Below are 55,138 nucleotides of genomic sequence, written 5' to 3' on the forward strand. Positions count from 1 at the left end.
GCCCTAAGCAAACCCCTTCGGGCTTGCGCTGCAATAAAGTCCTAAGCAGGCTTTCGCTTCAAAGGGTTGGGCCGCACGACGTGTGGCCCAACCCGCGAAAGTCTGCTTGGGACGGGCGACGCCCGGCCGGGGGCATGGCGCCGAGGGGCCTAATGCGCCGCCGTCCATTCCTCCCACAGCAGCACCAGCGCGGCCATGATGGCAGGGCCGAGGAAGAGGCCGAGCAGGCCCCAGGTCTCGACGCCGCCGAGGATGCCGAGCAGCACCAGCAGGAAGGGCAGGCGGGTCGCGCCGCCGATCAGCGCCGGCCGGACGGCGTGGTCGGCGACGAAGACCACCACCATGCCGAAGCCGAAGATCGCGGCCGCCGCCGTCGCCGCGCCCTGCGCCAGCAGCACCAGCGCCGCGGCGCCGAAGACCAGCGGCGCGCCGAAGGGGATCATCGCCGCCAGCGCCGTCAGCGCCCCCAGCAGGGTCGGGTGCGGCACGCCGGCCACCGCATAGGCGATGCCGAGCAGCGCGCCCTCGCCGAGGCCGACCAGCACCAGCCCGTCCACCGTGCCGTGGACCGAGGCGACCATCTGCCGCGCCACCCGCTCCCCGGACGGGCCGAAGCTCCGCCGCGCCAGGTGCAGGAGCTGCGCCGCCAGCCGGTCCCCGTCACGGAACAGGAAGAACAGGGTGAGGATGGCGAAGCCGAACAGCACGGCGCGGTGCAGCAGGTCGGCGCCGAGTTGGCGGCCGAGGCTGAGGACCTCCGGCCCGTTCAGCCGCGCCAGCAGCTCGCCCGCGCCGCCCGGATCGGCCAGGGTCTCCTGCCACCAGGCGCTCGCCTGGGCGGCGCCGAAGGGCAGGGTGGCGATCCAGGCCGGCACCGGCAGGCCGCTGCGCTCGGCCTGCTGCAACCAGGCGAGGAGCGAGCCGGCCTCCCGCCCCGCCTGGATGGCCATCAGGCCGAGCGGCAGCAGGACGAGCAGCGCGATGGCGGCGGTGAAGAGCGCCGGCCAGAGGATGTCGTGGCCATGGCGGGGCCAGCGCTGCCGCGTCCGCCGGTAGAGCGGCCAGGTGGCGATGGCGAGGATGCCGCCCCAGGCGAGGGCCGGCAGGAAGCCGTGCAGGGTCCAGAGGCCGAGCAGCGCGAGGCCGAGGCCCATGAGCAGGCGCGCGCGGCGTGGCCCGCCCTCCTGCTCCGGGCGGACATGCGGCGGTGCTGCTGGCATCATGCCTTTTCCTTCCCTGCAGGCGGGGCCTCAACGCCGCGGAAGCGCTTCCGGCCGCTGCCCGATTCGCCTGTGCCGGACTGCGATTCGGGCGAGGCCGGCGGCGGGCGCGGGCCCGTGGCGCCATCCGGCCCGCATCCGGCCCGCCCCGGGTGGCGCGGCGCAAACCCAGGAATTCCGCCGGTTTGCCGCCATTCCGACCCCTGCCGGGCCGGCCGCCGCACGCCAGACGCAACGAGACGCCTGACGTTTCCGCATCTCTCCGCTATGACGCAGTGACTCGCAGGGAGTCCCGCGCATGTCGAAGAAGTTCCTCACAGACGTCATCGTGCAGTCCACCGAGATGCCGGCGGTCACCGCCAACCGGCTGGCCGGCGACATCATCGAAGCCATCAAGGGCGAAATCATCGGCAATGGCCGCTTCACGCTGCCCGAATTCGGCTCCTTCATCGTGCGGGAGACGCCGAAGCGCACCGCCCTGAACCCGCGCACCGGCGAGAAGGTGCCGGTGAAGGCCGGCGCGACCGTCCGCTTCAAGGCGAGCCCCTCCCTGAAGGAAGCCGCCCTGGCCGGCCTGAAGAAGGCGAAGCGGAAGGCGAAGGCCTGATCCACCCGCCGGCGCCAGGCGGCGCCGGCGCGCTGCCCGGGCGCCGTGCCGCCGTCGCGCGGCACGGCCGCCCTGGTCAGAGGCGGTAGGCCTGCCGCGCCAGCAGGCGCCAGGCGCCGCCATCCTTCGTCCAGACCTGCAGCACGCCGATCCGCACCGGCGTGACCTGGCCCTTGGGATCCACGGTCTCGGCCGTGAAGAGGTGCCGCACGATCGCCTCGTCCGAGGTGACGGCGATGGTCTGGTCGCTCAGGTCGATGTGGCGGAAGGCGCTCGCCCGGCTCTCCAGATAGGCGATGAACTGCGCCTTGTTCTCGACGCGCCCGGCGGAGTGGCCATAGCTCAGCGCGTCATGCGTCAGCGCCTGGAGCTGCCCGCGATCGACCTCGATCATGGCCTTGGTCAGGGCGGTCACGGCCTGGGCGACCTGCGCCTGGTCGCCGCCCTGGGCCAGGGCGAGGCGGGGGGCGAGCATGGCGAGGCAGGTGGCCGTGGCCGCGAGCGACAGGCGGCGGCGTGACAGGGTCATGGCGTTCTCTCCCGTGCCGATGTGTCTCGGCAATGCGCAGAAGCCTAGCCGTGCCCTGCCGCTGCCGTCCATGGCGCGGGCACCGCATCACACCCTTGCCAGCCGACCCCGCGCGCGCTGATAGGGCGGTGCGGCGTCGCCAGCGGCGCCGGCGCCGACAGGGCGAGCCGCGCCCGCCGGCGGACCAAGGGGGGACAGCGCGCATGCCGGCCGGCCATATCCTCGCCCTCGACCAGGGCACCACCTCCACCCGCGCGATCCTGTTCCGCACGCCGGACCTCGTCCCGGTCGCCGTGGCGCAGCAGGAATTCGCGCAGCACTACCCGGCTTCCGGCTGGGTGGAGCATGACGCGGAGGATCTCTGGGACAGCTCCCTCGCGGTGATGCGGGAGGCGATGGCCAAGGCCGGGCTCGGCCCGCAGGACGTCGCCGGCATCGGCATCGCCAACCAGCGGGAGACGACGCTGGTCTGGGACCGCCGGACGGGGAAGGCGATCCACCGCGCCATCGTCTGGCAGGACCGCCGCACCGCCGCGGCCTGCGCCGCGCTGCGGGAGGCCGGGCATGCCGCGGCGGTGGCGCGGACGACGGGGCTGCTGATCGACCCCTATTTCTCCGCCACCAAGGTCACTTGGCTGCTGGACCATGTCCCCGGCGCGCGGGAGGCGGCGGAGCGCGGCGAACTCGCCTTCGGGACGGTGGACAGCTTCCTGCTCTGGCGGCTGACGGATGGGCGGGTGCATGCGACGGATGCGACCAATGCCGCGCGCACCATGCTCTTCGACATCCGCGCCGGGCGCTGGGACGCGGCGATGTGCGCGCTGCACCGCGTGCCGGCCTCCATGCTGCCGGAGGTGCGGGACTGCGCCACCGAGTTCGGCACGACCGGGGTGCTGGGCGGGGAGATTCCCGTGCTCGGCATCGCCGGCGACCAGCAGGCGGCGACGGTGGGCCAGGCCTGCTTCCGCCCGGGGATGCTGAAATCCACCTACGGCACCGGCTGCTTCGCGCTGCTGAACACGGGGGAGACGCCGGTCGCCTCCTCCCACCGGCTGCTCACCACCATCGCCTATCAGCTCGAGGGGCGGCGGACCTATGCGCTGGAGGGCGCGATCTTCGTCGCCGGTGCCGCCGTGCAATGGCTGCGGGACGGGCTCGGCCTCATCAGGGAGGCCGGGGAGAGCGGCAGGCTGGCGGCGCAGGCCGACCCGGCGCAGCGCTGCTACCTCGTCCCGGCCTTCGTGGGCCTCGGCGTGCCGCACTGGGATGCGGAGGCGCGCGGGGCGATCCACGGCCTCACCCGCGCCACGGGGCCGGCGGATTTCGCGCGGGCCGCGCTGGAGAGCGTGGGCTACCAGACGCGCGACCTGCTGACGGCGATGACGGCGGATCTCGCCGGGGTCGGTGGGGCAGCCGACGGCGCCGGCGCCAGCAACGTGCTGCGGGTCGATGGCGGGATGGTCGCCTCCGACTGGACCATGCAGTTCCTGGCGGACATCCTGGGCGCGCCGGTGGACCGGCCGGTGGTGCGGGAGACGACGGCGCTGGGCGCGGCCTATCTGGCCGGGCTGCGGGCCGGGCTCTGCCCGTCGCCGGAGGAATTCGCTGCGGCCTGGCGGCTGGACCGGCGCTTCACCCCGGCGATGGAGATGGCCGAGCGCGAGGCCGCCTATGCCGGCTGGCAGCGCGCGGTGCGGCGGACGCTGTCGGGCATCCTGTAGCCGCCGGGCACCGTCGCGGGCGGGGGCAAGCAAGAAGGGGCGGGCCCTCGCGGACCCGCCCCTCCTCCGTGCCGAAGGACCTGAGGGTCAGGCCTTGGCCATCTTCTTCTGCAGGTTCTCGTCCAGCTTCGCGAGGAAGGCCTGGGTGTTCAGCCAGGGCTGGTCGCGGCTGATCAGGATCGCCAGGTCCTTCGTCATGGCGCCGCTCTCGACGGTCTCGATGCAGACCTGCTCCAGCGCCTCGGCGAAGGCGGTGACGTCGGGCGTGTTGTCGAACCGGCCGCGATAGGCGAGGCCGCGGGTCCAGGCGAAGATCGAGGCGATCGGGTTGGTCGAGGTCTCGCGGCCCTTCTGGTGCTCGCGGTAGTGCCGCGTCACCGTACCATGCGCGGCTTCGGACTCGACGGTCTGGCCGTCCGGCGACAGCAGCACCGAGGTCATCAGGCCGAGGCTGCCGAAGCCCTGCGCCACGATGTCGGACTGCACGTCGCCGTCGTAGTTCTTGCAGGCCCAGACATAGCCGCCTTCCCACTTCAGGGCGCAGGCCACCATGTCGTCGATCAGCCGGTGCTCGTAGGTCAGGCCGGCCGCCTTGTACTTGCCGGCGAAGGACTCGTTGAACACCCGCTCGAAGATGTCCTTGAACTCGCCATCGTAGGCCTTGAGGATGGTGTTCTTGGTCGAGAGGTAGACCGGGTAGTTGCGCGCCAGGCCGTAGTTGAAGCAGGCGCGGGCGAAGCCCTCGATGCTCCGGCGGGTGTTGTGCATGCCGAGCAGCACGCCGCCGCCCTCGGGGAAGTTCGTCACCTCGAGGGTGACCGGCTCGCCGCCGCCGGCCGGCGTCCAGGTGAGGGTGGCCTTGCCGGCGCCCGGGATCTTGGTCTCGGCGGCGCGGTAGATGTCGCCATAGGCGTGGCGGCCGACCACGATCGGCTTCGACCAGTGCGGCACCAGGCGCGGCACATTGTTGCAGATGATCGGCTCACGGAAGATGGTGCCGTCGAGGATGTTGCGGATGGTGCCGTTCGGGCTCCGCCACATCTTCTTCAGGCCGAATTCCTCGACGCGGGCCTCGTCCGGGGTGATGGTCGCGCACTTCACGCCGACGCCATACTGCTTGGTCGCGTTGGCCGCGTCCACGGTCACCTGGTCGTCCGTCTGGTCGCGGTACTGGATGCCCAGGTCATAGTACTTCAACTCGATGTCGAGATAGGGCAGGATCAGCTTGTCCTTGATGAACCCCCAGATGATGCGGGTCATCTCGTCGCCGTCCATTTCGACGACGGGCGTCTTCACCTTGATCTTTGCCATAACTCGTCCTCGTGGTTCCCTCGCGCCGGGGCGCGGGCCGATGCTGCCGGAGGGTCGCCGGAAGGGCCGGAACATCGCACCGGGCCGTGAGACCGGCAAGGCCCGTGCCGGCAGGACGCGGTTGCGCCCGCGCTGCAGCCAGTGGTAGTGGTCCTCCAACACACAATCGCGTTATGCGTGCCTCTCTATACGCGTCTCTGGGGGAATGCGTGCCATGTCCTTGGGTCCGGGCGGACCGCGCTCCGTCGCTGCGATGCTGGTGGCCGCCGGGACGGGCGGCATGATCCTCTGGACGGTGCCGCTCCTGCTCCTCGGCACGGATGTGCCGGATGCGCCGCTCCGGCTCGCCACCCTGCTGCTTCCCTCGGTGCTGGCGACGGCGGCGCTCGCGCTGGGCTGTGGCGCCTGGCTCGGCCGGAGCGGGCGCGCCGAGCGGGCCGTGGAGGGTCCTTCGGCCGCGCAGCCCCCCGTCGCGCCGCCGCAGGAGCCGTTGCGCCCCGCCCTGGAGCGCAAGGCGCGGGAGGAGCGGCGGGTCGCGCTCCTGCTGGACGCCGCCGCGCCCGGTGCCGCGCTGTTCGACGCGGCGCGGCGGCTGGTCGCCTGGAATGCCGGCTTCGCCGCGCTGGCCGAGGTGCCGCCCGCCGCGCTGGCGCGCGGCCTGCCGCTGGCCGAGTTGATCCTGCTGCAATCGGCCGACGAGCATCGGCGGATGTCGCCGCGCTTCGTCGAGGCAGGTATCGCCGGCGCCGCGCGGCGCCGGCACCGCGATGGCGGGGCGGTGGAGGATCGCTGGCGCCCGGGCGAGGACGGGGAGATGCTGCTGACCTGCACGCCCGTGGCGGATGCGGGGTCCGGGCCGTCGACCTCCACGGAGCTTTCGAGCCTCTGCGAGGAGGAGGTCCGGACGCGCCTGCCACGGCTGCAGGCGGCGATCGCCACCGGGGATGCCGTGGCGGTGCGGGTGGAGGCGCATGCGATCCGCGGCGTCGCGGCCGGCTTCGGCCTGGGGGCGCTGGCGGAGGCGCTGGGATCGCTCGAGGCCGCGGCACGGGCCGGGGACCTCGTGGCCCTCGCCGCGGCCAGCCCCGGTCTGCCCGTGCTCGCCGAGGATGCGCTCCGGCAATTGGCGCGACTGGCGGCCTGACCGCGGGCGCGGGCGCCGCCCCCGGTCGCGACGGGCAAGTGGCCCGGGCGGACCGGCCGGGGCTCGTCAGCCGCGGCGTGGCTTGATCAGCCCCTGCTCGTGCAATGCCTCGGCGATCTGCACGGCGTTCAGCGCGGCGCCCTTGCGCAGGTTGTCGGCGACGCACCAGAAGGCGAGGCCATGCGGCACCGTCGGGTCCTGCCGCAGCCGGCTGACGAAGACCGCGTCCTCGCCGGCCGCATCCACCTGCGTGACGTAGCCGCCATCCTCGCGCTTATCGACCACCTGCACGCCCGGCGCCTCGCGCAGCGCCTCCCAGGCCTGCTCCTCGGTGATCGGGGTCTCGAACTCGACATGCACCGCCTCGGCATGGCCGATGAAGACCGGCACGCGCACGCAGGTGGCGATGACCGCGATATCGGGGTCGAGGATCTTCCGCGTCTCCGCCGCCATCTTCCATTCCTCCTTGGTCGCGCCGTCCTCGAGGAATTTGTCGATGTGCGGGATGCAGTTGAAGGCGATGGGCTTGGGGAACTGCTCCGGCGTGGTCGGGTCGTTCACGTAGATCGCGCGGGTCTGGTTGAACAGCTCGTCCATCGCCTCCTTCCCCGCGCCGGAGACGGACTGGTAGGTGCTGACCACCACCCGCTTCACCCGTGCAATGTCATGCAGCGGCTTCAGCGCCAGCACCATCTGGATGGTCGAGCAGTTCGGATTGGCGATGATGTTGCGCTTCGCGAAACCCTTGAGGTGGCGGGCATTCACCTCCGGCACCACCAGCGGCACGTCCGGCTCCATCCGGAACTGGCTGGTATTGTCGATGACGACGCAGCCCGCCGCCGCCGCCCGCGGCGCGTGCTGGGCCGAGACCGCGGCGCCGGGGGAGAAGAGGGCGATCTCGGTTCCCTTGAAGTCGAAGCGGTCGAGGCTCTGCACCTTCAGCACCGCTTTCTCACCGAAGGAGACCTCCTGCCCGGCGGACCGTCCGGAGGCGAGGGCGACGACCTCCCGCACCGGGAATTCCCGCTCCGCGAGGGTCTTCAGCATCTCCCGCCCGACTGCGCCGGTGGCGCCGACGACCGCGACCCGGTACCCCATGAGCTTCTCCCGCCTCCAATTCGGCCCCTTGCGGGGGCGTGAGGCAGTAGGGTGGGCCCGCGGCGCGTTCAAGGTGCGGTCCCCGGTTGTCCCCTGTCCTGGCGGGACAACCATTCACTTGATTGGGTATCGCCCCACCCCCATAGTGAGTGTGGCGACCACCGCCCTGATGGAGGAACACATGGCCTGGAAGAAGCCCCGCGTGACCGAAGTGTCGCTCGCCCTCGAGATCAACAGCTACGCCTGCGCCGAGATCGGCTGAGCCATTCCGGCCGGCATTGCGCCGGCCGATCGCCAGCCTCGATGCACAGGGAACCCCGCCCCGGCCTGGCCCGCGGCGGGGTTTTTCTTGTCCGGCGCTGCACGGGATTGTGATGCCAGCGGGCGGAGGCGACCAGGCACCGACCCGCACCTTCGGCGGGCTTGGCCCGCCCTGGCCCGATGCCTAGACTCCCGCCCGATGCGGCCCTCGACGGCCGCCGGAGGAGAACGCCATGGCCTGCCCGACCGCCGCCCCCGCGCGGCCTCGCTGATCCCCGGCCATGTTGCGCGCCATCGTCCTCGGGGCCGCTGCCGGTGGCGGCTTCCCGCAATGGAACTCCGCCGGTCCCGGCTGCCGCCGGGCGCTGGCCGGCGACCCCGCCGCGCCCATGCGCAGCCAGGCCTCGCTGGCCGTCACCGCCGATGGCGAGCGCTGGGTGCTGCTGAACGCCTCGCCCGACCTCCGGCAGCAGATCATCGCGACGCCCGCGCTGCACCCGCGGCCCGCGCCGGGCGAGGTCCGCCACTCCCCGATCGCCGCCGTGGTGCTGACGGGGGCGGAGGTGGACACCATCGCCGGCCTGCTGGTGATGCGGGAGCGGCACGCCTTCGCCCTCTACGGCGCCGACCGCGCGCTCGCGGTGCTGGACGCCAACCCGATCTTCCAGGCGGTGAACCCCGCCATCGTGCCGCGCCGCAGCCTGCCGCTGGACCGGCCGCTGGCGCTGGCGGATGCCGCCGGCGCGCCGCTCGGCCTGACGGTGGAGGCCTTCGCGGTGCCGGGCAAGGTGCCGCTCTTCCTCGAGGCACCGAGCGGCGAGGACCCCGGCCGCGCCGATGACGGCGACACCATCGGCCTTCGCGTCTCGGCCGGCGGCCGCGCGCTCTTCTTCATCCCCGGCTGCGCCGCCATGACGCCAACGCTGGCGGCGCGGCTGGAAGGCGCCGACTGCGTCTTCTTCGACGGCACGCTCTGGCACGACGACGAGATGATCCGCGCCGGCGCCGGGCCGAAGACCGGCGGGCGCATGGGCCATATGAGCATCGCGGATCCGGGCGGCACCATCGCGGCCTTCGCCCGCCTCGGCGTGCGGCGCCGCATCCTGATCCATATCAACAACACGAACCCCGTCCTGCTGGCAGACAGTCCGGAACACGCGGCCGCAGATGCCGCCGGCTGGGAAGTTGCCTGGGACGGGATGGAGGTCACGCCATGAACGACGACGAGCTTCTTGCGCCCGAGGAGCTGGAGCGCCGCCTGCGCGCCATCGGCGAGGAGCGCTACCATATCCACCACCCCTTCCATCACCTGCTGCATGGCGGGAAGCTGACCAGGCCGCAGGTGCAGGCCTGGGCGCTGAACCGCTACTACTACCAGGCCAGCATCCCGGCGAAGGACGCGGCGGTGCTCGGCCGGTTGCCGACGCCGGAGCTGCGGCGCGAATGGCGCCGGCGGATCGTCGATCATGACGGCGATGGCGAGAAGCCGGGCGGCGTCGAGCGCTGGCTGATCCTGACCGACGGGCTGGGCCTCGACCGCGACTACGTCACCTCCCTGCGCGGCCTGCTGCCGGGCACGCGGCACGCCGTGGATGCCTACGTGAATTTCGTGAAGACGAAGTCGGTGCTGGAAGCGGTCGCGTCGTCTCTGACAGAAATGTTCTCGCCGAACATCATCTCCCAGCGCGTCTCGGGCATGCTGCGCAACTACGACTTCGTCTCGGAACGGACGCTGGCCTATTTCACCCCGCGGCTGACCCAGGCACCGCAGGATGTCGCCTTCGCGCTGGCCTATGTGAAGCAGCACGCCCGCACGCGCGAGCAGCAGGAGCAGGTGCTGGACGCGCTCCGCTTCAAATGCGACCTGCTCTGGGCGCAGCTCGACGCGCTGCACTTCGCCTATGTCGAGCCGGGCTACATCCCGCCCGGCGCCTGGCGGCCGGAAGGCGCCGCGGTGCCGCGCGCGAGCGCCGCGACGCTCGCCTCCGCCGTCGGGGTGCCGTGAGCGTCTCCGGCGCCAGCGTGCCGCGCCTCGGCCGCGGCATGAAGCTGCGGGAGGACAAGGCGCGCGGCCAGTGGGTGGTCATGGGACCGGAGCGCATGTTCGTCCCCGACGAGATCGCGCTGGAGGTGCTCCGCCTGGTGGACGGCGCACGCAATGTGGAGGCGATGGTGGACGACCTCGCCGCCCGCTTCGCCGCGCCGCGGGACGAGATCATGGCGGATGTCATCGCCATGCTCGACGACCTCGCGGCCAAGGGAGTCGTGGTCGCATGATGGCGAAACGCTTCACCCCTTCGGCGCTGCGGTCCCCCGGCGGGCGGATGGCGTCGTGACCCCCGCCTCCCCATATGGTGCGGCATGAGCACCGCCCCCGCTGCCCCGCTCGCGCTGCTGGCCGAGCTGACGCATCGCTGCCCGCTGCGCTGCCCCTACTGCTCCAACCCCGTGAACCTCACCCGGGTCGCGGCGGAGCTGGACACCGCGACCTGGGCCCGGGTGTTCCGGGAGGCCGCCGAGCTCGGCTGCCTGCAGGTCCACCTCTCCGGCGGCGAGCCGACGGCGCGGCGCGACATCGCCGACCTGGTCCGCGCCGCGAACGAGGCCGGGCTCTACACCAACCTCATCACCTCGGGCGTCCTGACGGGCGAGGCGAAGTTCCAGGCCCTGGTCGAGGCCGGGCTCGACCATGTCCAGCTCTCGGTGCAGGACACCGAGCCGGGCTCGGCCGACCGCATCGGCGGCTATCGCGGCGGCCATGCGAGGAAGCTGGAATTCGCCCGCCTCGTGCATGACAGCGGCCTGCCGCTGACGCTGAACGCGGTGGTGCACCGGCAGAACCTGGACCGCCTGCCGGACATGATCGCGCTGGCGCTCGACCTCGGCGCCGGGCGGCTCGAGGTGGCGCATGTCCAGTACTACGGCTGGGCGCTGGCCAACCGCGACGCCCTGCTGCCGACGCGCGCGCAGCTCGAGGCCGCGACGGCGACCGTCGAGGCGGCGCGGCGCGACCTGAAGGGCCGGCTGGTCATCGACTACGTGGTGCCGGACTACTACGCCAAGCGCCCCAAGGCCTGCATGGGCGGCTGGGGGCGGCAGTTCCTGGCGGTCTCGCCGGCCGGCCGCGTGCTGCCCTGCCATGCCGCGGAGAGCCTGCCCGGCTTCGACTTCCCCAATGTCCGGGAGGTCTCGCTGCGCTGGGCCTGGGAGGAGTCGGAGGCCTTCAACCGCTTCCGCGGCACCGGCTGGATGCCGGAACCCTGCCGCGGCTGCGAGCGGGCCGAGATCGACTGGGGCGGCTGCCGCTGCCAGGCCTTCGCCCTGACCGGCGATGCCGCCGCGACCGATCCGGCCTGCGCCCTCTCGCCGCACCACGCCGTGCTCTCGGTCGCGGTGGGGGAGGCGGCCGAGGCTGGCGAGGCCTTCACATACCGCGAACCCCAGAAGGTGCCGGGCTGACCCCGGGCTTGCGGCCGCCGCGGGGCGGGCCACTATCCTGCGCACCAATCAGGGGAAGAGACCGATGTTCCTGCCGCGTTGCACTCCGCCGGGCATGCCCGGGCCGCTGACCATGGCCGGCGCCATGATGGGCGGCATGACCATGCTGGCCTGCACCGGTCCCTTCCTCGCGGGTATCGGCGTCGGTGCCGGCATCGTCGGCGCCTCGATCCTGGCGCGGAAGGCGATGGAGCGCCGCTCCGGCTGGCGGGACGAGCCCGTGGACACTCTCACGCCGGAGATGCCGGACGAGGGCGAGGCCGCGCCGGCCAATCCGCTCTGACCGCGCGCGGATGGCGGCGCTCAGCCCGCCAGCCGCTTCCGCCCGGAGATGGCCGTGCCGCTGGCATGGCCGGCGCGCAGCGCCTCCCGCGCCCAGCGGGGGGCGGTGGGCATCCAGTCCGGCAGGGCTTCTCCCGCCAGGCCGAGCCGGACGCCATGGGTATAGCAGACGCCCGAGATCGTCTCGTCATAGGCCCGGCCGCGCCGGTTCTCGAGCGCCGCGCGCAAGGGCGCGTCGTTGATCCGGCGCGGCATCGGGTCTGGCCCCGGTACTTCGGGTAGCACGCCCGTTCCGTCCATGCCTGCCTCCTGCTGCCGCATGGAGCCTCTGGCGGCGGGGCCCGCTGGTCCAATCACGGGCATCTGCTTCTTCCGCATGTGATGCGTGAGCGTGCCGTTCCGGCTTCTCTGCGTGGCATTCCGGCCGCGGCCGCCAGCGGCTAGCCTTCGCCGCGAGAGAGGGGAGGGGACGCATGGCCGGCGAGATCCGCACGGAGATCCGGGAGGCGCCCGGGACCGGGCGCGTGGCGCATGTCACCATCGCGCACGAGGCCAAGCTCAACACGCTGAACCCCGACCTGATGCGCGCCCTCGCCGCGGCCATCACGCGGCTGTCGGCGGACGAGTCGCTGCAGGCCCTGGTGCTGACCGGCGCCGGCCCGAAGGCCTTCATCGGCGGCGCCGATATCACCGTCATGGCGGGGCTCCCGGACGGCGAGGCCGCGCGCGGCTTCATCACCCTTGTCCATGGCTGCTGCCGCGCGGTGCGGGACTGCCCGGTGCCGGTGATCGCGCGCATCAATGGCTGGACCCTGGGGGCGGGGCTGGAACTCGCGGCGGCCTGCGACCTCCGCATCGCCGCCGACCATGCGCAATTCGGCATGCCGGAAGTGCGGGTCGGCATCCCCTCTGTGGTGGAGGCGGCGCTGCTGCCCGGCCTCATCGGCTGGGGCCGCACGCGTCGCCTGCTGCTGCTCGGCGAGACGATCGGTGCCGCCGAGGCGGCGGCCTGGGGTCTGGTGGAGGCGGTGGTGCCGGCGGCGGCGCTCGACGCGAAGCTCGGCGAATGGCTCGGGCTGCTGGGACGGGCGGGCAATCGCGCGCTGCGCCTGCAGAAGCGGCTGATCCGCCGGTGGGAGGACCTGCCCCTGTCCGAGGCGATCGCCGCCGGCATCCCCGCCTTCGCGGCGGCCTGGGACACCGAGGAGCCGCGCCGCATGCTGGGCGCCTTCGCCAGCCGGAGGCGCTGACCGCGCCCTTATGATCGGAGGCCCCGGTCCGCCGCCGCGAATCGTGCCGGATCGGCCAGCACCCGCGGCACCTTGTGCTGCCCGCCGAGCTTGCCCTGCGCCCGCATCCAGGCCGCGAAGGCACCGGGCGGCAGTAGCACCACCTCCGGCGCATCCATCTGCCCGCCGCGGCGGTGCACGGCATAGTCGTCGTTCGCCGCCGTCAGCGCCGCGTCGAGCGCCGCCGCGAGCCGCGGCGCCAGCGCCGGATCGGCGGCCGCGGCCGGCTCGACCAGCCAGCGATGATGCCCGCGCACCGCGCCGAAGACCGGTCCCACCGTGTATTCCGCGATGCCGATGCCCAGCATCCCCGCCGCCGTCAGCAGCGCCCGCTCGATCTCCTCGCCGCTCAGATGCTCGCCGAAGGCCGAGAGGCTGTAGGAAGTCCGCCCCGTTACCAGCAGCCGCGGCGGCGCGCGATCGACGAAGCGCACCGTATCGCCTAGCACGTAGCTCCAGAGCCCCGCGCAACTCGTCACGATGACCGCATAGTCGACGCCGGTCTCGATCGTCGCCGCCCAGTGCCGGGTCGGCTTCGGCGCGTCCAGCTCCGCCAGCGGCACGAATTCCCAGAACACGCCGCGGTCGACGGCGAGCCGCAGCCCCTCGCCCTCGCCACGGTCGGCGATGGCGCAGAAACCCTCGCTCGCCGGATAGACCTCCCGCGTCGCGCAGCCCGGCGGCAGGAAGGGCGCGATGCGCTCGCGGTAGGGCGCCCAGGCGACGCCGCCATGGACCAGCAGCTCGAGCCCCGGCAGCGGCGGCATGCCCTGCCGCGCCGCCAGCTTCTCCAGCAGCATCAGCACCCAGCTCGGCGTGCCCGACAGCATGCGCACCGCCGCGGCCGGCGTCCGCGCCGCCAGCAGGTCGAGCTTGCGCTCCCAGTCGGCGACCAGCGCGAGGTCGCGCGGCGGCCAGCTCCAAGCCGCGAGGAAGCGCGGCACTTCCGCCGCCGCGATGCCGGAGAGGTCGCCCTGCCGCACGCCCGACGCCACCCGCTCCAGCGCCGTCGAGCCGCCCAGCATGAAGGACAAGCCGCCAAAGATACGGCTGCGCGGCACGTGGCGCAGATGCCAGGCCAGCACGTCCAGCGCCGCGCCGCGATTCGCCCGCACCATCGGCATCGTCACCGGGATATATTTGGTGGTGCCGGAGGTCGTGCCGGAGGACAGCGCGAAATAGGGCACCCGCCCGGGCCAGGTGACGTCCTGCAGCACGGGATAGCGAGGCTGCCACCAGTCGCGCCAGAAATCCTCGTAGCGGCGCAGCGGCACGCGCGACTGGTAGTCCGCGACGTCGCGGATGGCGGCGAAGCCATGCGCCTGGCCGAAGCGCGTCCGCGCCGCGCGGCGCAGCAGGCGCCTGAGAAGCGCGCGCTGGGTCTCGGCGGGGTCCAGGCGTTCCAATCGACGCAGCCGCGCGCCTGCCATGGCGCGCAATACCGGCGTGGCGTCAACCGGGGCTCCGCCCATCGGCGGCATGCCGCCGATCCCGCGAAGGGGGCGGAGCCCCCCTTCGAGACCCCCCATTCCATTCAAGGCCGCAGCACCGTCACGCGCGGGAACTCGGCTACCACCGTCTCGGGCCGCAGCGGCATGCGGATGCCGCGCCGCTCGCGCCAGAGCGGCACCTGGTCGGCGAAGGCCGCGCTGCCCAGCCAGCCATCCTGGCCGCCGAACAAGGTGAACCAGTTGGCGTCCGGGTCGGCCATGTCAGAGACCTGCCGCGCCATGGAGCCGAAGCTGACCTCGTGCGGGCCGCTGACCAGCCCGTGGCCGGACTTCATGGGCGTCTCGCGCGAGCCGCCGACCGGGAAGGTGTCCAGCACGAAGAGCCGCCCCAGCACCGGCAGGTTCACCAGCCAATGCGCCGCGCGCAGCCGGTGCACCTCGCCCCAGGTGCCGTAGCGCGAGGCAAGGGGCGTGGCCTCGGCGACCGCGGCGCGCAGCACCGCCTCCCGCCGCGGCGGGGGCAGCGCGTCCAGGTCGCGCAGCAGGAAGGTGGTGAGGAAATTCCAGCCCGTCTCTGGCCCGCGCCCGCCACCCTCCGGCTGCAGCGCCGGCACCAGCCGCGCCAGGATCACTTCGAAGACCAGCGCCGCGCGGCTCTCCGCGGCATAGTCGCCGTCCCAGCCGCGCAGCGGCGCCAGCAGCGCCGGCTCCGGCGCGCCGCCCGGCATGGCCTCCAGCCGCGCCAGCAGCCCGGCCGCAAGCGCCGCCGCCTTGGGCGCGACCGTGTCCGTCTGCATCGCCGCGAGGTCCGCCGGCGTCAGCTTCGGCTTCGCCAGCGCGAGCGCCCGCAGCCGCGCCACCCGGTCCCCGTCCGAGAAGAAATAGCCGATCGGCGGCGGTTCCTTCGCCCAGAGCGCCGGGTTCTCGTTGGCCGAGGCGAGCACGCCCTCCGGCGGATTCTCCAGCCGCGGCAGATCGCGCGCATCCCATGGCTGCCGCCAGGGCCGGGTCGCCGCCGGGTCGGTCGCGTCCAGCACCGGATCGGCCTGCGGGAAGCCGGCGCGGGAGGGCAGCAGCGCAGCGGTGACGCGCCCGATCGACCCGTCCCGCGCCGCCCACAGCATGTTCTGCGGCGAGACGGCAAACCCGGAGAAGCTGTCGCGGAACTCGGCGCCGCTGCGGGCGCGGGCGGCCTTCAGCAGGGCGGTGATCTCGTCCGCCGGCTCGTGCCCCGCCCAGCGCAGGGCGATCCTCTCGCCCGGCCGGCCGGGCACCACCGCGGCATCGCTGATGACCGGCCCCTGCGGCGAGACGCGCACGCGTCGGCGCGCCGCGAACCACAGCCGCTGGCGGATGGTGACCTCGGAGTCGGACAGGGCCTCGGCCGGCAGCGCCGTGACGTCGAAGAGGTCGGAGGAGGCCGCCCGCAGGTTGGTCCCGCCCCAGGCGACATCCGGGTTCCGCCCGAGGCCGATGATCGGCAGCCCCGGCACCATGAGCCCGACCAGGTGGAAGGAGGGCGAGCGCATGCCGACCAGCATCCAGAGGTTCGGCAGCGACAGGCCGAGATGCGGGTCGGAGGCCAGCATCGCCGCGCCCGAGGCGCTGCGCGACGGCGCGATGGCGACCGCATTGCTGCCCGAGCGCGAGAGGCCCTGCAGCAGCGCGCCGAGCGCCGCCTGCTCCAGGTTGGCCGGCACCGTCGTGCCAGCGCCGGCCTCCAGCATCCGCTGCCAGCGGCGGGCGAAGCCGGGCGTGCCGCGCTCCGCGAGCAGGGAGAAATAGCCGAGCCAGTTGATGTCGGTGCCGGCCAGCCGGCCGATCGCCAGGATGTCGGCCGTGGTGAAGGGCTCCCGCCCCAGCCCGAGCAGCCCGTATTCCGGTGGCCGCGGCCCCCGCAGCACGGCGTGGTTCAGGCCGGCGACGAAGCGCTCGACGAAGGCGCGCGTCTCCGCCGGCCAGGCCGCCTCGATGGCCGGCGCCGCCCGGCCGAAATCGAGGATGCGCAGCGCATGGTCGATATCGGCCGCGAGCGGCCCCGCGATCTCCGCGAGGCGCCCGCGGGCCACCATGCGCAGCAGCGCGATCTGCGCCCCGCGCAGGTGCCCGTGCACCAGGCCAAGGGAGAAGGCGAGGTCGGCATCGCTCTCCGCCTCGATCCAGGGGACGAGGTGGTCGTTCCAGCGGATTGTCACCGGCCGGTCCAGCGCCAGCCCGTCGCGCGGCAGCGCCGCCAGGCGTCGGTCGATGCCGACCTGCCGCGGCAGCAGCGCGGCGCAGCCCGGCAGCATGGCCAGCATCGCCAGCAGCAGCGCCGCCCGCTGCCGCATCCGGTTCCCGTGCTTCACCTGTCCATCCCCGGCCCGACCCCCGCCATACCGGCTACAGCGAGGCAGCGCCGCCGCGTTTCCGTGACAGGCCGCTCGCGATCCCGACGGCCCGGCCGGCGGCCCGCGCCGGCGCCGGCACCGCGCGGCACCCGGTCATGCGCGATGCTGCGAGAGGACGGGGCTCACTCCAGCCCGGCGACGGCCTTCAAGGCGGCGACCAGGGGGGCGATCTCTATCGGCTTGGTCAGCAGCCGTATCGGCGCCCGGCCGAAATGCAGCGCCTCCGTCCCGTCGGGCGGGGGGAAGCCGGTCATGACCACCACCGGCAGGTCGGGGCGCTCCGCCCGCAGCCGGGCGATGAGCTCGCGTCCGTCCAGCCTGGGCATGCGGAGATCGGTCAGCAGCAGGTCGAAGGCGGCGCCGGCGGCGGCCAATTCCAGCGCCGCCTGGCCGTCGGCGGCGGTGAGCACCGAGAATCCTGCCTCCTCCAGGCCCTCCGCCAGGACCTCCGCGGCCAGCCACTCGTCCTCCGCCATCAAGACCCGCAAGGGCAGGGTCATGCCGCCTGTCCCGCCGCGGCGGGCTGCTCCCCGGCCAGGGGCAGCACCAGCCGGAAGACCGCGCCGGCCTCCGGCCGGCCCTCGGCCCAGTTCGCCCAGGACAGGCGGCCGCCCATGCCGCGCGCGATGCCGACGGCGAGCGGCAGGCCGAGGCCGGTGCCCTGGCCGGGATCCTTGGTCGTCACGAAGGGCTCCAGCATGCGCGGCGCGATCGCCGCCGGCACGCCGCCGCCGGTGTCGCGCACCGCAATCGTCACGCTGCCCGGCGTGGCGCCGGCGGCGATGGAGACGGTGATGCGCGCCGGCGCCGACGACTCCCGCCGCCGCCGCTGCAGCACGGCATCGCGTGCATTCTCCAGCAGGTGCAGCACCGCCTGCTCGAGCTGCGCCGGGCGGCCGCGCACCGGCGCCGCCGGATGCGGCTCCAGCGTCACCTCGATCCGGTCCAGCGCCCAGGCGCGCTGCGCGACCTCGACCGCGGCGGAGACGGCGGCGCCCGCGTCGAAGGGCTCGGCATCCGGGGCGGCGTCGCGGGCCAGGTCGCGCATGCGCTCGAGCAGGGTGCCAAGGCGCCGGGTCTGGTCCAGGATCACCTCCATCGCCCGGCGCGTCCGCGCCAGGCCGGGCTCGAGTGAGGCCCGGCTGCGGTCGGCCCAGAGCGAGATGATGTTCACCGGCTGGCTCATCTCGTGCGCGACGCCGGCGCACATGGCGCCGATGGTGGCGCGGCGGGCGGTCTCGACCAGGTCGGTCTGCAGCCGGCGAAGCTCCGTAACGTCGCGCAGGCTGCCGAGCAGCCGCGCGGTGCCGTCCGCCTCCGGCGGCAGCGGGACCAGCACCGTGTGCCAGTGGCGCTGCCCCTCCGGCCCGGCCGAGGTGCTCTCCCAGTCGCGCGGGCTCCCGGTCTCGCGGCAGGCGGCGAATTCGCCGGTCAGTTCGGCCGCGGCCTCCGGCGAGAGGAGCTGCTCCGGGCCGGCTCCCTCGATCCGGCCGCGCTCGACGGCGAACATGCGGCAGAAGGCGGGGTTCACCGTCTCGAAGACGAAGCCGTGCCCGGTCGCCCGCACGACGAAGAGGGCGTCGCCGAGATGCTCGAAGAAGCCGGCGAGCCGCGCCTCGCTGCTGCGGGCGCGCTGCTCCGCCTCGCGCCGCTCGGCCACCTCGCGCGTCAGGCGGTGATTGGCCTCGGCCAGGGTGGCGGCGGAGGGAATGGCGAGCACCCGCGGCAGCAGCGGCCAGAGGGCGACGGCGGTGACGACCGAGACGGCGGCGGTCGCGGCCTTGACCGCGCCCTGCAGCCCGTAATCGGGATACCAGAGTGTCCAGATGCCGAGGAAATGGGTGGCGCCGCAGGCCAGGATGAACACCGCGAAAAGCTCGATCGCCCAGGGGAAGACCAGGTCCTTGCGACGGACGGCAATGATCGTCAGCACGAGCGGAATGGACCAATAGGCAAGGCCGGTCAGCGCGTCCGAGACGACGTGCAGCCAGAGCAGTTCCGGGCGCCAGAGCAGGCAGACGCCATGCGGGACCAGGGCCTCGGTATCGAACAGCGCGGCGAGACTGGGCATCGGGGTGCGGCCACTCGATCAGCAGGAACGGGCCCGGTCCGCCATTTCAAGCCCGGGAGCCGAGTAATGGCGCAAGGAGCACGCCCTTGCGAGGCATGCGCACCCGAGCCCACAAAACTGTGAAGGGGCTGATATATAATAAGGAATGTATTTCAGCGAACATTCATCTCCCTCGAATGGCTCTCGTAAGGGCGAGCACAGGAAGGAGGCCGGTAGCGACGATCAGCAGCGCGGCCGTGCTCGCCTCGGCCAGCCTCTCATCCGCGGCGAGCCCATGGACCCTGACCGCCAACGTATCGAAATCAAAGGGCCGTACGATCAGCGTCGCCGGCAGTTCCTTCATCGTGTCCACGAAGACCAGCAGGAAGGCGGTGAGGAGGCTGCCCCTGGCGAGCGGCAATTCGACCCGCCAGACCGCCCCGGCCGGCGAGGCGCCGAGCACCCGCGCGGCGTGGCGGAGCGAGGGCTTCACCCGGGCCAATCCCGACTCGACCGCGGAGAGGGCGACCGCGAGGAAGCGGACGAGATAGGCGAAGACCAGCGCGAGCATGCCGCCCGAGAGCAGCAGGCCGGTCGACAGCCCGAACCGCGCCCGCATCCAAGCATCGAGCGCATTGTCGAAGAGGCCGAGCGGCACGAGGGTGCCGACCGCGATGACCGAGCCTGGGATGGCATAGCCGAGGCCGGCCACCCGCAGCGCCAGCCGCGGCGCCGGCCGCGGGTCGAGCCGCGCCGCCCAGGCGAGGAAGGCGGCCAGCAGCACCGCCGCGCTCGCCGCGGTCCCGGCCAGCACCACGCTGTTGCGGGCGAAGGGCAGGAAGCGCGCCGGCTCCAGCGGATCCCCGACCTGGACCATCAGCATCAGCAGCGTCCCCGCCGGCACGAGGAAGCCGAGGACGACCGGCATGGCGCAGAGCAGGAAGGCCGCCGGCGCCTTCCAGCCATGCAGCGGCACCGGGTTGAGCGGCGGCTGCCGCGTCGTGGTGGCGTGGAAGCGCCGTCCGCCGCGCGAGAGGTGCTCGAGCGCCAGCAGCGCCGCGACCAGCCCCATCAAGCAGGCGGCAAGCTGGCTGGCGGCGCCGCGGTCGCCGAGGCCGAACCAGGCCTCGTAGATGCCGGTCGTGAAGGTGCGGACGGCGAAATGCTGCACCGTGCCGAAATCCGCGAGCGTCTCCATCAGGGCCAGCGCGACGCCGCCGACGATGGCCGGCCGCGCCATGGGCAGGGCGAGGCGGAGGAAGCAGGCGCCGAGCGAATGGCCGAGGGTGCGGGAGGCCTCGAGCAGGCAGACGCTCTGCTGCTGGAAGGCGTTGCGGCAGAGCAGGTAGACATAGGGGTAGAGCACCATCGCCAGCATGACGGCGGCGCCGGGCAGGCTGCGGATCTCGGGGAACCAGTACTGGTTCCAGCGCAGGCCGGTGACGGCGCGGAAGCCGGTCTGCACCGGCCCGGCGACATCCAGCAGCCAGGTATAGGCATAGCCGCAGACATAGGCCGGCATGGCCATGGGCAGCAGCAGCGCCACCTCCAGCAGGCCGCGGCCGGGGAAGCGGCAGGCCGAGACCAGCCAGGCCGAGACCGCGCCGGCGGTCGCCGTCATCAGCCCGACCAGCAGGAAGAGCGCGACGGAGTTCGCCAGCATCTCCGGCAGGGTGGTGGTGGCGATGTGGTGCCAGACCGCGCCCGCCGGCACCGCCGCCGAGACCAGCACCGCCAGCAGCGGGGCGGCGATGAGGCCGGCGAGTGGCAGCGAGAGCAGGCTCCAGCCGCCCCGCCGGCGGCGCGGCCGGGGCGCTGCCTCCGGCAGGGCGAGGCCGGAGGTGGAAGGGGCGGCGGTCACGTGGCCAGGATCATGGCAGCTGGGGTCATTTGCGATTCATTCGCAATGACCCTAGCATGCCGCCTCGCCGCCGTGGAACCCGCGACGACGCGCGCCCAGCGCCGCTATTCGGCCGCCTTCTTCGCCTCCCACTCGGCGACGGTCATGCGCGGCACCTCGAAGCGGTCGGTGGTGCGGGCATACCAGCCGCGGCCATGCATGCGCCCGACCAGCCCGAGCTTCGGCGTGTCCACGTAGCACTTCACCGGGTCGAGGACGCAGTCGTCCTGGATGTGCACCGCGACGACGCGGCCGAGGACGATGGTGTGCCGGCCCGCCGGGACGAGCTGGAAGGTGACGCATTCGAGGGCCACCGGGCTCTCGGCGATGCGCGGCGGCTTCACCTTGGCCGAGGGCAGCTTCGTCAGCCCGGCCTCGGCCAGCTCGTCGACGCCCGGCGGGAAGTCGATGGCCGTCGCATTCATGCCGTGGATGGCGCTCTCCGGCACCAGGTTCACCACGAACTCGCCGGTCCTACGGATATTCTCGGCCGTGTCCTTCAGCGCGCCCTCCGGCCGCGGGCCGCAGCCGATGCCGACCACGACAGGGTTGTCGGAGAAGGCGTTGAAGAAGGAATAGGGCGCGGCATTCACCACCCCTGCTTCGTCCTGGCTGACCACCCAGGCGATCGGCCGCGGCACCACGGAGGAGACCACCAGCTTGTAGCAGTCCTGCGGGGCGAGCTTCTCGAAGTCGAACAGCATTCCGGGAATTCCTGATGCATGCGTGCGGCGACGGTGGCGTGGCGGCGCCGGGCTGTCGAGGGGCGTTTATGTCAGGGTAATCTAATAGGCGCATCCTACGGTCGAGGAGGGTCCCCGCACGATGCGCCTGTTCCGCAACCTGTCCGTCGGCCGCAAGCTGGCGGCGAGTGCCGCCCTCGCCATCCTGCTGCTCGCCGGCCTCGTCCTGGTGGTGGAGAGGGAACTCGCCGCCTCGCGGGAGCAATTGCTGGCCGAGCGCAAGGCGGTCGCGGCCCAGACCGCGGCGCAGGGCGCCGCCAGGGCCGTCATGCGCGCCGATGTCGCCTTGCGGGACATCGTGCTGTCGCAGGCCACCGAGGGCGTGGACCAAATGACCAAGGGCATGGAGGCCGAGCTCGCCCGTGCCCGCGACCAGCTCCAGGCGGCAGCCGAGTCGGCGGCCGATCCGGCGGTGACGGAGCGGCTCGACCTCGCCCGCCAGGCGCTCGGCGCCTATGCCGCTTCGGCGGTCGACCAGGCCCGGCTGCGGCGGGAGCTCATCACCCAGCGCGACGGCGCGCTCTTCGCCCGTGTCGGCGAATACGACCAGGCCTTCGAGGCGACGGCGAGCATGGTCGACCTCGACGTCCCGGCCGAGCAGCGCGACGAGGCGCGGCAGCGGCTGATGACCTTCCACACCGCGCTGAACGATGTCCGCTTCTCCAGCCAGCGCTACCTCGCGACCGCGGAGGAGACGCAGTCCCGGCGGGTCCGCCGCGCGGCGGCGCAATTGCGGGTGCATGCCCGCGCCCTGTCGGGCGTCGCGGCGAACGGGCCCGGCGCGGCCGACCTGCAGCGGATCACGGGCATCGCGGATGCCATCACCCAGTCGGCGCTGGAGGTGGTGCGGCTGGCCGAGGACATGCAGAAGGCGCGGACCGAGCAGAGCACCCCGGCGCGCGAGCGGCTGGAGGCCGCCCTGGCGGAGGCAAATGCCCGCCTCGGCACCCTGGCGGCGGCGCGGGTCACCGCCAGCGCCGCGGCCGCGTCGAAGGTCGAGGCCGCGACCCTCTGGCTCGGGCTCGGCGTGGTCCTCATCCTCATCGCCTCGGGCTGGCTGATGGCCCGGAGCATCGGCGCGCCGCTGCAGCGCCTGGCGACGACCATCCGGACCATCGCCGGCGGCGATGCCTCCGTCGCCGTGCCCGACCGCGGCCGGCGGGACGAGATCGGCGCCATCGCGGCGGCGCTGGAGGACCTGCGCGGCACGGTGCAGCGCGCCTTCGCCCAGCAGCAGATGCTGGAGCAGATGCCGACCGGCATCATGACCGTCGACCCGCGGGACGGGTTCCGCGTGACCTACATGAACCCGGCCAGCCGCGATCTCCTGCAGCGGCTGGAACACGTGCTGCCGGTGCAGGCCGATGCCGTGCTCGGCCAGGGCATCGAACTCCTGCGCGCCGATGCGGTGCAGGGAAACGCCATCCCGGAGGATCCGGACCGGCTGCCGCAGCATGCCCGGTTCCACTTGGGGGAGGAGGTCATCGACGAGTCGATCAGTGCCATCCGCGACGCCGAGGGGCGCTACGTCGCCGCCATGCTGGTCTGGACTGTGGCGACCGCCCAGGCGCGGCTGGCCGACAGCTTCGAGGCCGAGATGGGCGGCGTGGTGGAGGCGGTCGCCGCCGCGGCCGGCCAGGTGCATGCGGCGGCCGAGGCCCTGTCCGGCGCCGCCGCGACCGGCGGGCGGGAGGCGGAGGCGGTGGCTGCCGTCAGCGGCCGGGCCGGTGCCGATGTCCAGGCCGTGGCGGCGGGCGCCGAGGAACTGGCGGCGAGCGTCGCCGAGATCACCCGGCAGGTGGCGGACGGCGCCGCCGTCGCCCGCTCCGCGGCCGAGGAGGCGCGGGCGACCGACGGGACGGTGCAGGGCCTGGCGGAGGCCGCGCAGCGGATCGGCGACGTGGTGCGGCTGATCGGCGACATCGCGGGGCAGACCAACCTGCTGGCGCTGAACGCGACAATCGAGGCGGCGCGGGCCGGCGAGGCGGGCAAGGGCTTCGCCGTGGTGGCCTCCGATGTGAAGACCCTGGCCAGCCAGACCGCCAAGGCCACCGAGGAGATCGCCGCGCAGATCGGTGCCATCCAAACGGCGACCGGGGAGGCGGTGACGGCGCTGCGCAGCATCGGCTCCACCATCGAGAAGATGAACGAGGTGACCGGTGCCATCGCCGCAGCGGTGGAGGAGCAGGGCAGCGCGACCCGCGAGATCGCCCGCAGCGCCGCCCAGGTCGCCGAGGGCACGACGGCGGTGAACCAGCGCATCGGCGACGTGCGCCGCGCGGCGCAGGAGACGGGCGAGGCCTCGGCTTCGCTGCTCAGGGCGGCGAACGACCTGACCGGCCATGCCGGCACGCTGCGCAGCCGGTCCGGGGAGTTCCTGGCGACGGTGCGGCGGGGATAGGCGACCCCGCCGGCCCTGGCCTAGGGTTCCCCCCGACACGCAAGAGGGGGAACGGCCATGGCCTTACCGGAGAAGCAGGTCCCGGCAGTGCATCATCGCCGGATCGGCGACATCCTCGTGACCACGGTCAGTGACGGCTATCTCGACGGCTCCATGGCCGTCATCCAGAACATCGAGCCGGAGGCCGCGGCGCAGATGCTGCGCGACGCCTTCCGGCCGGTGCCGCGGCGGACGGCGGTGAACTGCTTCCTGATCCGCAGCGGCGGCCGCACCGCGCTCGTCGATACCGGCTGCGGCGGCGCCATGGCGGCGACCGGGGGCAAGCTGTTCGAGAACCTGGCGGCGACTGGCGTCGACCCGGCCGCGATCGACACGGTGCTGCTGACCCACATGCATCCGGACCATTCCAACGGCCTCTCGGACGCGGCGGGCAAGGCGCTCTTTCCGAATGCCGAGCTGGTCATGCACGCGGCGGAGCACGCCTTCTGGCATGACGACGCCGCGATGGCGAAGGCGGACGACTCGAGTCGCGAGCGCAATTTCATGGCCTGCCGCGCCCAGGCCGCGCCCTACCGCGCCCGGCTCCGGCTGCATGAGGGCGGCGAGGTCTTCCCCGGCGTCACGGCCATGCCCTTCCCGGGCCATACGCCGGGGCACAGCGGCTACATGGTCGTCTCCGGCCAGGACAGCCTGCTGATCTGGGGCGACATCATCCATGTGCCGGAGATCCAGATCCCGCGCCCCGAGGTGACGATGGCCTTCGACATCGACCCGGGCCAGGCGCAGGCGACGCGCCGGCGCGTCTTCGACATGGTGGCGACCGACGGCCAGGCGGTGGCCGGGATGCACATGCACTTCCCGGGCTTCCTGCACCTCGTCCGCCGCGGCGAGGGCTATGCCATGATCAACGACGGCTGGTACCCCGCGATGTAGCGCGCGGGCCGGCCCCCTCTCGCCCTGCCGGGCCTGCCGTGGCAGGCTCCGCCCCGTCCAACGAGGAGGAGACGGGGCATGCTGCCACCCGGCAGGGCGAAGCCGAAACCGACGCCCGAGACGAAGCATTTCTGGGAGGGCTGCAAGGCGGGCAAGCTGCTGCTGCAGCGCTGCGGCGATACCGGCCGCGCCTATTTCCCGCCGCGCCCCTTCAGCCCCTATACCGGCACGCGCAACGTCGAGGTCTTCGAGGCCTCCGGCCGCGCGACGCTGCACAGCTACGTCATCCACCACCGGCCGGTGCCCGGCTTCACGCCGCCCTATGCCATCGCGGTAGTCGAGCTCGAGGAAGGCCCGCGCATGATGACCAACATCGTGGACTGCGAGCAGACGCCGGAGGCGCTCCAGCTCGACATGCGGCTCGAGGTCGCCTTCACCCCGATGGACGAGGAGATCACCCTGCCGCTCTTCCGTCCCGCGCAGGGAGGCAAGTGATGCTCGGACGCGGAGAGATCGCCATCGTCGGCGCCGCCGAATCCACCCGGATCGGCGCGGTGCCCGAGATGTCCCAGATCATGCTGCATGCCGATGCGGCGCTGAACGCCATGGCCGATGCCGGCCTCAAGCCCGGCGACATCGACGGCGTGGCCTGCGTCGGCCCGATGATGCCGCAGCAGATCGCGCATTACCTCGGCATCACCCCCAGATGGGTGGACGGCACCGGCGTCGGCGGCTGTTCCTTCATGCTGCATGTCCGCCATGCCGCGGCGGCCATCCATGCCGGCTATGCCGATACCATCCTCATCACGCATGGCGAGAGCGGCAAGTCGCGCATCAATGCCACGCCGCGCCCGGCCGAGCCCGAGGGGCTGAACGGGCAGTTCGAGATGCCCTACGGTCCCTTCGGACCGCCGACGCTCTTCCCCATCCCCGTGCTGCGCTACATGAAGACCTACGGCGTGACGCATGAGGACCTGGCGACGGTCGCCGTGGTGCAGCGGGAATGGGCGGGCAGGAACCCGCGCGCCATGTTCCGCGACCCGATCACGGTGGACGACGTCCTCAACAGCCGGATGATCGCCTATCCCTTCCGCATCCTGCAGTGCTGCCTAGTGACGGATGGCGGCGGCGCGCTGATCCTGACGAGGTCCGACCGGGCGAAGGATTTTCCGACCAAGCCGGTCTACATCCTCGGCACCGGCGAATCGGTCGAGACCAACATGGTCTCCCAGATGGAGGATTTCACCAGTTCGCGCGCCTTCCGCGTGGCGGGACCGACGGCGATCGCGGCGGCGGGGATCGACCGCAAGGATGTCGATCACATGATGATCTACGACGCCTTCGCGCACCTGCCGCTCTATGGGCTGGAGGATCTCGGCTTCTGCAAGCCGGGCGAGGCGGCGGCCTTCATCCGCGAGGGCAATACCCGCCCGGGCGGCAAGCTGCCGCTCAACACCAATGGCGGCGGCCTCTCCTACACCCATACCGGCATGTACGGCATGTTCGCCCTGCAGGAGAGCGTGCGGCAGATGCGCGGCACGGCGCCGGCGCAGGTGCCGGGCGCCAAGGTCAGCGTCTGCCATGGCGTCGGCGGCATGTTCAGCGCCTCCGGCACCATCGTCTTCTCGAACGAGCGGCCCTGAGCCATCGTCCCTGGCCTGGCCCACACGGCGTGTGGGCCAGCGCCTGGATGGATCGGTGTGCGGGTGCAAAGCCTGGGAGGTTCGCCGGAGGCGGATCGCAACCGGGGCCGCATCGGCCTCGTGGAGATCGGCGCATCGTCCGGGTCTCGCCGGCGCAGGCATGCTGCTGTCAGCGCCAAATCCACAAATTGTGTCGGGAAGCCGGGACGATGGTGGGCGCGACAGGGATTGAACCTGTGACCCCTACCGTGTCAACGTAGAATTCAGCAACGAAAATACGTAAAGAAATCAGGGATTTGCGTCGCAACAGATGCTATTCTGCCCGTCTCTTGCCCACCGAATTTCTAGAACAAAAAACGAACGAAACCCTCATCGATGTACAAAATGTCGGAGCTTTCTACCCTGGAATAGCTTAGCTGGAGGTAGGGCTATGCAGTCCGGTTTGTCGCCTGCTTGATGTTCTATTGTCCGACCCGACCCGTGCCGAGTAAGTACTGGTAGTGTTGCTAATCTGCCCGGCGCAGCGCGGTGTGCCGCCGCACAGAGTGTGTGTGCGAGGAATTTGGTCCGCAAGTGGCTACAAGATGGCAACTGTCTAGATCATCCACCAAGAGTCGATGCGCCGTGAGAGCTAGATTTGCCTGCGGTTTAGCTTGAGCGACCCCATTCAAGGACTCTAAAGTGCGGTTGGAGTTTGCCCGTCCGGGGTGAGTTAACGCCGTGCCGATTAGGTGTTAGGTTGGGACGCTGTTTAAGGGCAACGAACGCCAGCAGCGGAAGGGGCGCGATGACGCAGAGCGAAGGTCAATTTGAACCTCTGCATGAGGGGCATGCTATCGACCACGTGCTCTTCGCTGTCCAGTTTGCTCGGCCATTGCCAGAAGGCGCTTTCTCTCGCGCTGAAATGCAGCGCCTCCACAATCGGGTTCGAAAAATGCTACCTCGGGGAGGCGAGGAGCAATCGATTGACGTGACGGTTCCTAATTTGACGCTTGATCAGCCAGCCGCGACGAAAGCGTCAATTAGTGCATTCTTTTTCGATCGAGTCAGGCCGGATGGCCATCCTGGCATCCAGTTAAGAGTTGAGCGACAACTCATAACCCTTCGGCATACGCAATACAGTAGATGGGATGCAGTTACACGTGAGGTGTATCGGCTGCTTGAGGAAGCTTGCGCGTTGTTCACGACGTCGCAGATCCCGCCGGTTTCGGTCGGCTTAACGTATCTGGATACATTTGTTTGGATGCATAGTGACGGGCCGCCTAGGGTCTCCGAATTACTCCAGCCGCCTGGACGCTCCCAATGGATTGCTCCTGTTGTCTACAACACTCAAGAACAGTGGCATTCTCATGCGGGCGTCTTTCAACGGCTAGATGATCATGTAAGACGATTGGTTAACGTTAATTTGGACGATGTTCATCTTCAAACACCTGAAGGTGAGCAGCGTCGCGGCATCAGCGTCGCCATCGTTCTAACCGACGCGATAAACCAATCCGGCTACATACCAACCGAGGTTGATCCTAGAGACGCGTATAAGTGGGCACGCATCCGGTTTGAAATGCTTCATTCTGAAAACAAGCGCTTGATGGGAGAGGTGATCTCTGAAGCCATTGCTGCCCGCATCAATCTTGGGGGGGCAAGCGAATGAGCGGATTTGCGGTTTCTCGCTCTACATCTAGCGTTACTGCATCCCGGCCACACGCAGTTTCCGTTTGGGGGCACGATGCTTTCAATCATCAGGTTGAAGGTGCTTTTTACACGAAAGTAGAAGTGGCGTCTAATATATCATCGGAAAATTATACTCCTCAGCCGAAGGAGTATTTACAGAGGACTTATTGGGAGGAGGACAGATCTGAAGAGCGCCTTCTCGACCTTACCTTTATGGGGGCTAATAACTCTGACCGCGCAGCGCGTCGTACTATAAGTCAAATTAATATGACGCGCATATCTATGAGGGAAATCGCGCGGCGTACAGAGAAGCTGTTGCAGGAGATGCATTACAGATCTCACTCGGAATATCTGGCGCAGTTTCTAATTTGTCCAACGCCAGATAACCATACCGAAGATTCATGGCTCATCTCGAAAAAAATTGCTGAACCAGTCTTATTAATTGAGACTTGGGAAAATCAACATCGCGCTGAAAGTTCTGTTGCTGTTCTCGAGAGAACTGGAAGTCACTCTCCAGCTTGGACTGCGGTTGTGCAAGACACTTCCTTGACCCTCATCAAGGGAAGGCTTCTTAGCAGATTGCGCCGCTTCGCAGCATTTAAAGAGGGCTGGGATGGCTACTCTGCACAACCGCTCAGCAAAGCTGCAGTACGGAACGCAAGAGCATTTCTCGATGCCTTTGGGCAAGCTGTGGAGAACTCGCATTTCTCGGCAAGCGACGTTTTTCCGCAAGTTGAGGCAGGCATTGACGGTAGTGTCACGTTCTTCTGGGAGCGTGATGGAGCTTTTGCGTCGGTTGAGGTGGGTGACGATAATGTTCTTCATTGGTTCGTCGAAGCGGGAAGTGTTGTGATGGAGGAGGATGAGCAATTTGATGGTTGGTTGATGCCACCATCTCTTTGGACTTCTCTATCGCTTCACACCCTTTAGAATAGAAGCCGGCGTCGACGCGATGAACGAGGGCCAGGATTTGTGTGCCCGATGCAGAGAGGTTGAGCTAGCGTCTCGAGGAGATCATAAAAGTCGAGTGGAGCGCATCGACACGGCTGTCCCAATGTGTGGCTGCCAGAGACTCCGAATTGTAGACCTTTCTCCTGGTCCGGTAGCTGACGCAGAGCGCGTTATGCGCATCCTGCTCTCAACCCACGTCGTCGATGGAATCGTTGGCGTAACTGCATTCCAAGGCAGTGACAGTGGGGGGCTCTCTGTCTGCAGGTATCGTGACGGAGACGACGCGATTACAGAACTGGCGCTCGCCGTATCGAACATTGTGACGCTGGCCCGCGCGAGGGGTGAAAATATAACTGCTGACTGGGCGGGTGTCGCAATCGCGGACGTCAAAACTATAAGAAGCATCCAAACCCCTGAGGGTGGAACGAACGCATATTGTGTCTACGATACGGCACGGCCGGCGAACTCCCTGCATGCTGAAGTGATGATGCGTGTCACCATCGTAAGAGAAAAGCGCCGTAGTGCCGTGAGGCAGGAACTCCGGAAAGCGTTCGGACCGACGTTAGTTACCAAAGAAGAGCTTCTTGGCGGCAGAGTGCTCGCAGCTTATTTGGCTTTGCATTCTAATACTTAATAGAGGATTTGTGTGGCATCACTGGAAGCAGTGAAAAAGAGTGGCGGTGCTTTGGCATTAGTAATTTGCAGGTTTTGCAACAGGTATGGAGAATGACCTCCCAATCCTTCACATGTTGCGAGTACAGACACTCTTTGGCCAAGCCACATCTGGTCTACCCGGTTCGATTCCGGCGAATAGCACGGCAGCGGAATATGGCTGATGTTGGGCGGCACGACGGTTTCACGCGGAATGTGCCATTCTGCACCATCGAGCACGGGTGCGACAGCGTCGTCGCAGCCTCCAACCAGATCCCACTTTCTGGTTTAACTGGCGAGCCTGCTCTCTCGCTCCGACTTGGCGGCCCCGCGGCAGTGGCGTGATAGACGACGCGCAGCCACGCGCAGCGCAGCGAGCATGGTTGAGGCTGGTGTGAGCCCTGATCCGTCGCCGCCAAAGAGCACTGTGGCAGCCTCACGCGCCGTCGGACGGCCTCGCTCGCAGCGCTCAGACCCCGATTGCGAGGTCATGGGGCGGGTAGCCGTCGGCGATTGAGATGAGGGATGCGGTGCAGCATGAGGCGGATTGCGGCCAAGGTGACCATCTCTTCGGAGACCTCGGGCAGCACCTCGTAGCCGTTGGAGTGCCGCCGCCACCGGCCGAACCAACCGAGCGATTTCTCGATCACTTAGCGGCGCGGCTGCTCGACGAAGCCGGTAGCGCCTGCAGCGCGGCAGACCGTCTGTCTCCACGACAACATGGCGTTTGCGCCCTTTCAGCTGCTTCACGGCATCCCAGCCGCGCGGGCCGCCGCCCTCCGTGGTCTTCGCGCTCTGGGTGTCGGTGATCGCCGCCGTGGGGTTGGCCTCCCGCTCCGCTCCCTTGCGCAGCATGGCCGCGAAGTGGTGGCGGATGCTCTCCCACACGCCATCGGAGCGAAAGTGCGCATGTAGCCGTACACTGTTCGCCACGGCGGAACACCGCCGAGCCGCCAAGCTCAGTGCATCAGCCGAATGCAACGGATGGCGTCGCTAAAACAAATCGATGATGCCCGGCTCTTGCCCACATGCGGACGCATCGGTCCGGGTCCGTAGCCCTGGGAGTTCGCTCCGAGCCGAGAATTTAAGCCCATTTATCAATAGCTTAGCAGGAAATAGGTGTCTCGACGCTTCAGATGCTCGGTGCCGCCTTTTGTCCCTGAATGTCCCTATTTGGCGCTTTAAGAATGACACCTAAGCCCTTGATATTTCGGACGAAAGTGGTGGGCGCGACAGGGATTGAACCTGTGACCCCTACCGTGTCAAGGTAGTGCTCTCCCGCTGAGCTACGCGCCCATCGTCCGGGAGCGCGGCTATAGCCCGGCCGCCTGGGGTGGGCAAGCCTTTACCGGCATGAATGATGGTGGTGGGTGACAGAGGCGGGCGCCTGTGGCTTGATCGTGGGTGCCGATGGACCTCCCGCTGGATCTCACCCCCGCCGCTCCGCTCACCGCGGAACCGCCCCCCTATCTCCTGTCGCGCCCGGCGCGACGGAGCTGTCCGCTCGTCTTCGCCTCGCCGCATTCGGGGCGGTTCTATCCGCCCGACTTCGTCGCCGCCGCGCGGCTCGATCCCGTCGCCCTCCGCCGCTCGGAGGACGGCTTCGTGGACGAGCTTTTCGCCGCGGCGCCGGAGCATGGCGCGCCGCTCCTCGCCGCGACCTTCCCGCGCGTCTTCTGCGACGTGAACCGGGAGCCCTGGGAGCTCGACCCCGGCATGTTCGACGGGCCGCTGCCGGCCTGGGTGAACACCGCGAGCCCGCGGGTCGGCGCCGGCCTGGGCACCATCGCCCGCGTGGTAGCGACCGGCGAGGCGGTCTATCGCCGCAAGCTGAACTTCGCCGAGGCGGAGGACCGCATCCGCCGCTACTGGCAGCCCTACCACGCGGCGCTGGCCGCGCTGATCGCCGAGACGCGCGACGAGTTCGGCGTCTGCCTGCTGATCGATTGCCATTCCATGCCAACCCATCCGGCGCAGGTGAACAACCCGCCGGATTTCGTCCTGGGCGACGCGCATGGCACGGCCTGCGCCCCGCGGGCGACGCGGCTGGCGGAGCAGGCGCTCGCCCAGATGGGCTATCGGGTCCGCCGCAACGATCCCTATGCCGGCGGCTACGTCACCCGCCACTACGGCCGGCCGCGGGAAGGCGTGCATGCCCTGCAGGTCGAGGTCGCCCGTCCGCTCTACATGGACGAGTCGCGGATCGAGCGGCTGCCGCGCATGATGGGGCTGCAGGCGGACATCACGCGGCTGGTCGCGGCCCTGACGGCGGCGGACTGGTCCGCGCTGCGCTGAACCGCGGGCCCAGGCCCACGACTCCGACGATCTCGTGAACCACCTGACGGGCCCGTGACCCCACGGCGCCTCAACCCGTGCCTAAACAAAAAAAGGGCGGTGCCTTGCGGCACCGCCGAGTTTAGGGAGGAAACGTCCAAGAAAGGCAGACAACGCGGCCAGGCCGTGTTGCTGCGATGCACAAGCTAGGGCGCCGGCCGGCGCCCTGCAAGGGCTTTTTGCGGCGCAGCAAATATCTTTCTGTTTAACAACGACCCGGCCGTCCCGCCGGTCACGCCCTCCCCACGACACACACCTGCCCCCGGGGGGCCGGCACCGTCCCTGAGGAATTGTCTGCATGCGGCCTGCCGCCATCGTCGCCCTGGTCCTGGCCGTTCTTGCCCCCGCGGCCAGGGCAGAGCGGCCGGCCGCCCCACCCGCCGACCCCAGCCAGCTCTGCCGCCAGGCGATCCAGGCGGCCGAGCGCACGGAGCGCCTGCCCGCCGGCCTGCTGCATGCGATCGGCCGGGTGGAGGCCGGGCGCCCCGATGCCGCGGGCCGCGGCGTCTCCGCCTGGCCCTGGACCATCAATGCGGAAGGGCAGGGCCGCTTCTTCGACACGCGGGAGCAGGCGATCGCCGCGGTCGAGGCGCTGCGGGTGCGCGGGGTCAAGCTGATCGATGTCGGCTGCATGCAGGTGAACCTGCACCACCACGCGCAGGCCTTCCCCGATCTGCGGACCGCCTTCGACCCGCAGGCCAATGCCACCTATGCCGCGCAATTCCTGAACCGCCTCCACGCCCAGAGCCGGAGCTGGGAGCAGGCCGCGGCCAACTACCACTCGCAGACGCCCGAACTGGCCGAGGCCTACCGCATCAAGGTCATGGAGGCCTGGCCCGCCATGGCCGTGAAGCTGGCCGAGGAGCGCCGGCGCGAGGCGATGGTGGCGGCCTGGAGCAATGGCCGGGTGGTGGAGGCGCGGCCGATCATGGGCAATGGCTTCCAGGTGGTGGCCATGGCCGGGCGACCTGGTCAGGCCACGCCGCCGTCAGGGCCGAATGCGCCGCTGCTGGTCATGGGCACTCCGGTGCTGCGGCGGGGCGTGACGCCCGCGGCGCCGCCCGTCACGGCGGCACGCACCGCCGCCGGCCGCCGCCCGCTGATGCTGGAAGTGGCGGAAGCGCAGCCGGGCCGCGTCGCGGCGCGATAGGGCGGATCGCCGCGAGGGGGAAACCCGCAGCGGCGTGGCCCTGCCCCCCGGATCCGGCAGGCGAGGGCGCCGCAGGGCGCCCGCCGCGTCGGATCAGCCGCCGAACTCGGCCCGGATCGCCACCGAGTGCTGCCCGATGGCCGGCACCGGCCCGAGTGCGCGCGGCCCGTCCGAGAGCCGCGCCGGCGGCGCGCCGATCTGCACCGTCCCGTTCGGCGTCTCCACCGTCACCCGGCGCAGCGCCGGATGCGTGCGCAGCCCCTCGCAGTCGTTGACGAAGCCATAGGCGGTATTGGCGCGGCGGAGCTTCGCCGCGCATTCCTCCCGCGTAAGGCCGGCGAACATCCGGGCGATATGCGCATCCACCATCGGGCGGTGCGCGACGCGCTCGTTGTTCACGCGGAAGCCCTCCTTCTGCGGCAGGTCGGGCTCGTCCAGGAAATGGGCGCAGAAGCCGGCCCATTCGCGCTCGTTCTGGATGGCGATGAGGACGAGCTGGCCGTCCTTCGTCTCGAAGGCGCCGTAGGGGCAGATGGAGGGATGCGCGAGGCCGATGCGCGGCGGGTTCCGGCCCGTGCCCTCGTACTGGAGGAGCGGCACCGTCATCCAGTCCGCCATGCCGTCGAAGAGCGACACGGCGATGCCCTTGCCGCGGCCGGTGATGCCGCGCTCGATCAGCGCCTCCAGCACCGCGGCATAGCTGTGCATGCCGCAGGCGATGTCGCAGGCCGAGACGCCGACGCGCCCCGGCCCCTCGGCGCGGCCGGTCACGTAGGCGAGGCCGCTCTCGGCCTGCACCAGCAGGTCATAGGCCTTCATGGCGGCATAGTCGCCCTCGTCGCCATAGCCCGAGATGTCGACGGTGATCAGCCGCGGATGCCGCGCCCGCAGCTCGGCGCTGCCGAAGCCCGCGCGCTGCATGGCGCCCGGCGCGAGGTTCTGGATGAAGACATCGGCCTTGGCGACCAGTCGCTCGAGCAGCGCCTTGTCCGCGGGGTCCTTGATGTCGAGGCAGAGGCTTTCCTTGCCGCGGTTCAGCCAGACGAAGTAGCTGGACTGGCCCTTCGCCACCGCGTCATAGGCGCGGGCGAAATCGCCCTCGGCACGTTCGATCTTGATGACCCGCGCCCCGGCATCGGCGAGGCGGCTGGCGCAATAGGGCGCGGCGACGGCCTGCTCCATGGAGACGACGAGCAGGCCTGCAAGGGGTTTCGAACCAGACATGAGCTGCTCCGTCAGGCTGTCTTGGCGAGGGTGGGGTCGACCCAGTGCGAGGGAAGCGGGTGGTTTCCCGCGCCCCCACCCGAATGGTGGGAGCCACGGCCGACGATCGCGGCCACGACGAAGAGCTTCGGTGCGAGGAGAACCCATTGCGGAAGACCCGCGCCGGGCGGGTATTGCTCGTCCGGCGGGATGGCGGCCATGTGCGGCATGGCTGGCACGATCTTCACAATCCGGTTCGCGCCTTCCAGCACGAAGCTTTCTGCCGTCTGGCGCTTGGCCAGGTCGTGGCCCGTCCCGAGCCGCGCGTCTGCCGATGTCGACGCTGCCCGGGACAGCGCTTCGATCCGCGCTTTAAGGGGTATGCCCGATGGCGTCGCGGCCGCCGCCTCGCCGCCAGAGAGATGGCTGTAGCCGGCGAAGGCGAACTCCTCGGGCTGCACGGCCTCCTTGAGCGCGAGCAGCATCCAGCCCTGGCCGAGCCGGCCCGCACGGAAGCCGAGCGCACGCTCGAGGTAGGCGGCATCGCGGTTGATGACCCCAATCAACCGCGTCACAAATCCCTTCTCGCGGACGAAGTCGCCGACCTTCAGCGCCATGCGTGTCAATAGCTCCGCGGCATGCCCAACACATGCTCGCCGACATAGCTCAGCACCAGGTTGGTGCTGATCGGCGCCACCTGGTACAGGCGCGCCTCGCGGTACTTGCGCTCGACATCGTATTCCTCGGCGAAGCCGAAGCCGCCATGGGTCTGGATGCAGGCCTCGCCGGCGGCCCAGGCGGCCTCGGCGGCCAGCATCTTCGACATGTTGGCCTCCTCGCCGCAGTTCTGCCCCGACTCGAACTTGCCGAGGCCGAGCTGCAGCAGCGCCTCGGCCGCGCGCATCTGGGCATAGGCGCGGGCGATCGGGAACTGGACGCCCTGGTTCTGGCCGATGGGGCGGCCGAACAGCACGCGCTCCTTGCTGTAGTCCACGGCCTTCTTGATGAACCACTTGGCGTCGCCGATGGATTCCGAGGAAATCAGCAGCCGCTCGGCGTTCATCCCGTCGAGGATGTAGCGGAAACCCTTGCCTTCCTGGCCGACCAGGTTCTCCGCCGGGACCTCCATGTTGTCGAAGAAGACCTCGGTCGTGTTGTGGTTCATCATCGTCCGGATGGGCCGGATGGTGAGCCCCTTGCCGAGCGCGGCCTTCATGTCGACGATGAAGGTGGAGAGCCCCTCGGTCTTCTTCTGCACCTGGTCGCGCGGCGTGGTGCGGGCGAGCAGCAGCATCAGGTCGGAATGCTCGGCGCGGCTGGTCCAGATCTTCTGGCCGTTGACGATGTATTTGTCGCCCTCGCGCCGGGCGAAGGTGCGCAACGCCGTGGTGTCGGTGCCGCTGGTCGGCTCGGTCACGCCGAAGGCCTGCAGCCGCAACTCGCCCGTCGCGATCTTCGGCAGGTAGCGCTTCTTCTGGTCGGCATTCCCGTGCCGCAGGATGGTGCCCATGATGTACATCTGGGCATGGCAGGCGCCGGCATTGCCGCCGGACCTGTGGATCTCCTCGAGGATCGCCGCCGCCGCCGAGAGCGGCAGGCCCGCGCCGCCATATTCCTCCGGGATCAGGGCGCCGAGATAGCCGGCCTCGGTCAGGGCCTGGACGAACTCGGTCGGGTAGGCGCGCTCCCGGTCCACCCGGCGCCAGTACTCCCCGGGGAAGCGGGCGCAGAGCTTCGCCACCTCCTCCCGGATCTCGGCATGCGGGTCGCCTGCGGGACTGGGATGGGTGAGCGTCTGGTCCATGGAAACGTCCTCCGGCCTCCGGCATTAGGACCCGCGCCCGGGGCTGGCAAGGCGGCCCGCGGGCCGGGGAGGGCCCTGGCGGCGCGCGTCCGGGCGGCGCCGGGCACCCCGGTCCGTGGGCTATTCGGCCGCGAGCCGCCGCGGCAGCACCGCCTCGAGCGAGGTGCGGACGACGATCGCCGCCGCGCCCGGCGCCCGCAGTGCCGCCTCCAGGGCAGGGAGGTCGCCCTCGCCCTCCACCACCGTCACCGGCACACGGAAGGCGGCGCACCACTGCGCGAAATCGGGATTCACCAGCGTGGTGCCGGAGACGCGGCCGGGATGCGCCTTCTCCTGATGGATACGGATCGAGGCATAGCTGCCATTGTCCGAGAGCACGAGCTTGAGCGGGGCGCCGCGCGCGACCGCCACCGCATACTCCCCGCCCGTCATCAGCGCGCCGCCGTCGCCGACGAAGGCGATCACGGTGCGGTCCGGGCAGCGCAGCGCCGCGGCGACGCCGGCCGGCACGCCGAAGCCCATGGCGCCGGAGACCGGCACCAGCAGGCGCTGCGGCGGCACCCAGCGCGCCTTGCGGTAGAAGGGCGCGCCGAAGGTGCCGGCATCCAGCGTGACGATGGCATCCGGCGGCGCGATCCGCTCGACCAGCCGCGCCACCTCGGCGAAGGCGACGCCGTCCGGCCAGCGGCCCGGCGCGACCTGGCAATCCGCGACATGGATCTGCCGCAGCCGGGCATTCCAGGCGGCGCGGCTTTCCGGTGCGGCCGGCGCCATGCCGGCCAGCGCCGCGACCGTCGCGCGCGCCTCGGCGGCGATGGCGAGCTCCGCCGGGAAGAGCCAGCCGAGGAAGCGCGGATCGGCGCAGACATGCACCAGCCGCTGCCCGGCCGCCGGCCAGGTCCAGCCCTGGGTCGTGATGTCGGTCAGCCGTGTGCCGAGCGCCAGGACCAGGTCGGCCTCGGCGAAGACGGCGCGCTGCGCATCGGGGTTCCGGAGGCCGAGATCGCCCGCATAGAGCGGATGCGTGTTGTCGAAGAGGTCCTGCCGGCGGAAGGAGACCGCGACGGGCAACTGCCAGGCCTCGGCGAAGGCGCGCAGCGCCTCGCGGCCGCCCGCGGCCTCGAAGCCATGGCCGGCGAGCAGGATCGGCCGTTCCGCCGCGCGCAGCATCGCCGCGAGCCGGGCGGCATCCTCCGGGGCGGGCGGGACGGGCGCGGGCAGGGTGGCCGGCAGCAGCGGCGCGCGGCACTCCATGGCCAGCACGTCCTCGGGCAGGGAGAGCACCACCGGCCCCGGCACGCCGCCCATCGCCATGGCATAGGCGCGGGCGATCAGCTCCGGCGCCTGGTCCGGCTCGGTCGCCTCGCCGATCCACTTGGCGACGCCTCGGAACATGTTTTCATAGTCGATCTCCTGGAAGGCGTTCCTTCGGAGATCCCGTTTCTCCACCTGCCCGACCAGCAGGATCAGCGGCACCGCATCCTGCTCGGCGGTGTGCACGGCGATGCTGGCATTGCAGGCGCCGGGGCCGCGGGAGACGAGGACCACGCCGGGCCGCCCCGTCAGCTTGGCATCCGCCACGGCCATGAAGCCCGCCCCGCCCTCGCTGCGGCAGGTGACGAGGTCGAGTGCATTGTGCGCATGCAGCGCATCGAGCAGCGCGATGTAACTCTCGCCCGGCACGCAGAAGGCGCGGTCGATGCCCTGCGCGGCCAGGAATTCCACGATGCGTTCGGCGGCGGTGGGCATGCGGTCGTCCGGTCGTTTCCCTTGGTCCCGGACTACCGCAGCGGCGGGGGATTGCAACCCCGCGGGCTCAGCGGATCGCGTCCGAGAACCGCGCCGTGACGCCGCTCACCGTCTCGCGCTCGACGGCGATGGTGACCTCGGCGCGCCAGATCCGCCCCGTCTCGGCGCCGGGCGCCGCATGCGTGCAGCGCCAGGCGGCGCCCTGCGGGCTGCAGGCGAAGCCCTGGGATTCCAGGTGGCGGATCAGCGGCGCCGCCGGCGTGCCGGTAGGGAATTGCGCGCGCAGGTCGCGCTCGAGTGCGGCGGCGCCGGCGGTGCTGCCGAGCCGGCGATAGGTCTCCAGCGGGCCGGCGGCCTTCCGCTCGCCGCCAAGCCAGGCGATGCCGCCGACCGCCGCGAGCAGCACGCCGCCCGCGAGCGCGGCGCGCAGCAGCGTCCCGCGCGAGAGGCCGAGGCCGGTGGTGGCGGTGGTGTCCGCCCTCTCGCGCGCCATGCCGCGCTCAGTCGCGGTTGCGGCGGATCAGCCGGCCGGGCGCCTCGCCGGTCAGGCCCTGGCCGGCGCGGAAGACCGGGACGCCATTGGTCCAGACCTCCTCGATGCCGTCGCTCTCCTGCTTCGGATCCTCGAAGGTGGCGCGGTCCATGACCTTGTGCGGGTCGAAGAGGACGAGGTCGGCATAGGCGCCGGGCCGCAGTTCCCCGCGGTCCACCATGCCGAAGAGCCGGGCGGTGCGGCCGGTCATCTTGTGGATCGCTTCCTCCATGCTGAGGAGCCCGAGTTGCCGGCTGTAGAGGCCGAGCACCCGCGGAAAGGTGCCCCAGAGACGCGGATGCGGATGCGCATCGTGCGGGATGCCGTCCGAGCCGATGACGGAGAGCGGATGCTGCATGATCCGCCGCACATCCTCCTCGTCCATCTGGAAGGTGATGGCGCCGGCGGGCAGCAGCTTCTCGGCCGCGGTGCGGATATCGGTGTTCCAGCCGCGGGCGACCTCCGACAGGTCCTTGCCCGCCATCTCGGGGAAGGGGATGGACCAGGTGACGATGACGCGGACATCGTCGCGCAGCCGGTCCGGCATCAGCACCGTCGACCCGGCGGGGTAGGGGTACATGTCGTAGGCGACTTCCTGCATCGAGGCCGCGGCCTCGATCAGCGCCAGCGTCTGCACGCTGCGGCCGTAATTCTCCGGCATCGAGCATTTGTGGTGGCTGATCCAGACCGGCACGCCGACCCGCTTGCCGATCTTCAGCGTCTCCTCGATGGAGGCGCAGACCCGGTCGGCCTCGTCCCGCATATGGGTGAAGTACATCCCGCCCGCGGCGCGCAGCGGCTCGGCCACCGCGATCACCTCCTCGGTCGGGGCATGCATGTTCGGCTTGTACCAGAGGCCGGTGGAGAAGCCCGAGGCGCCCTCGGCCAGCGCCTCGGCGACCAGGCGGCGCATCTCGGCGATCTCCCGGTCATTGGCCGGGCGGTAGAGGTCGTCGCCCATGACGCGCCAGCGCAGCGTCTGGTGGCCGATGATGGCATAGGTGTTGACCGCCGCCGGGGTCTTGCGCACGGCCTCGGCATAGTCGCCGAAACTCCCGAAGGAGAAGCCGCTGTCGCCGACGAGGTCGAGCGGCGGCGGCGGGCGCTTGCCGGGGCGCTGCTCGAGCGGCGCGAGGCTGACGCCGCAATTGCCGACGACGACCGTGGTGACGCCCTGCGACGACTTGCAGCGCAGGCAGTCGCAGCCCATCAGCACGGCGCGGTCGTCATGCGTATGGGCATCGATGAAGCCGGGGGCGAGGGCGCGTCCGGTGGCGATCACCTCCCGGTCGGCGCTGGCGCCGCCGAGGTCGCCCACGCCCACGATCCGGTCGCCGCTGACCCCGACATCGCCGACGCGGCGCGGCCCGCCCGTGCCGTCGAAGAGGGTGGCGTCACGGATGATCAGGTCGCAGCGAAGGGCCATGGGTCGGGAATCCGGCGGGCTGGAAGGGCAGGGATCATGTCCCGTCCCCGAGGCCGGCGCCAGGGGACGGCGCGCGGGGACAAGCCAGCGCCGGCGACCGCGCGCAGTGTGCGCAGGGTCATGTCCCGGAATGGTATCACGGCGCCATCCTGCGTGGATGCCGGCTGCCCGCAGAGGGCAGCGGCGGGGGAGCCGGGGGGCGCCGCAACCCCACGGCCGATCCCCATGCCGGGACCGACCCACCAGGAGACTGCCCATGGCTGCGAACCAGGCTCCCGCCCCCCGCAGGATCAAGGGATATGGCTGGCGCCCCGACCTGCCGGATATCCGCGACCACTTCTACAGCGCGCCGCTGCACGCGCTCGGCACCCTGCCGTCGAAGGTGGACCTGCGGCCGCACTGCCCGAAGGAGGTCTACGACCAGGGCCAGCTCGGAAGCTGCACCGCCAATGCGATCGCCGCCGCCGTGCAGTTCGACCGCATGAAGCAGCAGCTCACCCCCGACTTCATCCCCTCGCGCCTCTTCATCTACTACAACGAGCGGGTGATCGAGGGCACCGTGGGCGAGGACAGCGGCGCCTATATCCGCGACGGCATCAAGAGCGTGAACCGCCAGGGCGTCTGCCCGGAGACCGAGTGGACCTACAACATCTCCCGCTTCACCGAGAAGCCGTCGGAGGGCTGCTACACCGACGCGCTGAAGACCCGGGCGACCAGCTATTCCCGCCTGGTGCGGTCGCTGACGCAGATGAAGGGGTGCCTCGCCTCCGGCTTCCCCTTCGTCTTCGGCTTCACCGTCTATGAGAGCTTCGAGAGCCACGAGGTGGCGAAGACCGGCGTGGTGCCGATGCCCTCGACCGGCGAGAAGGTGCTCGGCGGGCATGCGGTGCTGGCGGTGGGCTATGACGACGCGTCCAGCCGCTTCCTCGTGCGGAACTCCTGGGGCCCCGGCTGGGGCATGGATGGCTATTTCACCATGCCCTATGCCTACCTGACCGATGGCAACCTGTCGGACGATTTCTGGACCATCCGGATGATCTCGGCACCGGGGGCCTGAGCGGCCCACCGCGGGAGGCGGCCCACCCGGGCCGCCTTGCTCCCGGCGGCCGGTTCACGGCGTCGGGCAGAGCCCTCTGCCGACCGGACGCCTCAGCCGCCGACCCGGACGGTGAGGGTGAATTGCCGCACCGGCGGCTCCTCGCCCCAGCTACGGGCATGGTCGAGGCGCAGCGCGGCTTCGCCGGGCTGCGCCGCTTGCCAGGCCCAGTGATGCGTGCCGCCGGCGCCCGGCCGCGGCGGGCCCGGCGTGAAGCCCTGGTCCAGCAACTGCAGCACCGGCGCTCCCGCCGCGAGGAGCCGCCAGCGATAGCCGGTGGTCGGGTTCTCCGGCAGGGCCAGCACCAGCCTGGCGCCCGGCGTGATGGTGACCGTGTCGCCATTCGCCCGCTCATCGAGGCTCGTCATCGGACCCTCCGGCTGCGCCCCCGCGCGGCTGGGCCATCCGCCGGCGGCAAGGGCGCAGGCCAGCACGACACCAAGGCCGGCGCGGGCGCGCTGCATCCGACAGACCTCCTCCGGGCAGGGTAGGGCATTCTCGCGCCGGCCGTGTAGCGTGGGAATGCTCCGGGCTGCTGCTGGTCAGGGCAGCGTCCCGCCTCCGGGCGTTTCCGCTCTCCCGCCCGCGGCGGTCAGACCTCGACCCCGTAGAGCTCGCGCGCCGCCTGCTTCGTGATCAGCCCATCCGCCACGTCGCGCCTGACCAGCTCCGGGTCGCGCCGCTTCGGGTCGCCCATGCCGCCGCCGCCGGGCAGCCTGAGCAGCAGCCGTCGCCCCTTCGGGATCACCTGGAAGCCCTTGGTGCGCAGCGGCGTGCCGTTGTCGTCGTTCAGCCCGACCCAGCCGGACGCGCCCTCGCCGCCGCCCTCGCGCCCCTTCGGCGGGTTGGCGACGCGGTCGAAGATGGCGTTCACCGCGAACTCGGCATCGCCCTTGGCGCCGATCTCCATCACCTGGCCGAAGCCGCCGCGGGTGCGGCCGGCGCCCGCCGAGTCAGAGCGCAGCTCCTTCTTCCAGAAGATCACCGGCGCGACGTTCTCCGTCGCCTCCACCGGCATGGTGCGCACGCCGGAGGGGAAGGCGATGCCGTCGAGGCCGTCCTTGCCTGGCCGGGCGCCGGTGCCGCCGGAGTTGAAGGTGATGATCTCGAAATCCTCGGTCTCCGCCGCCTGGCCCGAGACCTGGGAGCCGCCGCGCAGCGGCGGGTTCCACAGCGCCGAGGAGCCCTCCGCATTGACGCGCCCCGGCACCGCCTGGTGCAGGCAGCCCATCATCAGGTCGGGCAGCAACTGGCCGACGACATGGCGGACGGAGACGGGGTAGGGCCGCGGCGCGTTCAGGATGCAGCCCTCCGGGATCTCCATCCGGAAGGGGCTGAGGCTCGCCCAGTTGTTCGGGATCTCCGGCGCCACCACGCATTTGATCCCGAAGCAGGCATAGGCGCGGCAATAGGCCGGGGGCACGTTGATGCCGCGGGTGGAGAGGCCGGAGGTGCCGGCGAAGTCCACCACGATCCGCTCGCCCTCGATGCTCATGGCGGCGTTCAGCGTCACCGGCGCCTCGTAGCCGTCCGACCTGATCTGCGCGCGGTAGGTGCCCCGGGGGAGCTTCCGGATCTCCTCGAGCGTCGCGTGCAGCGAGCTCTCGAAGATGAACTCGGCCAGCGGGTCGATGCTGTCCATGTCGAACTCGTCGAGCATCTCGACCAGCCGCCTGGCGCCGGCGTCGTTGCAGGCGCAGAGGGAATAGACATCGCCCTCGAGCTCCACCGGCGTCCTCGAACCGGCGCGGAGGAAGTCGAAGAAGGTCTCGTTCGGCGTGCCGCGGTCGAAGCACTTCACGATGGGGATGTAGAGGCCTTCCTCGAAGACGCTCCGCCCCTCCGGCCCCATGCCGAGGCCGCCGATATCGATGATATGCGCGGTGTTGGCGAAGAGGCCGACGATCTTCCCCTTGCGGAAAGCGGGCGTGACGACCGTCAGATCGTGCAGGTGGCCGGTGCCGAGCCAGGGGTCGTTGGTGATGTAGTGGTCGCCGGGCTGCATTCCCTCGGCCGGGAATTTCGCCAGGAAATGCCCGACGCTCTCCATCATGGAGTTGACGTGGCCCGGCGTGCCGGTGACGGCCTGCGCCAGCATGCGGCCCTTGAGGTCGAAGATGCCGGCGGAGAGGTCGCCCGCCTCCCGCACCGTGGTGCTGAAGGCGGTGCGGATCATGGTCTGCGCCTGTTCCTCGACCACCGCGATCAGGCGGTTCCACTGGATCTGGCGCTGGATGGTGGCGAGGGCGCCCTTGGAGTCTGCCATGGCCCGGTCCTGCCTTCGGTTCAGAAGCCTGCGGCGCAGGCCTGGGTGACGAGGATGCCGACGCTCTGCTGCTGGAAGTCGCGCCGGTAGATGTCGATGGCGGCCTGCAGGGACTGCAGCGCCGCGTCCTGTGTCTCGGAGGGAACGACGAGGAGCACGACCTTGGTCGGCTCTGCCAGGGTCTGGCCCTGCCAGGTGCCGACCGCGTCGAGGATGGTGGAGCCCGCGGGAAAGCGGGGCGTGAGCTCGGCGCGGCGGAACCTCTCCCAGGCTTCTGCCGGGACACGCAGGAACTCCCGCCCGTTGCGGCTGCCATTGCGGCCGAAGAAGGCCGTCAGCGTGCTGCGCTCCGCCATCCCGGCCGGGCAGGATGCAGGCGGGTTCGCGGCCTGCGTCGGCGCGGCCTGGGTGGCGCAGCCGCCCGCGAGCAGCAGGACGGCCAGCCCGGCGCCGCGCGCCAAGCTCATGCGCGCCCGCCCGCCCCGATGTTCTCGAGGTCCAGGTAGCCGAGACCGTCCATCCGGCAGGTCCAGCCTGGCCCGACCAGCGTGCTCGTCTCCGCCTCCGCCACGATGCAGGGGCCGGCGAGTCTGGCGCCGGGCGCCATGGCAGCGCGGTCATAGACCGGCCAGTCCCGCACCTCGCCCGTCACCGTGTCGCGCACCGCCTGGGTCCGGATCGGCGCCGGGGCAGGGGCCTCCTGCGCCTCGGCCGCGGGCTCCACCGGCTCGACGATCGTCGCCACCGTGACCGCGAAGCTCAGGATCTCCACATCGCTGCCCGGCACCGGCCGGTCGTAGAAGCGGGTGTATTCCTGGTCGTAGAGGGCGCGGATGGTCTGCACATCCTCCGCATCCATGTCGCGCGGCGGGAGCGGCACGGCGATCTCATGCCCCTGGCCGACATAGCGCATATAGGCGATGCGGCTCTCCTTGGTCTCCGCCCCGAAGGCGCCCTCCGCGACCACCGCTGCGGCCTCCGCCGCCATGCCGGCCAGCAGCGCATTCACCGCCGCCACGTCGAAACTGGCGAAGCGCTGATAGAGGCTGCGCACGACCTCATAGGCGACCGGCGCGCGCAGGAAGCCGATGGCGGAGCCGACGCCCGCGCCGGACGGCACCAGCAGGCGCTTCACGCCGATCTTCTCCGCAACGCGCGTGCCATGCACCGGCCCGCCGCCGCCGAAGGCGATGATCGCGCGGCCCTCGAAGCCCTTGCCGCTCTCGATGGCATGGACGCGGGCGGCATTGGACATGTTCTCGTCCACCATCTCGACCACGCCGAGCGCCGCCATCTCGGCGGAGAGGCCGAGCCGCCCACCGACCTCGGCCGCCAGCGCGTCCCGCGCGCTCTCCGGATAGAGCCGCAGGCTGCCGCCCGCGAAGGCCTCCGGGTCGTAGCGGCCGAGCGCGAGGTTGGCATCCGTCACCGCCGGCTTCGACCCGCCGCGGCCATAGCAGGCCGGGCCCGGATCGGCGCCCGCGCTCTCCGGCCCGACGGTGATGCGGCCCATGCTGTCCACCGCGGCGATGGAGCCGCCGCCGGCGCCGATCTCCACCATCTCGATGACCGGGATGCGCAGCGGCAGGCCGGAGCCCTTCTTGAAGCGGCCGACGCGCGCGACCTCGAAGGTCCGGCTGGCCTGCGGCTGGAAGTCGTCGATCAGGCAGACCTTGGCCGTGGTGCCGCCCATGTCGAAGGACAACACCTTCGCCAGGCCGCGCTCGCGCGCCACATGCGCCGAGAAGATGGCGCCGCCGGCCGGGCCGCTCTCGACCAGGCGGATCGGGAAGCGCGCCGCCGTCTCCAGCGTCGTCAGGCCGCCGCCCGAGAGCATCATGAAGACCGGGCAGGCCAACCCCGCCTCGCGCAGTCCGACCTCGAGCCGCGCGAGGTAGCTGGCCATCCTCGGCTGCACATAGGCATTGGCGACTGTCGTGCTGAAGCGCTCCCACTCCCGCATCTCCGGCGAGACCTCGGAGGAGAGGGAGACCGGCACCTCCGGCCAGAGGCGCCTCACGATCGCCGCGGCCTGCTTCTCGTGCGAGGGGTTCACGAAGGCATGCAGGAAGCCGATGGCGACCGCCTCGATGCCCTCCGCCCGCATGAAGGCGACGTGGCGTTCCACCGCTGTCTCGTCCAGCGGCAGCAGCACCTTGCCGGTATTGTCCAGCCGCTCCGTCACCGGCAGGCGCCAGCGCCGCGGCACCAGGGGCTGCGGCAACTCGATGTTCAGGTCGTACTGGTCGTAGCGGCTCTCGTTGCCGAGGGCGAGGACGTCGCGGAAGCCCTCCGTCGTCAGCAGCGCGGTGCGCGCGCCCTTGCGCTCGATGACGGCATTCGTCGCCAGCGTGGTGCCGTGGATGACCAGCACGATGTCGGCGGGCGAGAGACCCGCCTTGGCGAGCACGAGTCGCACGCCTTCCAGCACGCCCTGCTCGGGCGCCGCCGGCGTGGTCAGCACCTTGGCGGTCCAGCGTTCGGTGCCGCGCTCGACGGCAAGGTCGGTGAAGGTGCCGCCGATATCGACAGCAAGGCGTGCGGTCATGCCAGGTCCCCGGCCGGGTTGTCGTGCCGGCGCCTCTGTCGCGCCGGCATCCTTGCTGCGATGGAAGCGCGGATGCCGCGCGGCCTCAAGATGCCGGCGTCAGCCGGCGTGCTCGGCGGCGAAGCGCTGCGCGACCGCGCAGGCCTTCGCGAAATCCTCCATCCGCATGGCCTCGTGCGGATTGTGGCTGCCGTTCTGGTTGCGCACGAAGATCATGCCCGCCGGCACGCCCGCCTGCGCGAAGGCCGCCGCGTCATGCCCGCCGCCCGAAGCCATGGAGAGGTACTTCACGTCAAGCGCCTCCGCCGCGCGCCTGAGGCTCGCCTGCACGCCGTCGTCCATCGGGCTGGCGCGGCTGCCCGCCTCCGGGCCCAGGTCGAACTTGACGCCCCGCCGCGCCTCGATCTCGGCGACCTTGTCGTAGAGCACCTCGAACAGCGCGTCGCAGGAATGCAGGTTGACGCTGCGCACGTCCAACTGGAATTGCGCCTCGCCGGCGATCTTGGTGAAGCCCGCCTCCGGCGCGGTCGCCAGCACGCAGAAGGTGCAGACCATGCGGTGGCCGCGCGCCTCCAGCCGGCACCAGGCCTCGTCCAGCGCCACGGCCAGGTCGGCCAGCGCGATCGCCGCATCGCGCCGGTACTTTCGGGGTGTGGCGCCGGAGTGGTTCCATTCCCCCACCACCTTGCCCGCGCGCAATCGCCGGCTGCCGGGAATGCCGGTGACGATGCCGATCGGGATCTCCTCGGCATCCAGCACCGGGCCCTGCTCGATATGCACCTCGAGGAAGGCGGCGACACCGTCCGCGCCGATCGCCCTCTCGCCGCGCTCGATGAAGCCGGGGTCGAAACCTTCGTCCCGCATGTGCTCGGCCAGCGTCCGGCCGGTATCCAGCCGCCTCACCTCAAGTTCCGCCGGCTTCATGCTGCCAAGCGCGCCGCGGCTGCCGGGATAGCTGGTCGGGAACCAGGCGCCGGCTTCCTCGGCGCGGATCGCCATGACGGTCACGTCCCGCGCCGGCACATAGCCCGCCTGCTTCATGCCCGCGACGGCCGCAAGGCCCGCCAGCACGCCGGCCGCGCCGTCGTAATTCCCGCCCGACCGCACGCTGTCGAGATGGCTGCCGAAGATCACCCGCTTCGCCGCGCGGTCGGCGCCCGGCAGCGTCAGGTAGAGGTTGCCGACCGGGTCCACCCGCTTCTCCAGGCCCAGCGCCTCGCCCGCCTCCGCCACCAGCGCATGCGCCATGCGCTCGCCGGGGCCGAAGGCCTCCCGCGTGATGCCGGTGCCGTCGAAGCTCCTCTCGCGCAGCTCGGCGAAGAGGCGCTCGGCCAGCGCGACATCGGGGGTCAGATTGGGCAGCATCCTACGCTCCTTGCGGGGCCGCGCCGCGGCCCCGTCCAGTCATGGGGGCAGGCTAGCGAATCCCGTGCCGCCCGCCATTGCCCCGGCGCAAGGTCGCGCCGGGTGGATGCCTCACACCATCCCGCGCACGCGGCCGCCATCCACGCGGATCATGCTGCCCGTGATGTAGGCGCCCTTCTCGCTGGCGAGGAATGCACCCATCGGGCCGTAGTCGTCCGGCGTGCCGAGCCGCCCCGCCGGGATCTCCGCCGCCGCCTCGGCCAGCGCGTCCTCGAAGGAGACGCCCTTCTGCTTCGCCCGCGCCGTGGTGGTCTGGGTCACCCGGTCGGTCTGGATGGTGCCGGGGGCGAGGACGTTCATCGTCACCCCGTCCTTCGCCACCTCGCCCGAATAGGTCTTCAGCCAGCCCCAGATCGAGGCGCGCAGCGTGTTCGACAACGCCAGCGTCGGGATCGGATGCTGCATGCCGGTGCTGCCCACCACGATCACCCGGCCCCATTTCCGCTCCCGCATCGGCGGGATCAGCCGGTTGGCGATCCGGATCGGCGAGGCGACGATGTGCTGGAACCACTCGGCCAGCGCCGCATCGGTGATCTGGCTGGCCGTGCAGGGCGGCGGGCCGCCATGGTTCAGCACCAGGATATCGACGCCGCCGAGCGCCGCGAGGGCGGCATCCGCCAAGCGGTCCATGTCCTCGCCGCGCGCCACATCGGCGACCACGCCGGCGGCGCTCGCGGCGCCCTTCGCCTTCAACTCCGCCGCCGCCTGGTCCAGGCGAGCCTGGTCACGGCCGCTGATCACGACAGCGGCACCCTCGGCCGCCAGGGCATCGGCGATCGACCGGCCGAGGCCCTTCGTCCCGCCCATCACCAGGGCCCGGCGGCCCTTCAACCCGAGATCCATGCGACCGTCTCCCCTCCGAATCAGGGCGGGGACGGTGCCTCCGGCTCTCCGTCAAGGCAAGGAGGGCAGGGGGAAGTATCCCCCATCGAACGCCCTTAGCGTCCGATCCCCTCTATTTCTCCGAGTCTTCGACCCGACGGGCTGGCAAGCCGGGACTCCGCTGGTAAAGCACGCCACCCCAACGGAGGCGTCCATGGCCAAGCCCATCCTGCTCGTCACCCGCAAGCTGCCCGAGGCGATCGAGGCACGCGCCGCGCGCGACTACGACGCCCGGCTCAACCCGCAGGACGAGCCCTGGTCCACCGACGGCGCCGAGATCGCCCGGCGCGCCAAGGAGGCCAAGGCCGACGGCATCCTCGGCGCCGCCGGCGACAAGCTCGATGCCGCCTGCATCCAGGCCTTGCCGGACAGCGTGAAGGTCATCGCCACCTTCTCCGTCGGCTTCGACCACATCGACATCGCCGCCGCCAAGGCGCGCAACATCGTCGTGGTGAACACGCCGGAGGTCCTCTCCTTCGCCACCGCCGAGACCGCCTTCACCCTTATGCTCATGGCCGCCCGTCGCGCCGGCGAGGGCGAGCGCATGGTCCGCGCCGGCCGGTGGAAGGGCTGGGCGCCCACCCAGCTCCTCGGCGTGACGCTCGAGGGCAAGAAGCTCGGCATCCTCGGCTTCGGTCGGATCGGCCGGGAACTGGCGAACATGGCCCGCGGCTTCCGCATGGAGATCCACTACCGCGACATCCAGAAGCTGCCGCCCGAGGTCGAGCAGGGCGCCATCTACCACGACAACGAGGACGGCTTCCTCTCCACCATCGACATCCTGTCCATGCACATGCCGGGCGGCGAGGCCAACCGCCACTGGCTGAACGCCGCCCGCATCGCCAAGATGAAGAAGGGCGTCGTCGTGGTGAACAGCGGCCGCGGCGTCTCGGTGCATGACGAGGCGCTCATCGCCGCGCTGAAATCCGGCCAGGTCCGCGCCGCCGGCCTCGACGTCTATGACGGCGAGCCGAAGGTCAATCCCGGCTACTTCGCGCTGGAGAACGTGGCGCTGCTGCCGCATCTCGGCTCGGCCACCATCGAGACGCGCGACGCCATGGGCCACCGGGCGCTCGAGAACCTCGACGCCGTGCTGCTCAAGGGCACGACGCCGCCGCACCGGGTGGCCTAGGCGGGCCGGCCGGCGCATCCTCCCGGGCAGGAGTACCTCGGGAGGATGTCCCCCATGCAGACGACCCGCCGCGCGACGCTCGCCGCCGCGCTCGCCGCCCCTGCCCTCGCGGGGCGGGCGGCCGCCGAGGACCCGGCCGCCCCGCTGCCGCAGGCGCCGGGCTGCTACCGCTTCCGGGTCGGCGGCTTCACCGTCACCACCGTCTTCGACGGCTTCTCCCGCCGCGGCACGGAGGGCCTGGTCCGCAACGCCCCGCTGCCGGAGGTGCAGGCGGTGCTGGCCGGGAGCGTCCTGCCCACCGCCACCTATGACGGCCCCTATACCGTCACCTTCGTCGATACCGGTCGGCTGCTGATCGCCTTCGATGCGGGCACCGGCGGCCAGATGGCGCCGACCGCCGGCCTGCTGCCGCGGAACATGGCCGCCGCCGGCCTCGACCCGGCCCGCGTCGGCCTCGTCATCGTCACCCATTGCCACCAGGACCACATCCACGGCCTGACCACGCGGGACGGCGCTGCTGTCTTCCCCAATGCCGAGGTCGCGGTCGCCGAGCCGGAATGGGCCTGGTGGAGCGACCCCGGCAACGAGACCCGCAGCCCGGAGGGCCAGCGGGTGAACTTCGCCAATGTCGCCCGCCGCTTCGCGCCCTACCGGTCGCGGCTGCGCCGCTTCACCCCGGGCGCCGAGGTCTCGCCGGGCATCCAGGCACTGGCCGCCTTCGGCCATACCCCCGGCCACTGCATCTTCCGCGTCGCCGATGGCGGCGAGCAGGCGATGATCCTCGCCGATACCACCCATCGGCCGGAACTCTTCGTCCGCCGCCCTGAGTTGCACTCGATCTTCGAGTTCGACGCCGCGGCCGCCGAGGCGACGCGCCGGCGCGTGCTGAACGAGGTGGCGACCGACCGCATCCGCGTCATCGGCTACCATTTCCCCTTCCCGGCAACGGGGCACATCGCCCGGGAGGGGGAGGGCTACCGCTACGTCGCGGCGGAATGGGCCTGATCGCGGGCACGCCCCGTCCCGCCCGAGCCGCGGCCGCCCCATGCACGGCCGGGCGGCGGGGATCGACGCGCCGGCGATGGCGTACCATCACCGGCCATCGGCATCAGGCATTGGCGGCGGAGAGGACGACGCGCCGGTTCTGCGCCCGTCCCTTCGGCGTGTCGTTGGAGGCGACCGGGTTGGCCTCGCCATGGCCCTGCGCGGAGATCATGTCGGGCCGCACGCCCTGCGAGACCAGGAACTTCATGACGGCGTCGGCGCGCCGCTGCGAGAGCTCCTGGTTCGAGGTGATGCCCTCCCGGCGCAGCGTCGGTCCGATGGGGGCATTGTCGGTATAGCCGTTGACGGTCACCTTGTTCTGCTGCGTCGGCGCCAGCTTCGAGGCGAGGTCGGCGATGATGTGCTTGCCGCGCTCGTTCATTTCCCAGCTTCCGGGCCGGAACAGCAGGTCGCTGTTGACGGTGTACTCGATGGCGTTCTGCAGGCGGCTCACCTGCTGGCGGGAGGCATTCAACTGCGCCGACTGCGACGCGACCTGCTGCCGCAATTGCTGGTTTTCCGCCTGCAGCGCGTCGTAGTCCTTCTGCGACACGCAGCCCGCGATCAGCAGCGGCGACAGCAGGGCGCCGGCGATGACGGTGGAGCGCGAGATGATGCTGGCCATGATGCGTGTTTCCTCCTCCAGGACGCTGTAGTCGGGCCGCCGCACGGGATCCGTGCGGCCAGCGGCGCCGCTCGTTGCACAAGGATGGTAGTCGGTGGCGTCCGGGCGTGCTGGAGAATCGGTATCGAAATTCGGCGCCACTGTGCGGCCGCGGCGCCGCCTGGGATGGGCGCGTCGGGACCTCTGCGCGGCATGGCCGGAAGGACGGATGCGGGGCCGCCGGCTCAGCAAACCCTTCGGGGTTTGCGCTGCAACAAAACCCTAAGCAGGCTTTCGCTTCAAAGGGTTGGGCCGCACGAAGTGTGGCCCAACCCGCGAAAGTCTGCTTAGGTCCAGTAGAGCCGCGTCGGGTTCTCCACCAGCACCTGCCGCCGCACCCCCGCATCGGCGGTGAACCGCGCGAAGAGGTCCACGAGGTCGCCGTCATTCGGCATGTCGCCGGCGATGTTCGGATGCGGCCAGTCCGTGCCCCAGAGCACCCGCTCGGGCGCCGCCTCGATCAGCGCCGCGGCGAAGGGCACGGCATCGGTGAAGGGTGCGCCGGCGGAGGAGACGCGCTCCGCGCCGCAGACCTTCACCCAGGCGAGCGGATTCTCCAGCAGCGCCAGCAATTGCCGGAAGGGCGCCTGCTCCAGCCCGCCCCGCGCCTTCACCCGGCCCATATGGTCGATGACGAAGGGCACCCGCAGTCGGCCGATGCGCGGCGCATGCTCCAGGATGTCCTCGGCATCGAGATGCAGCACCACATGCCAGCCGAGCCGCTCGATCCGCCCCAGCACCGCGTCGAACACCTCGAGGTCGGGCGCGCCGCCGAGATGGCGGACGAAGTTGAAGCGAACGCCGCGGATGCCGCCGGCCTGCAGCCGCGCCAGCTCGGCATCCGTCACGCCGCCGTCAAGGATGGCGACGCCCCGGTAAGCGCCGCCCGCGGCCGCGATGGCGTCCAGCATTGCCGTGTTGTCGGTGCCGTGGCAGCTCGCCTGCACGATGACGGCGCGCTCCACGCCGAGGATGCGGTGGACGCGGCGCAGTTCCTCGACCGGCGCATCGGGCGGGGTATAGGCGCGGTCCGGCGCATAGGGGTAGCGGTCGCCCGGGCCGAAGACATGGCAATGCGCGTCGCAGGCACCCGGCGGCAGCCGATACCGTGGCGTCCGTGTGTCGGGGTCGGGCGCCTTGCAGGTGCGGTCGCTCATGGCCGTCCTCCCAGTCCTGTCGGGGGGAGGGAAGGCGGCCCGCGCCCGCCGGTCAACCGCTGCCGGGCAGCGGCCCCGGCCGGCCGAAGAGCCAGCCCTGGCCGTATTCCACCCCGAGCGAGCGCATCAGCGCCGCCTCCTCCTCCGTCTCGATGCGCTCGGCGACGACCCGGGCGCCGACCGCGCGCGCCAGTTCGACCATGGAGGCGACGATGCCGCGATCCTGCAGGCTGTGCGCCGCCGCCGCGACATAGAGGCCGTCGATCTTCACGTAATCCACCCGGAAGGCGCGGAGATAGCGGAAGGCCGCGGCGCCTGCGCCGAAATCGTCGATGCAGAGCGGCAGGCCGCGCGCCCGCAGCGCCTCCACCGTGCGGACCGCCTCGGCCTCGTCCTCGATCTCGGCGGTCTCGGTGATCTCGAAGAGCAGGCGGTGCGGCAGCAGCGGCTCGGCATCCAGCAGGGTCAGCAGCCGCTCGCGGAAGGCCGGGCTCTGCAGCGTCAGGCCGGAGAGGTTGGCGGCGATCCGCGTGCTGCGGGCCCGCCGCGCGGCGGCGCAGACGGTGGAGAGCACCGCCCAGTCCAGTTCCTCCGACATGCCGGCCGTCTCGGCGAAGGTGACGAATTCCTGCACGCCATGGACCGGCGCGGCCGCGTCCGTCTCCGGGCGCAGCAGCGCCTCCCAGTGATGCGGCGCACGGTCGGCGAGGGCGACGATGGGCTGGAAGGCCAGCCGGAAGCGCCGGTCGGCGATCGCCTGGCGGAGCCAGGCGGCGCGGGCATAGGCCTCCGCCACGAAGCCCGAGAGGCCATCGGCGAAGCCGTCGCGGTCCAGCGCCTCCGGCCCCTCCCGCGCGAAGCAGGCGAGGGCGTGGCGGAGCGCGCGGGAGCGCTGCAGGGGCGTCAGCCCCTCCGCCTCGAGGCTGAGGCTGCGGGTGGCGACCGTGGCGGAGTCGCCCGCCGCGGCGGCGATGGAGGCGCCGAGCGCCGCGACATCGCCGGCGAGAGGTGAGATCACCCCGTAGCGCCCGGCCGAGAGCTCCGCCGCCACCCCCTCCGGCGAGAGGGCATCGGCGATCGAATCGCGGATCCGCCGGTCCATCTCGGGGCTCGGGGCGAGGAGCGCGTCGCCCTGGCGCAGCTCGATCAGGCCGAGGGTGCCGGCGGCCGTGCCGTCGCGCGCCGCGAGTTCGGCGGCGTCGCGCAGGGCGGCCGGACCGGAGGCGGCCGGCGCTTCGGCCGGCGGGCCGGGCAGGGCGGCGAAGGTGAGGCAGAGGCCGGCGGCGTCCTGCCCGACCAGGCGGAGGCCGGCGCAGGACATCGGCGTGCGGGCGCGGTTGGCGAGGCGGATGCCGATCGGCGGCAGGCGGTCCCGTGCCAGCAGTCGGCCGAAGGCCATGTCGAAGCCCGGCCGGTCCGGGCGGGCGATCAGGTCGCGCACCGGCCGCCCCACCCAGCTTTCGGGCCCGCTGCCGAGCCGGCTGCCGAGGGCGCCGGCGGCGAAGACGATGCGGCCGTCCGGCGTCGCCTCCACCAGGATCTCGGCCGCGGCGAGGGCGAAGGTGAGGAACCGCTCGCGATCCGTCACCCGCCTCGGCTGACCCTGCCCGTCCATCCACCTGCTGCCCGGCTGTCCCGTCGGAGCATGCCAGGGCAGGGGTGAAGGACGGGTGAACGCAGGGGCGGCGCCGGCGTCCTCAGGCGGCGAGCGCGGCCTCGCCGTCGAGCGTGGCGGCCACCGCATGCACCACGGAGGCGATGCGCACCGCGGCCTGCACCATCTCCTTCGTCATGCCGTGCTGGAGCACCACCTTCTCGTGGCTCTCCATGCACATGCCGCAGCCGTTGATGGCCGAGACGGCGAGCGACCAGAGCTCGAAATCCGCCTTGTCCACGCCGGGCTTGGCCATGACGTTCATGCGCAGCTTCGCCGGCATCTGGGCATAGTCGCCATGCACCAGGTGGGTGAAGCGGTAGTAGATGTTGTTCATGCCCATGATGCTGGCCGCGGCCTTGGCCGCCGTCAGCGCCTCGGGCGAGAGCTTCGGGCCGAATTCCTCGACGATGTGCCGGATCACGGTCGCATTGCGGGAGGCGAGGGCGGAGGCGACGAAGGTGCCGGCGCGCTGCTGCTCGTTCAGCACCGGCTCGGTCGAGAGGCTGCCGAGGTTGAGCTTCTGGTCCTTGGCATAGTCGGGCAGGGCATTGCGCAGGGCTTCCAGCGACATGGCGGGCTCCTCCAGGAGATCGGGTTGTCGGGGTGGGCGGAGCGGATGCGGGCGCAGCCCCCCATCCGCTCGGCGCACCCTCTCCGGCGCCGCAGGCGCGGGAGAGCGGGGGGTCTAAGGGGGGCTGATTGCCCCCCTTTTCGGCCGCACGGGTAGGGTTGGTGTGGCGGCTACCCGTGCGGCCGAACCAAACTCAGGCCGCCTTCTCGAACAGCTTCTGGGCGTCGAGCGCCTCCTGGCCCTTGGTCCAGTTGCAGGGGCAGAGCTCGTCGGTCTGCAGCGCGTCGAGCACGCGCAGCACTTCCTGCGGGTTGCGGCCGACATTCAGGCCGTTGCAGGAGGCCCACTGGATGGTGCCGTCGGGATCGACGATGAAGGTGGCGCGCAGCGCGACGCCGGCCTCCTTGTCGAGGATGCCCAGTGCCTCGGACAGCTCGCGCTTGATGTCGGCGAGCATCGGAATCTCGAGGTTCTTGATGTCCTCGTTGTAGACGCGCCAGTTCAGGTGCACGAACTCGCTGTCCGTGGACACGCCGTAGACCACCGCGTCGCGGTCGGCGAACTCGCCGGCCAGCTTGCCGAAGGCCGCGATCTCGGTCGGGCAGATGAAGGTGAAGTCCTTCGGCCAGAAGAAGACGATCTTCCACTTGCCGGCATCGGAGGTGTCGGAGATCTCGGTGAAGGACTTGCCGGGGCCGCCGAGGCCCTCCGGGCCGGCCTTGACGGCGGCCAGCTTGAAGGCGGGGAACTTGTCGCC

The 55,138-nt window shown here is 70.9% G+C and carries 51 protein-coding genes and 1 tRNA gene (1 of these 52 cut by a window edge); 22 read left to right on the forward strand and 30 right to left on the reverse strand.

Annotated features, from left to right (window positions below; all coding sequences use genetic code 11):
- Positions 1-149 precede the first annotated feature (149 nt).
- A complete protein-coding gene (locus Q7A36_RS23305) occupies positions 150-1,223 on the reverse strand; it encodes an AI-2E family transporter (RefSeq protein ID WP_305106158.1) in 1,074 nt (357 codons plus the stop codon).
- Positions 1,224-1,518: 295 nt separating this feature from the next.
- Between Q7A36_RS23305 and Q7A36_RS23310 the strand changes: the two genes are divergently transcribed.
- A complete protein-coding gene (locus Q7A36_RS23310; RefSeq protein WP_305106159.1) occupies positions 1,519-1,827 on the forward strand; it encodes an HU family DNA-binding protein in 309 nt (102 codons plus the stop codon).
- A gap of 76 nt (positions 1,828-1,903) precedes the next feature.
- Here Q7A36_RS23310 and Q7A36_RS23315 read toward each other — a convergent pair whose 3' ends face one another.
- Positions 1,904-2,356 carry a nuclear transport factor 2 family protein gene (locus Q7A36_RS23315; RefSeq protein ID WP_305106160.1) on the reverse strand — a complete coding sequence of 151 codons (453 nt, stop codon included), beginning with the start codon at positions 2,354-2,356 and terminating at the stop codon, positions 1,904-1,906.
- Between the two features lie 203 nt (positions 2,357-2,559).
- On the opposite strand from Q7A36_RS23315, the gene glpK reads away from it, so the two are divergent.
- Positions 2,560-4,077: a glycerol kinase GlpK gene (glpK, locus tag Q7A36_RS23320; protein WP_305106161.1), complete on the forward strand. Its 1,518-nt coding sequence runs from the start codon at positions 2,560-2,562 to the stop codon at positions 4,075-4,077.
- 87 nt (positions 4,078-4,164) lie between these two features.
- On the opposite strand, the gene Q7A36_RS23325 is transcribed toward glpK, so the two are convergent.
- Positions 4,165-5,388, reverse strand: a complete 1,224-nt coding sequence (locus Q7A36_RS23325; RefSeq protein WP_305106162.1) for an NADP-dependent isocitrate dehydrogenase — start codon at positions 5,386-5,388, stop codon at positions 4,165-4,167.
- Positions 5,389-5,602: 214 nt separating this feature from the next.
- Between Q7A36_RS23325 and Q7A36_RS23330 the strand changes: the two genes are divergently transcribed.
- Complete coding sequence (locus Q7A36_RS23330; protein WP_305106163.1) at positions 5,603-6,532, forward strand: Hpt domain-containing protein; 930 nt, start codon at positions 5,603-5,605, stop codon at positions 6,530-6,532.
- Between the two features lie 66 nt (positions 6,533-6,598).
- On the opposite strand, the gene Q7A36_RS23335 is transcribed toward Q7A36_RS23330, so the two are convergent.
- Positions 6,599-7,630 (reverse strand): aspartate-semialdehyde dehydrogenase, encoded by a 1,032-nt coding sequence (locus Q7A36_RS23335; protein WP_305106164.1) that lies wholly within the window; start codon positions 7,628-7,630, stop codon positions 6,599-6,601.
- Between the two features lie 151 nt (positions 7,631-7,781).
- On the opposite strand from Q7A36_RS23335, the gene pqqA reads away from it, so the two are divergent.
- The 6 genes from pqqA (at position 7,782) to Q7A36_RS23365 (ending at position 11,672) form a co-directional block, all read left to right on the forward strand.
- Positions 7,782-7,892, forward strand: coding sequence for a pyrroloquinoline quinone precursor peptide PqqA (gene pqqA, locus Q7A36_RS23340; protein WP_305106165.1), 111 nt, complete (start codon positions 7,782-7,784; stop codon positions 7,890-7,892).
- Positions 7,893-8,172: 280 nt separating this feature from the next.
- Positions 8,173-9,108, forward strand: a complete 936-nt coding sequence (pqqB, locus tag Q7A36_RS23345; RefSeq protein ID WP_305106166.1) for a pyrroloquinoline quinone biosynthesis protein PqqB — start codon at positions 8,173-8,175, stop codon at positions 9,106-9,108.
- Complete coding sequence (gene pqqC, locus Q7A36_RS23350; protein ID WP_305106167.1) at positions 9,105-9,896, forward strand: pyrroloquinoline-quinone synthase PqqC; 792 nt, start codon at positions 9,105-9,107, stop codon at positions 9,894-9,896. Before pqqB ends, pqqC begins: the two co-directional genes overlap by 4 nt.
- Positions 9,893-10,168 (forward strand): pyrroloquinoline quinone biosynthesis peptide chaperone PqqD, encoded by a 276-nt coding sequence (pqqD, locus tag Q7A36_RS23355; protein ID WP_305106168.1) that lies wholly within the window; start codon positions 9,893-9,895, stop codon positions 10,166-10,168. Before pqqC ends, pqqD begins: the two co-directional genes overlap by 4 nt.
- An 84-nt stretch (positions 10,169-10,252) precedes the next feature.
- A complete protein-coding gene (gene pqqE / locus Q7A36_RS23360; protein WP_305106169.1) occupies positions 10,253-11,350 on the forward strand; it encodes a pyrroloquinoline quinone biosynthesis protein PqqE in 1,098 nt (365 codons plus the stop codon).
- A 64-nt stretch (positions 11,351-11,414) separates the two neighbouring features.
- Entirely contained in the window at positions 11,415-11,672 is a 258-nt protein-coding gene (locus Q7A36_RS23365) for a hypothetical protein (RefSeq protein WP_305106170.1), read from the forward strand.
- 20 nt (positions 11,673-11,692) lie between these two features.
- Here the strand turns inward: Q7A36_RS23365 and Q7A36_RS23370 are convergent, their stop codons facing one another.
- A complete protein-coding gene (locus Q7A36_RS23370; protein WP_305106171.1) occupies positions 11,693-11,971 on the reverse strand; it encodes a hypothetical protein in 279 nt (92 codons plus the stop codon).
- Between the two features lie 173 nt (positions 11,972-12,144).
- On the opposite strand from Q7A36_RS23370, the gene Q7A36_RS23375 reads away from it, so the two are divergent.
- Positions 12,145-12,921, forward strand: a complete 777-nt coding sequence (locus tag Q7A36_RS23375) for an enoyl-CoA hydratase (RefSeq protein WP_305106172.1) — start codon at positions 12,145-12,147, stop codon at positions 12,919-12,921.
- 8 nt (positions 12,922-12,929) lie between these two features.
- Here Q7A36_RS23375 and Q7A36_RS23380 read toward each other — a convergent pair whose 3' ends face one another.
- The 6 genes from Q7A36_RS23380 to Q7A36_RS23405 all read right to left on the reverse strand — a co-directional run bounded on the left by Q7A36_RS23380 (position 12,930) and on the right by Q7A36_RS23405 (position 21,455).
- On the reverse strand, positions 12,930-14,432 hold the full coding sequence (locus Q7A36_RS23380; RefSeq protein ID WP_305106173.1) for a GH3 family domain-containing protein: 1,503 nt from the start codon (positions 14,430-14,432) through the stop codon (positions 12,930-12,932).
- A gap of 62 nt (positions 14,433-14,494) precedes the next feature.
- Positions 14,495-16,759 carry a penicillin acylase family protein gene (locus tag Q7A36_RS23385; RefSeq protein WP_305106174.1) on the reverse strand — a complete coding sequence of 755 codons (2,265 nt, stop codon included), beginning with the start codon at positions 16,757-16,759 and terminating at the stop codon, positions 14,495-14,497.
- Positions 16,760-16,923: 164 nt separating this feature from the next.
- Entirely contained in the window at positions 16,924-17,301 is a 378-nt protein-coding gene (locus tag Q7A36_RS23390; protein WP_305106175.1) for a response regulator, read from the reverse strand.
- On the reverse strand, positions 17,298-18,872 hold the full coding sequence (locus Q7A36_RS23395; protein WP_305106176.1) for a two-component system sensor histidine kinase NtrB: 1,575 nt from the start codon (positions 18,870-18,872) through the stop codon (positions 17,298-17,300). The genes Q7A36_RS23390 and Q7A36_RS23395 overlap by 4 nt, the downstream gene beginning before the upstream one ends.
- Positions 18,873-19,035: 163 nt before the next feature.
- Positions 19,036-20,712: an ABC transporter permease gene (locus Q7A36_RS23400; RefSeq protein WP_305106177.1), complete on the reverse strand. Its 1,677-nt coding sequence runs from the start codon at positions 20,710-20,712 to the stop codon at positions 19,036-19,038.
- A 104-nt stretch (positions 20,713-20,816) separates the two neighbouring features.
- Complete coding sequence (locus Q7A36_RS23405) at positions 20,817-21,455, reverse strand: flavin reductase family protein (protein ID WP_305106178.1); 639 nt, start codon at positions 21,453-21,455, stop codon at positions 20,817-20,819.
- A gap of 121 nt (positions 21,456-21,576) precedes the next feature.
- Between Q7A36_RS23405 and Q7A36_RS23410 the strand changes: the two genes are divergently transcribed.
- The 7 genes from Q7A36_RS23410 (at position 21,577) to Q7A36_RS23440 (ending at position 29,724) form a co-directional block, all read left to right on the forward strand.
- A complete protein-coding gene (locus Q7A36_RS23410; RefSeq protein ID WP_305106179.1) occupies positions 21,577-23,895 on the forward strand; it encodes a methyl-accepting chemotaxis protein in 2,319 nt (772 codons plus the stop codon).
- 57 nt (positions 23,896-23,952) lie between these two features.
- Positions 23,953-24,828: an MBL fold metallo-hydrolase gene (locus Q7A36_RS23415; RefSeq protein ID WP_305106180.1), complete on the forward strand. Its 876-nt coding sequence runs from the start codon at positions 23,953-23,955 to the stop codon at positions 24,826-24,828.
- A gap of 78 nt (positions 24,829-24,906) precedes the next feature.
- Complete coding sequence (locus Q7A36_RS23420) at positions 24,907-25,323, forward strand: Zn-ribbon domain-containing OB-fold protein (protein ID WP_305106181.1); 417 nt, start codon at positions 24,907-24,909, stop codon at positions 25,321-25,323.
- On the forward strand, positions 25,323-26,471 hold the full coding sequence (locus Q7A36_RS23425) for a thiolase C-terminal domain-containing protein (RefSeq protein WP_305106182.1): 1,149 nt from the start codon (positions 25,323-25,325) through the stop codon (positions 26,469-26,471). The genes Q7A36_RS23420 and Q7A36_RS23425 overlap by 1 nt, the downstream gene beginning before the upstream one ends.
- A gap of 787 nt (positions 26,472-27,258) precedes the next feature.
- On the forward strand, positions 27,259-28,119 hold the full coding sequence (locus Q7A36_RS23430; protein ID WP_305106183.1) for a TIGR04255 family protein: 861 nt from the start codon (positions 27,259-27,261) through the stop codon (positions 28,117-28,119).
- Complete coding sequence (locus tag Q7A36_RS23435; RefSeq protein ID WP_305106184.1) at positions 28,116-29,069, forward strand: hypothetical protein; 954 nt, start codon at positions 28,116-28,118, stop codon at positions 29,067-29,069. Before Q7A36_RS23430 ends, Q7A36_RS23435 begins: the two co-directional genes overlap by 4 nt.
- Before the next feature lie 193 nt (positions 29,070-29,262).
- Entirely contained in the window at positions 29,263-29,724 is a 462-nt protein-coding gene (locus Q7A36_RS23440; protein WP_305106185.1) for a hypothetical protein, read from the forward strand.
- A gap of 505 nt (positions 29,725-30,229) precedes the next feature.
- Here Q7A36_RS23440 and Q7A36_RS23445 read toward each other — a convergent pair.
- Together Q7A36_RS23445 and Q7A36_RS23455 are read right to left on the reverse strand one after the other, a co-directional pair.
- Entirely contained in the window at positions 30,230-30,391 is a 162-nt protein-coding gene (locus tag Q7A36_RS23445) for a hypothetical protein (protein ID WP_305106231.1), read from the reverse strand.
- Between the two features lie 571 nt (positions 30,392-30,962).
- A tRNA-Val gene (locus Q7A36_RS23455) sits at positions 30,963-31,037 on the reverse strand.
- A 114-nt stretch (positions 31,038-31,151) separates the two neighbouring features.
- Between Q7A36_RS23455 and Q7A36_RS23460 the strand changes: the two genes are divergently transcribed.
- A complete protein-coding gene (locus Q7A36_RS23460) occupies positions 31,152-32,036 on the forward strand; it encodes an N-formylglutamate amidohydrolase (protein WP_305106186.1) in 885 nt (294 codons plus the stop codon).
- A 337-nt stretch (positions 32,037-32,373) separates the two neighbouring features.
- Positions 32,374-33,225, forward strand: a complete 852-nt coding sequence (locus Q7A36_RS23465) for a transglycosylase SLT domain-containing protein (RefSeq protein ID WP_305106187.1) — start codon at positions 32,374-32,376, stop codon at positions 33,223-33,225.
- A gap of 93 nt (positions 33,226-33,318) precedes the next feature.
- On the opposite strand, the gene Q7A36_RS23470 is transcribed toward Q7A36_RS23465, so the two are convergent.
- From Q7A36_RS23470 to Q7A36_RS23495, 6 genes are all read right to left on the reverse strand, one after another.
- Complete coding sequence (locus tag Q7A36_RS23470; protein WP_305106188.1) at positions 33,319-34,449, reverse strand: CaiB/BaiF CoA transferase family protein; 1,131 nt, start codon at positions 34,447-34,449, stop codon at positions 33,319-33,321.
- A gap of 11 nt (positions 34,450-34,460) precedes the next feature.
- Positions 34,461-35,045 carry a hypothetical protein gene (locus Q7A36_RS23475; protein ID WP_305106189.1) on the reverse strand — a complete coding sequence of 195 codons (585 nt, stop codon included), beginning with the start codon at positions 35,043-35,045 and terminating at the stop codon, positions 34,461-34,463.
- Positions 35,046-35,050: 5 nt separating this feature from the next.
- Complete coding sequence (locus Q7A36_RS23480; RefSeq protein WP_305106190.1) at positions 35,051-36,232, reverse strand: acyl-CoA dehydrogenase family protein; 1,182 nt, start codon at positions 36,230-36,232, stop codon at positions 35,051-35,053.
- Between the two features lie 120 nt (positions 36,233-36,352).
- Positions 36,353-37,981 (reverse strand): thiamine pyrophosphate-binding protein, encoded by a 1,629-nt coding sequence (locus tag Q7A36_RS23485; RefSeq protein WP_305106191.1) that lies wholly within the window; start codon positions 37,979-37,981, stop codon positions 36,353-36,355.
- A 67-nt stretch (positions 37,982-38,048) separates the two neighbouring features.
- Entirely contained in the window at positions 38,049-38,474 is a 426-nt protein-coding gene (locus Q7A36_RS23490) for a hypothetical protein (protein WP_305106192.1), read from the reverse strand.
- 7 nt (positions 38,475-38,481) lie between these two features.
- Positions 38,482-39,939 carry an N-acyl-D-amino-acid deacylase family protein gene (locus tag Q7A36_RS23495; RefSeq protein WP_305106193.1) on the reverse strand — a complete coding sequence of 486 codons (1,458 nt, stop codon included), beginning with the start codon at positions 39,937-39,939 and terminating at the stop codon, positions 38,482-38,484.
- A gap of 256 nt (positions 39,940-40,195) precedes the next feature.
- Between Q7A36_RS23495 and Q7A36_RS23500 the strand changes: the two genes are divergently transcribed.
- Positions 40,196-40,996 carry a C1 family peptidase gene (locus tag Q7A36_RS23500; RefSeq protein WP_305106194.1) on the forward strand — a complete coding sequence of 267 codons (801 nt, stop codon included), beginning with the start codon at positions 40,196-40,198 and terminating at the stop codon, positions 40,994-40,996.
- A gap of 92 nt (positions 40,997-41,088) precedes the next feature.
- On the opposite strand, the gene Q7A36_RS23505 is transcribed toward Q7A36_RS23500, so the two are convergent.
- The 6 genes from Q7A36_RS23505 to Q7A36_RS23530 all read right to left on the reverse strand — a co-directional run bounded on the left by Q7A36_RS23505 (position 41,089) and on the right by Q7A36_RS23530 (position 48,117).
- Positions 41,089-41,403, reverse strand: a complete 315-nt coding sequence (locus tag Q7A36_RS23505; protein WP_305106195.1) for a protease inhibitor I42 family protein — start codon at positions 41,401-41,403, stop codon at positions 41,089-41,091.
- Between the two features lie 224 nt (positions 41,404-41,627).
- Entirely contained in the window at positions 41,628-43,301 is a 1,674-nt protein-coding gene (locus Q7A36_RS23510; protein WP_305106196.1) for a hydantoinase B/oxoprolinase family protein, read from the reverse strand.
- A gap of 20 nt (positions 43,302-43,321) precedes the next feature.
- Positions 43,322-43,768, reverse strand: coding sequence for a DUF3574 domain-containing protein (locus tag Q7A36_RS23515; protein ID WP_305106197.1), 447 nt, complete (start codon positions 43,766-43,768; stop codon positions 43,322-43,324).
- On the reverse strand, positions 43,765-45,849 hold the full coding sequence (locus tag Q7A36_RS23520; protein WP_305106198.1) for a hydantoinase/oxoprolinase family protein: 2,085 nt from the start codon (positions 45,847-45,849) through the stop codon (positions 43,765-43,767). Before Q7A36_RS23520 ends, Q7A36_RS23515 begins: the two co-directional genes overlap by 4 nt.
- Positions 45,850-45,948: 99 nt before the next feature.
- Entirely contained in the window at positions 45,949-47,214 is a 1,266-nt protein-coding gene (locus tag Q7A36_RS23525) for a hydantoinase/carbamoylase family amidase (protein WP_305106199.1), read from the reverse strand.
- Positions 47,215-47,325: 111 nt separating this feature from the next.
- Entirely contained in the window at positions 47,326-48,117 is a 792-nt protein-coding gene (locus Q7A36_RS23530; protein ID WP_305106200.1) for an SDR family oxidoreductase, read from the reverse strand.
- Between the two features lie 193 nt (positions 48,118-48,310).
- On the opposite strand from Q7A36_RS23530, the gene Q7A36_RS23535 reads away from it, so the two are divergent.
- Positions 48,311-49,288 carry a 2-hydroxyacid dehydrogenase gene (locus tag Q7A36_RS23535; protein ID WP_305106201.1) on the forward strand — a complete coding sequence of 326 codons (978 nt, stop codon included), beginning with the start codon at positions 48,311-48,313 and terminating at the stop codon, positions 49,286-49,288.
- Positions 49,289-49,342: 54 nt separating this feature from the next.
- The gene (locus Q7A36_RS23540) at positions 49,343-50,293 is read left to right on the forward strand and encodes an MBL fold metallo-hydrolase (RefSeq protein WP_305106202.1); all 951 of its coding nucleotides are present in this window, start codon (positions 49,343-49,345) and stop codon (positions 50,291-50,293) included.
- A 103-nt stretch (positions 50,294-50,396) separates the two neighbouring features.
- Here the strand turns inward: Q7A36_RS23540 and Q7A36_RS23545 are convergent, their stop codons facing one another.
- The 5 genes from Q7A36_RS23545 to Q7A36_RS23565 all read right to left on the reverse strand — a co-directional run.
- Entirely contained in the window at positions 50,397-50,957 is a 561-nt protein-coding gene (locus tag Q7A36_RS23545) for an OmpA family protein (protein ID WP_305106203.1), read from the reverse strand.
- A gap of 326 nt (positions 50,958-51,283) precedes the next feature.
- Positions 51,284-52,153 carry an amidohydrolase family protein gene (locus tag Q7A36_RS23550; protein WP_305106204.1) on the reverse strand — a complete coding sequence of 290 codons (870 nt, stop codon included), beginning with the start codon at positions 52,151-52,153 and terminating at the stop codon, positions 51,284-51,286.
- 52 nt (positions 52,154-52,205) lie between these two features.
- Positions 52,206-53,768 carry an EAL domain-containing protein gene (locus Q7A36_RS23555; RefSeq protein ID WP_305106205.1) on the reverse strand — a complete coding sequence of 521 codons (1,563 nt, stop codon included), beginning with the start codon at positions 53,766-53,768 and terminating at the stop codon, positions 52,206-52,208.
- A gap of 82 nt (positions 53,769-53,850) precedes the next feature.
- Entirely contained in the window at positions 53,851-54,381 is a 531-nt protein-coding gene (locus Q7A36_RS23560) for a carboxymuconolactone decarboxylase family protein (RefSeq protein ID WP_305106206.1), read from the reverse strand.
- A gap of 193 nt (positions 54,382-54,574) precedes the next feature.
- Positions 54,575-55,138, reverse strand: the 3' portion of a protein-coding gene (locus tag Q7A36_RS23565) for a peroxiredoxin (RefSeq protein WP_305106207.1). It continues 12 nt past the right edge of the window; only the last 564 of its 576 coding nucleotides appear in the window; its start codon lies off the right edge, out of view; it ends in the stop codon at positions 54,575-54,577.

Source organism: Paracraurococcus lichenis, from assembly GCF_030657435.1.
Taxonomy (GTDB): domain Bacteria; phylum Pseudomonadota; class Alphaproteobacteria; order Acetobacterales; family Acetobacteraceae; genus Paracraurococcus; species Paracraurococcus lichenis.

Excerpts from the sequence above, each read along its gene's own strand:
- Q7A36_RS23305 (WP_305106158.1), bottom strand. The coding sequence starts at position 1,223 with ATGATGCCAGCAGCACCGCCGCATGTCCGCCCGGAGCAGGAGGGCGGG.
- Q7A36_RS23310 (WP_305106159.1), top strand. The coding sequence starts at position 1,519 with ATGTCGAAGAAGTTCCTCACAGACGTCATCGTGCAGTCCACCGAGATG.
- Q7A36_RS23315 (WP_305106160.1), bottom strand. The coding sequence starts at position 2,356 with ATGACCCTGTCACGCCGCCGCCTGTCGCTCGCGGCCACGGCCACCTGC.
- glpK (WP_305106161.1), top strand. The coding sequence starts at position 2,560 with ATGCCGGCCGGCCATATCCTCGCCCTCGACCAGGGCACCACCTCCACC.
- Q7A36_RS23325 (WP_305106162.1), bottom strand. The coding sequence starts at position 5,388 with ATGGCAAAGATCAAGGTGAAGACGCCCGTCGTCGAAATGGACGGCGAC.
- Q7A36_RS23330 (WP_305106163.1), top strand. The coding sequence starts at position 5,603 with ATGTCCTTGGGTCCGGGCGGACCGCGCTCCGTCGCTGCGATGCTGGTG.
- Q7A36_RS23335 (WP_305106164.1), bottom strand. The coding sequence starts at position 7,630 with ATGGGGTACCGGGTCGCGGTCGTCGGCGCCACCGGCGCAGTCGGGCGG.
- pqqB (WP_305106166.1), top strand. The coding sequence starts at position 8,173 with ATGTTGCGCGCCATCGTCCTCGGGGCCGCTGCCGGTGGCGGCTTCCCG.
- pqqC (WP_305106167.1), top strand. The coding sequence starts at position 9,105 with ATGAACGACGACGAGCTTCTTGCGCCCGAGGAGCTGGAGCGCCGCCTG.
- pqqE (WP_305106169.1), top strand. The coding sequence starts at position 10,253 with ATGAGCACCGCCCCCGCTGCCCCGCTCGCGCTGCTGGCCGAGCTGACG.
- Q7A36_RS23365 (WP_305106170.1), top strand. The coding sequence starts at position 11,415 with ATGTTCCTGCCGCGTTGCACTCCGCCGGGCATGCCCGGGCCGCTGACC.
- Q7A36_RS23370 (WP_305106171.1), bottom strand. The coding sequence starts at position 11,971 with ATGGACGGAACGGGCGTGCTACCCGAAGTACCGGGGCCAGACCCGATG.
- Q7A36_RS23375 (WP_305106172.1), top strand. The coding sequence starts at position 12,145 with ATGGCCGGCGAGATCCGCACGGAGATCCGGGAGGCGCCCGGGACCGGG.
- Q7A36_RS23380 (WP_305106173.1), bottom strand. The coding sequence starts at position 14,432 with ATGGGCGGAGCCCCGGTTGACGCCACGCCGGTATTGCGCGCCATGGCA.
- Q7A36_RS23390 (WP_305106175.1), bottom strand. The coding sequence starts at position 17,301 with ATGACCCTGCCCTTGCGGGTCTTGATGGCGGAGGACGAGTGGCTGGCC.
- Q7A36_RS23395 (WP_305106176.1), bottom strand. The coding sequence starts at position 18,872 with ATGCCCAGTCTCGCCGCGCTGTTCGATACCGAGGCCCTGGTCCCGCAT.
- Q7A36_RS23405 (WP_305106178.1), bottom strand. The coding sequence starts at position 21,455 with ATGCTGTTCGACTTCGAGAAGCTCGCCCCGCAGGACTGCTACAAGCTG.
- Q7A36_RS23410 (WP_305106179.1), top strand. The coding sequence starts at position 21,577 with ATGCGCCTGTTCCGCAACCTGTCCGTCGGCCGCAAGCTGGCGGCGAGT.
- Q7A36_RS23415 (WP_305106180.1), top strand. The coding sequence starts at position 23,953 with ATGGCCTTACCGGAGAAGCAGGTCCCGGCAGTGCATCATCGCCGGATC.
- Q7A36_RS23420 (WP_305106181.1), top strand. The coding sequence starts at position 24,907 with ATGCTGCCACCCGGCAGGGCGAAGCCGAAACCGACGCCCGAGACGAAG.
- Q7A36_RS23425 (WP_305106182.1), top strand. The coding sequence starts at position 25,323 with ATGCTCGGACGCGGAGAGATCGCCATCGTCGGCGCCGCCGAATCCACC.
- Q7A36_RS23430 (WP_305106183.1), top strand. The coding sequence starts at position 27,259 with ATGACGCAGAGCGAAGGTCAATTTGAACCTCTGCATGAGGGGCATGCT.
- Q7A36_RS23435 (WP_305106184.1), top strand. The coding sequence starts at position 28,116 with ATGAGCGGATTTGCGGTTTCTCGCTCTACATCTAGCGTTACTGCATCC.
- Q7A36_RS23440 (WP_305106185.1), top strand. The coding sequence starts at position 29,263 with ATGCGCATCCTGCTCTCAACCCACGTCGTCGATGGAATCGTTGGCGTA.
- Q7A36_RS23460 (WP_305106186.1), top strand. The coding sequence starts at position 31,152 with ATGGACCTCCCGCTGGATCTCACCCCCGCCGCTCCGCTCACCGCGGAA.
- Q7A36_RS23465 (WP_305106187.1), top strand. The coding sequence starts at position 32,374 with ATGCGGCCTGCCGCCATCGTCGCCCTGGTCCTGGCCGTTCTTGCCCCC.
- Q7A36_RS23470 (WP_305106188.1), bottom strand. The coding sequence starts at position 34,449 with ATGTCTGGTTCGAAACCCCTTGCAGGCCTGCTCGTCGTCTCCATGGAG.
- Q7A36_RS23475 (WP_305106189.1), bottom strand. The coding sequence starts at position 35,045 with ATGGCGCTGAAGGTCGGCGACTTCGTCCGCGAGAAGGGATTTGTGACG.
- Q7A36_RS23480 (WP_305106190.1), bottom strand. The coding sequence starts at position 36,232 with ATGGACCAGACGCTCACCCATCCCAGTCCCGCAGGCGACCCGCATGCC.
- Q7A36_RS23485 (WP_305106191.1), bottom strand. The coding sequence starts at position 37,981 with ATGCCCACCGCCGCCGAACGCATCGTGGAATTCCTGGCCGCGCAGGGC.
- Q7A36_RS23490 (WP_305106192.1), bottom strand. The coding sequence starts at position 38,474 with ATGGCGCGCGAGAGGGCGGACACCACCGCCACCACCGGCCTCGGCCTC.
- Q7A36_RS23495 (WP_305106193.1), bottom strand. The coding sequence starts at position 39,939 with ATGGCCCTTCGCTGCGACCTGATCATCCGTGACGCCACCCTCTTCGAC.
- Q7A36_RS23500 (WP_305106194.1), top strand. The coding sequence starts at position 40,196 with ATGGCTGCGAACCAGGCTCCCGCCCCCCGCAGGATCAAGGGATATGGC.
- Q7A36_RS23505 (WP_305106195.1), bottom strand. The coding sequence starts at position 41,403 with ATGACGAGCCTCGATGAGCGGGCGAATGGCGACACGGTCACCATCACG.
- Q7A36_RS23510 (WP_305106196.1), bottom strand. The coding sequence starts at position 43,301 with ATGGCAGACTCCAAGGGCGCCCTCGCCACCATCCAGCGCCAGATCCAG.
- Q7A36_RS23515 (WP_305106197.1), bottom strand. The coding sequence starts at position 43,768 with ATGAGCTTGGCGCGCGGCGCCGGGCTGGCCGTCCTGCTGCTCGCGGGC.
- Q7A36_RS23520 (WP_305106198.1), bottom strand. The coding sequence starts at position 45,849 with ATGACCGCACGCCTTGCTGTCGATATCGGCGGCACCTTCACCGACCTT.
- Q7A36_RS23525 (WP_305106199.1), bottom strand. The coding sequence starts at position 47,214 with ATGCTGCCCAATCTGACCCCCGATGTCGCGCTGGCCGAGCGCCTCTTC.
- Q7A36_RS23530 (WP_305106200.1), bottom strand. The coding sequence starts at position 48,117 with ATGGATCTCGGGTTGAAGGGCCGCCGGGCCCTGGTGATGGGCGGGACG.
- Q7A36_RS23535 (WP_305106201.1), top strand. The coding sequence starts at position 48,311 with ATGGCCAAGCCCATCCTGCTCGTCACCCGCAAGCTGCCCGAGGCGATC.
- Q7A36_RS23540 (WP_305106202.1), top strand. The coding sequence starts at position 49,343 with ATGCAGACGACCCGCCGCGCGACGCTCGCCGCCGCGCTCGCCGCCCCT.
- Q7A36_RS23545 (WP_305106203.1), bottom strand. The coding sequence starts at position 50,957 with ATGGCCAGCATCATCTCGCGCTCCACCGTCATCGCCGGCGCCCTGCTG.
- Q7A36_RS23550 (WP_305106204.1), bottom strand. The coding sequence starts at position 52,153 with ATGAGCGACCGCACCTGCAAGGCGCCCGACCCCGACACACGGACGCCA.
- Q7A36_RS23555 (WP_305106205.1), bottom strand. The coding sequence starts at position 53,768 with ATGGACGGGCAGGGTCAGCCGAGGCGGGTGACGGATCGCGAGCGGTTC.
- Q7A36_RS23560 (WP_305106206.1), bottom strand. The coding sequence starts at position 54,381 with ATGTCGCTGGAAGCCCTGCGCAATGCCCTGCCCGACTATGCCAAGGAC.